The organism is Kocuria sabuli, assembly GCF_040981185.1.
Classification (GTDB): Bacteria; Actinomycetota; Actinomycetes; order Actinomycetales; family Micrococcaceae; genus Kocuria; species Kocuria sabuli.
Window position 1 is genome coordinate 1 of the sequence record NZ_JAVHZE010000023.1, and the last position, 44,148, is coordinate 44,148.

General features: G+C 71.0%; 42 protein-coding genes and 1 pseudogene. 27 read left to right on the top strand and 16 right to left on the bottom strand.

Annotated elements, in window-relative coordinates; genetic code table 11:
• Window positions 1–841: 841 nt before the first annotated feature.
• Window positions 842–1,054, top strand: a complete 213-nt coding sequence (locus RE027_RS16080) for a hypothetical protein (protein WP_368809289.1) — start codon at window positions 842–844, stop codon at window positions 1,052–1,054.
• Window positions 1,055–1,203: 149 nt separating this feature from the next.
• Here the strand turns inward: RE027_RS16080 and RE027_RS16085 are convergent, their stop codons facing one another.
• Both RE027_RS16085 and RE027_RS16090 read right to left on the bottom strand, forming a co-directional pair.
• Window positions 1,204–2,259 (bottom strand): Gfo/Idh/MocA family protein, encoded by a 1,056-nt coding sequence (locus RE027_RS16085; RefSeq protein WP_368809290.1) that lies wholly within the window; start codon window positions 2,257–2,259, stop codon window positions 1,204–1,206.
• A 43-nt stretch (window positions 2,260–2,302) separates the two neighbouring features.
• Window positions 2,303–2,575, bottom strand: a complete 273-nt coding sequence (locus RE027_RS16090) for a hypothetical protein (protein WP_368809291.1) — start codon at window positions 2,573–2,575, stop codon at window positions 2,303–2,305.
• Between the two features lie 276 nt (window positions 2,576–2,851).
• Between RE027_RS16090 and RE027_RS16095 the strand changes: the two genes are divergently transcribed.
• From RE027_RS16095 to RE027_RS16140, 10 genes are all read left to right on the top strand, one after another.
• Window positions 2,852–3,088 carry a hypothetical protein gene (locus tag RE027_RS16095; protein ID WP_368809292.1) on the top strand — a complete coding sequence of 79 codons (237 nt, stop codon included), beginning with the start codon at window positions 2,852–2,854 and terminating at the stop codon, window positions 3,086–3,088.
• A gap of 51 nt (window positions 3,089–3,139) precedes the next feature.
• On the top strand, window positions 3,140–4,423 hold the full coding sequence (locus RE027_RS16100) for an aminotransferase class V-fold PLP-dependent enzyme (protein WP_368809293.1): 1,284 nt from the start codon (window positions 3,140–3,142) through the stop codon (window positions 4,421–4,423).
• A gap of 39 nt (window positions 4,424–4,462) precedes the next feature.
• A complete protein-coding gene (sufU, locus tag RE027_RS16105; protein WP_368809294.1) occupies window positions 4,463–4,927 on the top strand; it encodes a Fe-S cluster assembly sulfur transfer protein SufU in 465 nt (154 codons plus the stop codon).
• A gap of 43 nt (window positions 4,928–4,970) precedes the next feature.
• Window positions 4,971–6,014 (top strand): MsnO8 family LLM class oxidoreductase, encoded by a 1,044-nt coding sequence (locus tag RE027_RS16110; protein ID WP_368809295.1) that lies wholly within the window; start codon window positions 4,971–4,973, stop codon window positions 6,012–6,014.
• A 70-nt stretch (window positions 6,015–6,084) separates the two neighbouring features.
• Window positions 6,085–7,545 (top strand): trypsin-like serine peptidase, encoded by a 1,461-nt coding sequence (locus tag RE027_RS16115; RefSeq protein WP_368809296.1) that lies wholly within the window; start codon window positions 6,085–6,087, stop codon window positions 7,543–7,545.
• Window positions 7,542–7,826, top strand: a complete 285-nt coding sequence (locus RE027_RS16120; protein ID WP_368809297.1) for a hypothetical protein — start codon at window positions 7,542–7,544, stop codon at window positions 7,824–7,826. The genes RE027_RS16115 and RE027_RS16120 overlap by 4 nt, the downstream gene beginning before the upstream one ends.
• 118 nt (window positions 7,827–7,944) lie before the next feature.
• A complete protein-coding gene (locus RE027_RS16125; RefSeq protein ID WP_368809298.1) occupies window positions 7,945–8,514 on the top strand; it encodes a nucleosidase in 570 nt (189 codons plus the stop codon).
• A gap of 38 nt (window positions 8,515–8,552) precedes the next feature.
• The gene (locus RE027_RS16130) at window positions 8,553–9,269 is read left to right on the top strand and encodes a lipoate--protein ligase family protein (protein WP_368809299.1); all 717 of its coding nucleotides are present in this window, start codon (window positions 8,553–8,555) and stop codon (window positions 9,267–9,269) included.
• 37 nt (window positions 9,270–9,306) lie between these two features.
• On the top strand, window positions 9,307–10,131 hold the full coding sequence (locus RE027_RS16135; protein WP_368809300.1) for an SOS response-associated peptidase: 825 nt from the start codon (window positions 9,307–9,309) through the stop codon (window positions 10,129–10,131).
• Between the two features lie 14 nt (window positions 10,132–10,145).
• Window positions 10,146–10,547 carry a pyridoxamine 5'-phosphate oxidase family protein gene (locus RE027_RS16140; RefSeq protein ID WP_368809301.1) on the top strand — a complete coding sequence of 134 codons (402 nt, stop codon included), beginning with the start codon at window positions 10,146–10,148 and terminating at the stop codon, window positions 10,545–10,547.
• Between the two features lie 19 nt (window positions 10,548–10,566).
• Here the strand turns inward: RE027_RS16140 and RE027_RS16145 are convergent, their stop codons facing one another.
• Entirely contained in the window at window positions 10,567–11,082 is a 516-nt protein-coding gene (locus RE027_RS16145; RefSeq protein WP_368809302.1) for a GNAT family N-acetyltransferase, read from the bottom strand.
• 296 nt (window positions 11,083–11,378) lie between these two features.
• On the opposite strand from RE027_RS16145, the gene RE027_RS16150 reads away from it, so the two are divergent.
• The 7 genes from RE027_RS16150 to RE027_RS16180 all read left to right on the top strand — a co-directional run bounded on the left by RE027_RS16150 (window position 11,379) and on the right by RE027_RS16180 (window position 21,127).
• Window positions 11,379–11,702 carry a DUF6504 family protein gene (locus tag RE027_RS16150; protein WP_368809303.1) on the top strand — a complete coding sequence of 108 codons (324 nt, stop codon included), beginning with the start codon at window positions 11,379–11,381 and terminating at the stop codon, window positions 11,700–11,702.
• A gap of 112 nt (window positions 11,703–11,814) precedes the next feature.
• Window positions 11,815–12,654 carry a fumarylacetoacetate hydrolase family protein gene (locus tag RE027_RS16155; protein WP_368809304.1) on the top strand — a complete coding sequence of 280 codons (840 nt, stop codon included), beginning with the start codon at window positions 11,815–11,817 and terminating at the stop codon, window positions 12,652–12,654.
• A 65-nt stretch (window positions 12,655–12,719) separates the two neighbouring features.
• Window positions 12,720–13,688 carry a TIGR03885 family FMN-dependent LLM class oxidoreductase gene (locus RE027_RS16160; protein WP_368809305.1) on the top strand — a complete coding sequence of 323 codons (969 nt, stop codon included), beginning with the start codon at window positions 12,720–12,722 and terminating at the stop codon, window positions 13,686–13,688.
• 63 nt (window positions 13,689–13,751) lie between these two features.
• On the top strand, window positions 13,752–17,096 hold the full coding sequence (locus tag RE027_RS16165; RefSeq protein WP_368809306.1) for a DNA polymerase III subunit alpha: 3,345 nt from the start codon (window positions 13,752–13,754) through the stop codon (window positions 17,094–17,096).
• Between the two features lie 206 nt (window positions 17,097–17,302).
• Window positions 17,303–18,235 (top strand): DUF2382 domain-containing protein, encoded by a 933-nt coding sequence (locus RE027_RS16170; protein WP_368809307.1) that lies wholly within the window; start codon window positions 17,303–17,305, stop codon window positions 18,233–18,235.
• A gap of 196 nt (window positions 18,236–18,431) precedes the next feature.
• The gene (gene thrS / locus RE027_RS16175) at window positions 18,432–20,552 is read left to right on the top strand and encodes a threonine--tRNA ligase (protein ID WP_368809308.1); all 2,121 of its coding nucleotides are present in this window, start codon (window positions 18,432–18,434) and stop codon (window positions 20,550–20,552) included.
• Entirely contained in the window at window positions 20,549–21,127 is a 579-nt protein-coding gene (locus RE027_RS16180; protein WP_368809309.1) for an HIT family protein, read from the top strand. Before thrS ends, RE027_RS16180 begins: the two co-directional genes overlap by 4 nt.
• Window positions 21,128–21,225: 98 nt before the next feature.
• Here the strand turns inward: RE027_RS16180 and RE027_RS16185 are convergent, their stop codons facing one another.
• Both RE027_RS16185 and RE027_RS16190 read right to left on the bottom strand, forming a co-directional pair.
• Window positions 21,226–23,331 (bottom strand): M3 family metallopeptidase, encoded by a 2,106-nt coding sequence (locus RE027_RS16185; RefSeq protein WP_368809310.1) that lies wholly within the window; start codon window positions 23,329–23,331, stop codon window positions 21,226–21,228.
• A 462-nt stretch (window positions 23,332–23,793) separates the two neighbouring features.
• Window positions 23,794–25,161 carry an alpha/beta hydrolase gene (locus RE027_RS16190; protein ID WP_368809311.1) on the bottom strand — a complete coding sequence of 456 codons (1,368 nt, stop codon included), beginning with the start codon at window positions 25,159–25,161 and terminating at the stop codon, window positions 23,794–23,796.
• Between the two features lie 430 nt (window positions 25,162–25,591).
• Between RE027_RS16190 and RE027_RS16195 the strand changes: the two genes are divergently transcribed.
• The 5 genes from RE027_RS16195 (at window position 25,592) to RE027_RS16215 (ending at window position 31,522) form a co-directional block, all read left to right on the top strand.
• On the top strand, window positions 25,592–26,710 hold the full coding sequence (locus RE027_RS16195; protein WP_368809312.1) for a VIT1/CCC1 transporter family protein: 1,119 nt from the start codon (window positions 25,592–25,594) through the stop codon (window positions 26,708–26,710).
• 177 nt (window positions 26,711–26,887) lie between these two features.
• The gene (locus RE027_RS16200; protein ID WP_368809313.1) at window positions 26,888–27,355 is read left to right on the top strand and encodes an SDR family oxidoreductase; all 468 of its coding nucleotides are present in this window, start codon (window positions 26,888–26,890) and stop codon (window positions 27,353–27,355) included.
• Between the two features lie 529 nt (window positions 27,356–27,884).
• Window positions 27,885–28,508, top strand: coding sequence for a hypothetical protein (locus RE027_RS16205; protein ID WP_368809314.1), 624 nt, complete (start codon window positions 27,885–27,887; stop codon window positions 28,506–28,508).
• A gap of 11 nt (window positions 28,509–28,519) precedes the next feature.
• Complete coding sequence (locus RE027_RS16210) at window positions 28,520–29,989, top strand: signal peptidase I (protein WP_368809315.1); 1,470 nt, start codon at window positions 28,520–28,522, stop codon at window positions 29,987–29,989.
• Between the two features lie 1,056 nt (window positions 29,990–31,045).
• Window positions 31,046–31,522, top strand: a complete 477-nt coding sequence (locus RE027_RS16215; protein WP_368809316.1) for a hypothetical protein — start codon at window positions 31,046–31,048, stop codon at window positions 31,520–31,522.
• Between the two features lie 95 nt (window positions 31,523–31,617).
• On the opposite strand, the pseudogene RE027_RS16220 reads toward RE027_RS16215, so the two are convergent.
• The 10 genes and pseudogenes from RE027_RS16220 to RE027_RS16265 form a co-directional block, all read right to left on the bottom strand.
• Window positions 31,618–31,911: pseudogene (locus RE027_RS16220) on the bottom strand (histone-like nucleoid-structuring protein Lsr2); the annotation flags it as partial.
• A gap of 37 nt (window positions 31,912–31,948) precedes the next feature.
• A complete protein-coding gene (locus RE027_RS16225; RefSeq protein WP_368809317.1) occupies window positions 31,949–32,926 on the bottom strand; it encodes a glycoside hydrolase family 5 protein in 978 nt (325 codons plus the stop codon).
• A 224-nt stretch (window positions 32,927–33,150) separates the two neighbouring features.
• Window positions 33,151–33,561, bottom strand: coding sequence for a VOC family protein (locus tag RE027_RS16230; protein WP_368809318.1), 411 nt, complete (start codon window positions 33,559–33,561; stop codon window positions 33,151–33,153).
• 450 nt (window positions 33,562–34,011) lie between these two features.
• Window positions 34,012–34,683: a class I SAM-dependent methyltransferase gene (locus tag RE027_RS16235; protein WP_368809319.1), complete on the bottom strand. Its 672-nt coding sequence runs from the start codon at window positions 34,681–34,683 to the stop codon at window positions 34,012–34,014.
• Between the two features lie 129 nt (window positions 34,684–34,812).
• Entirely contained in the window at window positions 34,813–35,439 is a 627-nt protein-coding gene (locus tag RE027_RS16240) for a DUF998 domain-containing protein (protein ID WP_368809320.1), read from the bottom strand.
• Window positions 35,440–35,642: 203 nt separating this feature from the next.
• Window positions 35,643–36,128 carry a VOC family protein gene (locus RE027_RS16245; protein WP_368809321.1) on the bottom strand — a complete coding sequence of 162 codons (486 nt, stop codon included), beginning with the start codon at window positions 36,126–36,128 and terminating at the stop codon, window positions 35,643–35,645.
• A gap of 301 nt (window positions 36,129–36,429) precedes the next feature.
• Window positions 36,430–36,741 carry a winged helix-turn-helix domain-containing protein gene (locus RE027_RS16250; protein ID WP_368809322.1) on the bottom strand — a complete coding sequence of 104 codons (312 nt, stop codon included), beginning with the start codon at window positions 36,739–36,741 and terminating at the stop codon, window positions 36,430–36,432.
• A complete protein-coding gene (locus tag RE027_RS16255; RefSeq protein WP_368809323.1) occupies window positions 36,738–37,181 on the bottom strand; it encodes a hypothetical protein in 444 nt (147 codons plus the stop codon). Before RE027_RS16255 ends, RE027_RS16250 begins: the two co-directional genes overlap by 4 nt.
• A 213-nt stretch (window positions 37,182–37,394) precedes the next feature.
• Window positions 37,395–38,351 carry a helix-turn-helix transcriptional regulator gene (locus RE027_RS16260; RefSeq protein WP_368809324.1) on the bottom strand — a complete coding sequence of 319 codons (957 nt, stop codon included), beginning with the start codon at window positions 38,349–38,351 and terminating at the stop codon, window positions 37,395–37,397.
• Window positions 38,352–38,516: 165 nt separating this feature from the next.
• Complete coding sequence (locus tag RE027_RS16265; protein ID WP_368809325.1) at window positions 38,517–39,470, bottom strand: helix-turn-helix transcriptional regulator; 954 nt, start codon at window positions 39,468–39,470, stop codon at window positions 38,517–38,519.
• Window positions 39,471–40,544: 1,074 nt separating this feature from the next.
• On the opposite strand from RE027_RS16265, the gene RE027_RS16270 reads away from it, so the two are divergent.
• A complete protein-coding gene (locus RE027_RS16270) occupies window positions 40,545–40,697 on the top strand; it encodes a thioredoxin domain-containing protein (protein ID WP_368809326.1) in 153 nt (50 codons plus the stop codon).
• Between the two features lie 474 nt (window positions 40,698–41,171).
• The gene (locus RE027_RS16275; RefSeq protein ID WP_368809327.1) at window positions 41,172–41,411 is read left to right on the top strand and encodes a DUF6953 family protein; all 240 of its coding nucleotides are present in this window, start codon (window positions 41,172–41,174) and stop codon (window positions 41,409–41,411) included.
• A 402-nt stretch (window positions 41,412–41,813) separates the two neighbouring features.
• Here RE027_RS16275 and RE027_RS16280 read toward each other — a convergent pair whose 3' ends face one another.
• Window positions 41,814–42,245, bottom strand: a complete 432-nt coding sequence (locus RE027_RS16280) for a hypothetical protein (RefSeq protein ID WP_368809328.1) — start codon at window positions 42,243–42,245, stop codon at window positions 41,814–41,816.
• 293 nt (window positions 42,246–42,538) lie between these two features.
• On the opposite strand from RE027_RS16280, the gene RE027_RS16285 reads away from it, so the two are divergent.
• Both RE027_RS16285 and RE027_RS16290 read left to right on the top strand, forming a co-directional pair.
• Window positions 42,539–43,132, top strand: coding sequence for a recombinase family protein (locus RE027_RS16285; protein WP_368809329.1), 594 nt, complete (start codon window positions 42,539–42,541; stop codon window positions 43,130–43,132).
• Window positions 43,133–43,321: 189 nt separating this feature from the next.
• Window positions 43,322–43,948 carry an NAD(P)H-dependent oxidoreductase gene (locus RE027_RS16290; RefSeq protein ID WP_368809330.1) on the top strand — a complete coding sequence of 209 codons (627 nt, stop codon included), beginning with the start codon at window positions 43,322–43,324 and terminating at the stop codon, window positions 43,946–43,948.
• Window positions 43,949–44,148 lie beyond the last annotated feature (200 nt).

The following is a 44,148-nucleotide window of genomic DNA, read 5'->3' on the forward strand; positions in this document are numbered from 1 at the left end:
TCGAGACCCAGGACGGCCCCAAGGGCCCCCAGGCCGCGAACATCACCGTGGTGGCATGAGCTCCCACTGATCTCCTCCTGAGATCCGCGACGCCGGGCTGAAACACCCCGGCGTCGCTCCAGGAATCGCCATCCGGTGGACCGGGTGGCGATTCCTCGTTCCGGCCGCGGGCCCCCGGGCCGCGGCACCACCCCTGCTGTTCTTCTGCACCACCGCAGGACCGTGCAGGGTGCACCTTCCCCGCGGGTGAGCCCAGGCCATGGGCCCGCACCGGCGCACCGCCGCGCCGGGCGTCAGCCCGTCCCTCCGGGCCATCACCGGGCAGGAACACCCCACCGGTTCGACCGCACCGGGATTCTGCACGCCGCCGTGACCCTGGTGCCTGCTCGCCGGCCCCGCGGGGCCGAGTCCGCTCCGTGCCCCGCTGCGTGCGGGGACGGGCGCCGTCTCCCGCCCGCCGGATCCGCCGCGCCCTTCGCCCGGCCCCCGGGCCGGGCACGAGCCGGCACGCTGCCCTCGCCGCGACCCGCCGTGGCCGCCAGGGCCCGGACCGCCGGGGCGGACGGTCCCTCCCCACCGCAGGAGCACCGTTCCTGCGCGCCCGCCCCCACGGGCAGACCGACATGCGCCTCTGATCGGCGCCCCCTCCGACCGGCCGCCCCTGCGGTCGCCGGTCCCTCCGACTGTTGAGAGCTCCACCATCAAACACACACTGTCCGTCCTCGTCGACATCGACCTCGACGGCACCTCCGTCCAGCTGCACATCACCGGATGCCTCACCGAGGCCAACCAGCACGTCCTCCACCCCCTGATCCGCCGTGCCCGCGCGCTCACGCCCTCCGTGCACGTCGAGGTCGACCTGGCCGCCCTCCAGCACCTCGAGCCCACGGCGGTGACGCTGCTGCAGTCGGCCGTCGACCACGACGGGTCCTCCGCCGAGTTCGGGAGCGTGCGCGTCTCCGCCCCCGACGGCGCCCGCGCCCACCCATCCTCGCGGAAGCCGTCGAGCCGGCCGTTCCAGCCCGCTCACAGCCTCTCCGCCCTGGCGGCCTGACCGTTGCCCGGCCTCCCGGTGCACCGGCCCCTGCTTCGCGCGCACCTCGCCGGAGCAGGCCCGGTGCCGCGGGCGGGTCCCCGGCGGACGGATCCGGGCCGGGCGGCCCAGGGGGTGCTCGCCACCCCCTCCCACCGGGGACGGCGGACTCAGCCCGCCGCGGTGGGCGGCCGGACGTCGTCGGGGACCTCCCGGGCGCCCGACGCGGCGCTGCGACGGGCGGCGTCGAGCACCGCGGCGACGGCCACGGCGTCCCGGGGGTCCACCGGAACGGCCCCGTCGTCGAGGACCCACCGGGCCACGTCCCGGTAGAAGTCGGCAGGCTCGCCGGCGGCGGTGGGCACGGGGACCGACTCGGTGCCGCGGACCAGCCAGCCGGCCATACCCTCCCCGGGGGCCAGGACGTCGAAGGGGCCGGGGGTGTCCTCGTGGCCGGGCACCAGGAAGGCGCCCGCCGAGCCGAGCACCCGGGTCCGCGGGCCCGGGGCGCCGGCCAGGCTGGCGGCCCACAGGTGGCTCACGGTGCCCGAGGCGTGGTCCAGGGCCAGGAAGACGTCGTCCTCCGCCGGCGTGGTGAGGGCGCGCAGCTCGGCCCGGACACCGCTCACGGGCCCGAACAGCTGCATCGCGGCGTCGACGAGGTGCGGACCGAGGTCGAGCAGCAGCCCGCCGCCCTCGCCGACCGCGTTCTCCCGCCACCGGTTCTTCGGCACCGGCCGCCAGCGCTCCCAGCGGCGCTCGAACCGGTGCACGTCGCCCAGCCGGCCCTCCGCGAGGACCCGGGCCAGGGTCAGCTGCTCGGCGTCCCAGCGCCGGTTGTGGAAGACGGTCAGCGGCGTACCGGTGGCCTCGGCCCGCCGGACGACGGCGGCGGCTCCCTCGCGGTCGAGGGCGAGCGGCTTGTCGACGACCACCGGGATCCCTGCGTCCAGCCCGGCCAGTGCGTGCTCGACGTGCCGGCCCGTCGGCGAGGCGACGACCAGCACGTCCGGCCGGGAGCTCCCCAGCAGCGCGGCGAGGTCCGGGTGCACCGTCACACCGGGCCAGTCGGCGCCCGCCTCGGCGCGGCGGGCGGGGTCGGTCGTGACGACGTCGGTGACCCGGCAGCCCGCCCGGCGCAGCAGCTGCGCGTGGAACTGCCGCCCGGCCATGCCGTATCCGACCAGTCCGGCGGTGAGGGTGCGTCCTGCGCGCTGTTCGGCCATGCCGTCACGTTATCGGACCGGCCGCGTCACCGAGGGGCGCGGGTCACGCCTCCGACATGCCGTCGATGGGCCGCAGGTCCCGGGAGCACGGCACGCGGGCGTCGGGGACCAGGCGGTTGGTGACCCGTGCGAGGCTGTCCCGGTGCCGGGGGACCAGGTGCAGGGCGTGGTGGAGATAGGCGTCGACCTCCAGCTCGTCGACCTCCCCGCCCAGCCGGCGGTACTCCCGCCACAGTTCGCGCACGCCCAGCCCGGCCCCGGTGATCGCGGCGCGGATCATCCTGGCCTGCGTCCTGGCGATCGTCCGGTCGTCCATCCTGCACCTTTCGACCAGTTCCACCCAGCGTAGTCCTGCCCGGCGGCGCGCGGGAGGGGACGGTGCCGCCTCGGGCCCGGGGCGGCACCCGCCCCGACGGTCTCCTCCCCGTCCGGTCCTGCCGCAGACCGGTGTCCTCGACGCCCGGCCGGACCGGCACCGGGTTTGGTCCCGCTGCGCGGGGGAGGGAGCATGGTCCTGCGCACCGGGTGCGCCGCCGCGGGCGGGCACTGCAGGGACCCAGAGGCGCCACGGACCGCATGCGAGAAGGACACCATGACCCAGCACGAGACCCACGACGACGAGCCGGGCCGGCCCCGGCGCAGCCTCTTCCGCCGCTTCGACGACTTCGCCATGCGGTTCTACGGTCCCGCGGCGCGCAGCCGCCGGGACCTGCGCGGACAGGACCAGCCCAGCGAGCGGACCCAGCAGTGGTACCAGGACCTGCAGGAGGAGTTCGTGGTGGAGAAGGACGCGAACGGCCGCACCTACCTGCGTCCCCGCCACCGTTAGACGCCCCCACGGCCGGACGTCCTCACCGCCCGAGACGTAGAGTGTGGAGCCATGGACGGAAACGACGCGCTGCCGCTGACCGATGCCGAGGTGCGCGGGATCCGGGAGGACTTCCCGCTGCTGACGGGCACCCCGGGGGCCTATCTGGACTCGGGGGCGACCTCGCAGAAGCCGCTGGCGGTGCTGGACGCCGAGCGGGAGTTCTACCTGCACCGCAACGCCGCGGTCCACCGCGGTGCCCACGCCCTGGCGGTGGAGGCCACCGACGCCTACGAACAGGCCCGCCGGGTGGTGGCCGGCTTCGTCGGGGCCACCGAGGCCGAGCTGGTGTGGACCTCCAACGCCACCGAGGCGATCAACCTGCTCGCCTACTCCTTCTCCAACGCCGCCGCCGGGCGCGGGGGCGGGGCGGCCGCCCGGTTCCGGCTCGGGCCCGGCGACGAGATCGTCATCACCGAGGCCGAGCACCACGCCAACCTCATCCCCTGGCAGGAGCTGGCCGCCCGCACCGGGGCGGTGCTGCGCTGGATCCCCGTCGACGAGGCCGGGCTGCTCGACCACGAGGCCGCCCGGCAGGTGATCGGGGAGCGCACCCGGGTGCTGGCCTTCTCCCACGTCTCCAACGTCACCGGTGCGGTCACCGACGTCGCCGACCTCGTGGGCCTGGCCCGGGAGGCCGGGGCGCTGACCGTGCTGGACGCCTGCCAGTCGGTCCCGCACCTGCCGGTGGACCTGCCCGCACTCGGGGTGGACTTCGCGGTGTTCTCCGGGCACAAGATGCTCGGACCCACCGGCATCGGGGCGCTGTGGGGGCGGACCGAGCTGCTGGACGCGATGCCGCCCTTCCTCACCGGCGGGTCCATGATCACCCGGGTCACGATGGAGGGCGCCGAGTACCTGTCCGCTCCGACCCGGTTCGAGGCCGGCACCCAGCGCATCAGTCAGGCCGTGGCCCTGGCCGCGGCGGTGGAGTACCTGCAGGGGGTCGGGATGGAGCGGGTCGCCGCCCACGAGCGGGCGCTGGGGCAGCGGCTGGCCGCCGGGCTCGCCGAGCTGGAGGGGGTCCGGCTGATCGGCCCGCCCCCGGGCGCGGAGCGGGTGGGGCTGGCGGCGGTGGACGTGGACGGGGTGCACGCCCACGACGTCGGCCAGCTGCTCGACGTCGCGGGGGTGGCCGTGCGGGTGGGCCACCACTGCGCCCAGCCGCTGCACCGGGCACTGGGGCTGACGGCCTCCACCCGGGCCAGCGGCTACCTCTACACCACCACCGAGGACGTGGACCGGTTCCTCACCGAGCTCGCCGGGGTCCGCTCCTACTTCCGCGTGGCCGGCTGAGCCCGTGCGCACCTTGCCGGAGCACCCGAGGAGACGACGATGAGCGCGCTGGACGGCCTGTACCAGGAGGTGATCCTGGACCACGCCAAGCGGCGGTCCGGGCAGGGCCTGACCGCGCCCGCCCCGGGGCACGGCAGCGGGGAGTCGCACCAGTACAACCCCACGTGCGGCGACGAGATCACCGTGCGCGTCGAGCTCACCGGCGCCCTGGAGGACGCTGAGCCCGTGGTGGCCCGGCTCAGCTGGGAGGGCGAGGGCTGCTCGATCTCCATGGCCGCGGCCTCCGTGCTGGCCGAGACCGCCCCCGGGATGAGCCGGGCCGAACTGGAGGAGCTGATCGGGGCGTTCCGGGAGCTACTGCGGTCCCGCGGCACCGTGGTCCCCGACGAGGAGGTCCTCGGCGACGCTGCCGCCTTCGCCGGGGTCTCCCGGTTCGTGGCCCGGGTCAAGTGCGCGATGCTCGGCTGGGTCGCCGCCGAGGAGGCCCTCGGCCGGACCGGCTGAGCGGCCCCGGAATTCCTCCCCGGCCGCGGCGGTTGAGCCGGACATGCCCCTCTCCGACGTCGCCCTCTCCCTGCTCGACCGCGCCAACACCCGGCGCGGGTCCACGGAGTCCGAGGCGCTCGCCGCCGTCCTGGACCGGGCCGAGCGCGCGGAGGACCTGGGCTACCACCGGTTCTGGGTGGCCGAGCACCACGGGGTGCCCGGCATCGCGGGCTCCGCGCCGGCGGTGCTGATGGCCGCCGCGGCCGCCCGCACCCGCCGGATCCGGATCGGCTCGGGCGGGATCATGCTCCCCAACCACCAGCCCCTCGTGGTCGCCGAGCAGGCCGCCACCCTGGAGGCCCTGCACCCCGGCAGGATCGACCTCGGCGTGGGCCGCTCGCTCGGGTTCACCGCGGCCGTCCGGGACGCGCTGCGCACCGGCACGGAGGCCGCGGACCGGTTCGGGGACGACCTCGCGGACCTGCTCGCCCACCTCTCCGGCACCGCGCCCGTGACCGCCCGGCCCCGCGACCACGCCGCGACCCCGGTCTTCGTGCTGGCGACCGGTGCCGGGGTGCGGATCGCGGCGCGGGCCGGGCTCGCCGTGGTGCTGGGCGGCCCCGCCCTGGTCCGGGAGGGCCCGGCCGGCGGCGTCGCGGTGCTGGAGCGCTACCGGGCGCAGTTCCGCCCGTCGTCGTGGTGGCCGGCCCCCTACGTGGTGGTCTCGGCGAACGTGGCGGTGGCCCGGACCCGGGAGGCCGCCCGGCGGCTGCTGCTGCCCGAGGCCCGCGCCCTGGCCCTCTCCCGGACGCGGGGCGAGTTCCCGCCCCTGGAGCCCGCGGAGCTCGCGGAACCGGACGCGCTGCCGGCCCGCGAGCGGGCCCTCGTGGAGGAGTCCCTGGCGGCCTCCGTCCACGGCACGGCCCCGGAGGTCCGGGCGCAGCTGGAGCACCTGGTCGAGCGGACCGGTGCCGACGAGCTCCTGGTGACCGGCGGGGCCTACGACCTCGACGCCCAGGCGGCCTCGGACCGCCGGCTCGCCGCGCTGTTCAGGGCGCGGAGACCGGACGTGACCCGGACCGCCGGAGCCGTAACACCGCAATAACGCCGGCCGGAGCAGCATGGCCCCTGTGCACCCCGGCGTCGGGTGCGGGGACCGAGGACAGGGGAGCACCGTGACCGCTGAAGGGCTCGAACAGGTGGACCACGACCTGCTGCTGGAGGAGCTGCGGGCCAGAGCGGCGGGCGTCGCGGGCGCGGGCCGGCAGGCAGAGGCCGCACGGACCGGCGGGCCTGGGACGCCGACGCTCCCCGCCCGCGAGAGGCCCCGCCCGCCCGCGCTCGCCGAGGCGTCCACCGAGGCCCTGGCCGATGCCCTGCGCAGCGTCCAGAAGGTCGTCTACGGGACCGACGACCGACGGGACGTCTACCAGGTGAGCGACACCGCCCTGCTGCGCGACGCCGACAGCTCGGTGGCGCTCGTGCGCGCGGAGCAGCTCACCGACAACGGTGACGGGACCTCCACCCTGACCGGCCCGGTCATCGGTGACGAGTACGGCCTGTGCGCCGACGAGCCCTTCCGCACCCAGCCGACGATCGCGTTCTGCTCCGGATTCCTCGTCGACCCGAGCATCGTGGTGACGGCCGCCCACTGCCTGGACAGCGACAGCCTGGCCGGCACCCGCTTCGTCTTCGGCTACCAGATGCAGGACGCGACCACCCCCGTCACCCGGTTCCCCCACGAGGAGATCCGCCACGGCCACCGGATCCTCGGCCGCGCGATCGGCACCGAGGGCACCGACTGGTGTGTCGTCCAGCTGGACCGTCCCGTGCTCCACCACCGCCCCGTCACGGTCCGGCGCACCGGGAAGATCGCGGACGGGGCGGACGTGCACGTCATCGGGCACCCTTCGGGACTGCCGAAGAAGATCGCCGGGGGCGCGGTCGTACGGGACAACACCCCCGGCCGATTCTTCGTGGCCAACCTCGACACCTACGGCGGCAACTCGGGATCGCCCGTGTACGACTCGACCACGCACCTCCTGGAGGGCATCCTCGTGCGCGGCGAGACCGACTACGTCCAGGTGGGAGACTGCCTGCGCTCCAACGTGTGCCCCGCGAACGGCTGCAACGGCGAGGACGTCACCCGAGCCACGGAGTTCGCCGAGCTCGTGCCCGAGAACCGGCACGACATCGTCCCCTTCGACCCCGCCACGGCGCACGTGGTCCGGGCGGGCGGCCGCTGGAAGATCGAGGCGAGCGGGATGTGGTTGCTGGACTTCGGCGCCTCCCGCGAGGAGGCGGAGCAGGCGCTGCGCGTCATCACCCACTACGGGTTCAACGCCCAGGGCTTCGTCGGACGCCCCGCGCCGTCCATGGAGTTCTACCTCGTCGACGGCGTGGCGCCGCAGGGGTCGCTGCCGGACGAGGACCGCATCGCCTTCGACCCGGCCACCGTGGAGGTCCGTCAGGTCGACGGCCGCTGGAAGCTCGTGGACGGGGACCACTGGATCCTCGACTTCGGGACCTCGCAGGCGGAGGCGCGCCAGGCGCTGAGCTACGTGCTCCGGTACGGGTTCCGCTGGATCTGCTTCGTCGGGCGGCCCGACCCGTCGATGACCTACTTCACGCGGTGAGCGCCGGGTTCCCCTCGGCGAGCACGCCCGACGAACTCGACCGCCGCGTGTCCTCCGCGCTCGCCGACGGCGGCACGCCCGAACGGGTCGCTGCGGCACTCTCCGGGCAGCCGGGGCTCAGCGCGCGGCTGCGGCCCGGCCTGGTCAAGACCTCGCCGCCGCTCGTGGAGCTGGACGTGGAGCTGCTCATGGAGCCCACGGGGCGGAGGGTGCACCGGGTGTACGACCTCGCCGTGCACCCGGACGGCCGCGTCGAGCTGCGCGGCCGGCACGAGCCGTGAGCCCCACGCCCCTGCTCTCGCGCGCCGGCTCCCCGGGACCGCAGGTTCCCGTCCGGCGTGCCGGATCGGCGGCACCCGGGGGAGCCGAGGACGGGGAGGAGGCGGCTAGAGTGGCCGGGTGCAGAAACTCCTCGTGCTCGCCGCCCACCCCCTGGAGACCAAGTACCTCCCGGACGACATCGACCTGGTCCTGACCGGCGTCGGGATGTCGGCCGCCGCGGTGCGCGCCACCGAGGCCGTCCTCACCCGCTGCCCGGACCCGGCCCGGAGGCACGAGCTGACGGTGCTCAACATCGGCAGCGCCGGGGCGCTGAAGGACGGGCTGAGCGGGGTGCACGAACCGTCCCGGGTCATCAACCGCGACGTGGACGAGGACCTGCTGCGCGCCGCCGGGTTCACGGTGGACAACGTGATCGAGCTCGGCGGGACCGGGCCCGTGCTGGCCACCGGGGACTCCTTCGTGGCCGGGGGCGCGGTGCGCGACGCGCTCGCCGCCCGGGCCGACCTCGTGGACATGGAGGGCTACGCCGTCGCGGTGGCCTGCCGGCACCTGGGGGTGCGGCTGCGGATGGTCAAGCACGTCTCCGACGCCGCCGACGAGGCCGCGCTCGCGTGGGACGAGCTGGTCGAGGTCAGCGCCCGGGACCTGGGACGGTGGTTCCGCGAGAGCGGGATCGCCGGGTCCTGAACCGCGCGTCCCGGCCCGCGACTAGACTGGGGCGCAGCATGAAACTTCTCCGCCAGCGCGAGTCCCTGGGCGCCCAGCAGGACTACGAGAGCGCCATGACCCTCCTCGCCGACGTCCGCCGCACGGGTCCCGTCCTGCGCCTCTACGAACCGGCCCCCACGGTCGCCTTCGGCCGCCGGGACGAGCTGCTCCCCGGCTTCGCCGACGCCGCCCGCGCCGCCCGGGAGAGCGGCTTCGAGCCCCTGGTCCGCCGGGTGGGCGGGCGCGCTGCGGCCTACCACGGCGGGTGCCTGATCGTGGACCACCTGGAGGCCGTCGAGGACCCGACCACGGGCATCCAGGACCGCTACCGGCTGTTCGGGGACATGGTCGTGGCGGCGCTGGAGGAGCTCGAGGTCGAGGCCGACGTCGGGGAGATCCCCGGCGAGTACTGCGCCGGGGAGCACAGCGTGCACGGGACGCACCCGGTGTCGTCGCCGAGCGCGGGCCGGAGGGTGAAGCTGGCCGGGACCGCCCAGCGGGTGGTCGCGGGCGCCTGGTACTTCAGCACCGTGCTCGTCGTCGAGCAGTCCGAGCCGATCCGCTCGGTGCTCACCGACGTCTACGCCGCCCTGGACCTGGCGTGGGACCCCGCGACCGCGGGGTCCGTGGACGACCTGCGCCCGGGCACGACCGTGGCCGACGTCGAGCGCGGGATCCGCAAGGTGTACGGCATGTACTCCGAGTACCTGGGGTACGGGCCGCTCACCGACTGAGCCCCGGCGGGAGCCGGGCAGAGCGAGGAGGCACCAGATGTGCGGACGCTACGTCATCGCGCGGGCCGTGGGCGAGCTCGTGGCCGGGACCGGGGCCGTCCCGGACGAGAGCCTCGGCGACGCCGCCGACGCCGAGCGGCTGCGGGCCAACTGGAACACCGCGCCCACCACCGACGTGCCGATCGTCCTGGAGCGCCTCGGCGACGACGGCGGGGAGCTGGTCCGGGAGCTGCACGTCGCCCGCTGGGGACTGGTCCCGGGCTGGGCCAAGGACCCGGCGGTCGGGTCGAAGATGTTCAACGCCCGCTCCGAGACCGTCCTCGAGAAGCCGTCCTTCCGCAAGGCGGTCCGGGCCCGCCGGTGCGCGGTCCCGGCCAACGGCTACTACGAGTGGAAGCGTGAGCCGGGTCCCGGCAAGGGCGGGCGCAAGCAGCCCTACTACGTCCACCCGGCCGATCCGGCGGAGACCATCTGGTTCGCCGGGATCTACGAGTGGTGGCGGGTGCCCGAGGGCACCCAGCTGCACTCGGCGGCCCTGCAGCCCGGCCGGGACGGCGGGGGCAGCGCGTGGCTGCTGTCCTGCTCGATCCTCACCACCGACTCCCCGGAGCCCTCCGCCGAGCACCCCGTGCTCGGCGAGCTGCACGAGCTGCACGACCGGATGCCGGTCCCGCTGGCCCCCGAGCACGTCGACGACTGGCTGCGCCCGGGGGAGGACGACGCCCCGCAGCTGGTGGACCTGGTCCGGGCCGAGGCGCGCCGCACGGCCGCCCGGTGGGTGCTCGACCCGGTGGACCCGGCGGTCGGCAACGTGCGCAACAACTCCCCGGAGCTCGTCCTCCCGCAGCGGAGCCTGTTCTGAGCGCCCGGGAGTCCGTGCGCCGGGTCCGCGACTTCGTCCGGGCCCACGGCGGCGGGGTGGTGGCGACCAACAGCGGCACGGGCTGCCCCGAGTCCGCGTGGATCAACCTCGCGGCCCTCGACGACGGGCGGCTGGTCTTCGGCACGAACGAGCGCAGTCGCAAGTACGGGAACCTCCTGGCCGATCCCCGGGTCTCCCTGGTGGTGGTCTCGGGGGACGGTCAGGAGTTCCAGCTCGAGGGGGAGGCCTCGGTGCTCGAGGGTTCCGCGGCCCGGGACGCCGGCGAGCTGCTGGAGGCGCGTCACCCGGGGGCCACGGGCAAGGCCAGCACCCGGCTCGTGGCCGTGCGCCCGCACTGGGCCCGGTTCGTGGACGTCGCGGCCGAGCCCCCGGTCCGGGAGGACCTCACGCTGTGAGCGGGGGCCCCGCCGGGGCTCAGACGTAGTCCGACTCGTAGTCCGTCTCGGGCACCCAGCGGTTGAAGTCGAGCGTCAGGTACAGCGCGAGCGCCGCCGCGTTGTCCTCCGCGATGCGCAGGCACACCTGGTCGTGGCCGTTGTCGTAGAGGGTGCCCATGGCGCAGCGCACCAGCTGCTCGGCCAGCCCCTGGCGCCGGCGGGAGGCCGCCGTGAAGAGCTCGAAGATGTAGGGGGCGTCGGGCAGGTCGTCGCCGACGCGCCGGGCCAGGACCAGGGCGGCGGCCACGACGGTCCCGTCCTCGTCCACCACCACCGGCGAGGCCTCGGGGAGGAACGGGCCGTACTCGCCGTCGAAGACGCCCCGCACGACCGTGCGCGCCTCCTCGAGGCTGGAGACCCCGCCCTGCTCGTAGGAGGAGTAGTAGAGCTGGGCGAGACTCTCGGTGTCCTCCGGGGTGGCCGGTCGCAGGGTCACGGCGGGAGCCTTGGTGTTCTCCGCAGTGTGGGCGATCAGCGTGATGGTTCCGCTCATGGAGGCCTCCGTGATGTCGGCGCCGGCTGCTCCGGCGGGTCGGGAGAGGGACAGGGGACGACCTGGGGGGTCTCGCGGGGCAAGCCCTCCGTCCTCTCAGCGTATCCATTTCGCTGGTCTTGTCCATGCTTCCCGGCGGCGGGTCGCGGCGGCGGGGACCCCGGTCGGGGCCGGTTCCCCCACTGGGAACACGTGTTCCGTCAGTGCGGTCCGAAGGATTAGCCTGTCGTACAGGTGTTCTAGCTTCCAGGGGAGCAGGGCGCGCCGCGCGCCCGCCGAGGAAGGGAGGAGCCGTCGTGGGCTTTCTGACGGAGAGCGTCGAGGTGGACTGCGGGGCCGACGGGGTGCCGGTGGCCGTGCACTGGCGCGGGCGGGGCTACCGGGTGGCGCAGGAGCCCGTGCGCTGGTACGAGCGCCGGGCGTGGTGGGCCGAGGACGCCCGGCTGCCCGCGGACCGCGGGATCGGGGCGGTGGACCAGCAGATGTGGCGGGTCCAGGTCCAGCTCACCCTCCGCTCCGAGCTGCTGACCCTCGAGCTCGTCCACACCCTCGACACCGGGCGCTGGCGGCTGCTCGCGGCCACGAGCTCCTCGGGGGCCCAGGTGGTGCGCTGCGCCTAGGGGCCGCGCCCGGTCCGGCCCGCGCCGGGCGCATAGGATCGGGGTCAGGACCCGCCCACCCGGACCGGCGGGGCCCGCAGCGCAGCACCCGCGGCACAGAAAGGCGGTACCCGTGCGACTCGGCACCGTGCGACGGAACGGCACCACCCAGGCCTTCCGTCAGGAGGGCGGGCGGACCGTCTACCTCCCCGTCCCCGACGTCGGGGCCCTCCTCGCGGGGGGCGACCTGCGGCTGCCGGGGGAGCCGGGCCCCGCGCCCGCCCCGGAGGAGCTGGCGGCACCCGTCCTGCGCCCCGGCAAGATCCTGTGCGCCGGGCTCAACTACTACGACCACGCGGAGGAGGTCGGCCAGGAGATCCCGGAGCACCCCACGATCTTCGCGAAGTACGCCACCGCGCTCATCGGCCCCGCCGACCCCATCGCCATGCCGGAGGAGTCGGAGAAGATCGACTGGGAGGCCGAGCTCGTCGTGGTGATCGGCTCGGTCCTGCGCCACGCCACCCCCGAGCGGGCCCGCGCCGCGATCGCCGGGTACACGGTCATGAACGACATCTCGGTGCGGGACTGGCAGGGCCGGACCTCCGAGTGGTTCCAGGGCAAGAACTTCGACCGCACCACTCCCGTGGGGCCGGTGGTCGTGACCCCGGACGAGGTCGACCCCGAGGCGGGACTGGCCGTCCGCTGCAGCGTCGACGGCGTGCTCCACCAGGACTCCCGCACCGACCGGATGATCTTCTCGGCCGTGGAGCTGGTGGAGTACATCAGCCGGTTCCTGACCCTCGAGCCCGGGGACCTCGTGGCCTGCGGCACCCCCGCCGGCGTGGGCCTGGCCCAGAAGCCCCGCCGGATCTGGCTGCGCGACGGCCAGGAGGTCGTCACCGGGATCGAGGGCATCGGGGAGCTGCGCAACGTCTGCACCCCCGCCGAGGACCTCCCGCCGCGGCGCGGCTGACCCCGCCCGGCGGACCCCGCCCACCCGCTCTCCCCGACCGCACCCGACCCCGACCGGAGGGACCCATGGCGACGATCGGCTTCCACGCCTCCCACGAACAGATTCCGCCCGAGCAGCTGCTGCGCGACGTCCGGCACGCCGAGCAGGCCGGCTTCGGCGCCGCCATGTGCTCCGACCACCTCGAGCCGTGGTCCCCGCGCCAGGGCCACTCCGGCTTCGCCCTGTCCTGGCTGGGGGCGGCGCTGGCCACCACGGAGCTGCCCTTCGGATTCGTGCACGCCCCCGGCCGGCGCTACCACCCCGTGGTCACCGCCCAGGCCACGGCCACCCTCGCCCGCATGTTCCCCGGCCGGCTCTGGACCGCCCTGGGCAGCGGGCAGAAGCTCAACGAACGCCCCGTCAGCCCCGAGTGGCCGGGCAAGGAGCAGCGCCAGCAGTTCCTCGGGGCGAGCTTCGACGTCGTCCGCCGCCTGCACGCGGGGGAGGAGGTCAGCTGCCGCGAGCCGGTGCACGCCGACCGCGCCCGCGTCTGGGACCCCCCGGAGGTCCCGCCGTCCCTGCTGGTGGCCGCGCTCACCCCGGCCACCGTCCGCCGCTTCGCCCCCGTGGCCGACGGGTTCATCACCGTCAACCAGCCCCTCGAGGACCTGCGCCGGATGCTCGGGGCCTGGCGCGAGGCCGGCGGCACCGGGCGGGCGGCGCTGCAGGTGCACCTGAGCTGGGCGCCCTCCCCGGAGCAGGCCCGCGCGATCGCCCTCGACCAGTGGCGCACCAACGTCTTCGACCCCGTCACCATGGCCGAGCTCGCCTCGCCCCAGGACTACCTGCGCAGGGCGGTCCAGGAGGACGTCGGGGACGAGCAGATCGCCGGAGCGGTCAACGTCTCCGCCGACCTCGGCCGGCACGCGCAGTGGCTGCACGAGTACGCCGAGCTCGGCTTCGACGAGATCCACCTGCACCACGTGGGACAGGAGCAGGAGGCCTTCCTCGACGCCTTCGGGGACGCGGTGCTGCCCCAGCTCGACCGGGACTGATCCGCAGGCCCCGCACCGGCGTTTGCGATTGACTTAATATCGAACACATATTCGAATACGGGTGTGAGCTTTCCGCACCTGCACGTCGCCACCGCCTTCAGCGCCCACTACGGGGTCAGCCGCCCCTCCGCCCTCGCGGCGGCGGCCGCGGCGGACGGCGCGGACGCGCTCGCCTGCACCGACCGGGACGGGCTCTACGGCGCGGTCAAGCACCTGGGCGCGTGCCGGGAGCACGGCCTCGACCCCGTCCTGGGCGCCGACCTCCTCCTGTACGGCCCCGGGTGCGAGCGCGTCCTCGGCCGCGTGCTGGTCCTCGCCGCCGGCGGGACCGCCGGCGCGGGCTACGCCGCCCTGTGCCGGCTCGTCTCCGCCGCCCACGCCCGCAGCGGCCCGCCCGGGGTGGACCCCGGCCAGATCGCCGACCACGCCGGCCCGCCCGGACCCGCCGGGGCCGTGCTGACCGTGCTGCTCGGGCCCGCCTCCGACGTCGGGCAGGAGCTCGCCGCCCGCCGCTACCGCGCCGGCCGCGCCGCCCTGGCCCGCTGGCGGTCCCGGCTGCCGGCGGAGGCGCTCGCCGTCGAGGTGGTCTCCCACCTGGCCGCCCCCGGCACCGCGGGCAGCACCTCCCACGCGGCCCGGATGCTGCGCGCCGCCCTCGAGACGGGGCTGACCCCCGTGCTCACCAACGCGGTGCGCTACGCGACCCCCGCCGAGGCCGCGACCGCCGACGTCCTCGACGCGGCCCGCGCCCTCACCCCGCTCGAGGCCCTCGGGACGCCGGGGAGGTCCGGGTCCGGGGGTGCCGCCGACCGGCGGGCGCCCCCGGCGGAACCGCTGCAGCCCAACGGCCAGGGCTGGCTCAAGCCCGCCCGGCAGATGCGCTCGCTGGCCGCCGAGATCGCCCGGGCCGCCGATCTCGGGGCCGCGGGCGCCGAGACCCTGCTGGCGGGCACCCGGCAGGTCGCCGACCGGTGCCGCCTGGACCCGGTCGCCGACTGCGGCTGGGGGCGCCCGGTGGTGCCCGAGGCGGCCGTGCTGGGCCTGGACCGCCCGGCCCCGGTGGAGCTGCGCGCCCGCTGCGAGACGGGTCTGGCGCGGCGCTACCCGGGCCGCCGTGCGAGCCCGGCCGTGCGCTCCCGGCTGGAGCGGGAGCTGCGGGTCATCGAGGACCTCGGCTTCGCCTCCTACTTCCTCACCGTGGCCGAGGTCTCCGCGATGATCGGGGCGATGGGCGTCCGCCACGCCGCCCGCGGGTCCGGGGTCTCCTCGCTCGTCAACTACCTGCTCGACGTCTCCCAGGTGGACCCCCTCGAGCACGAGCTGCTCTTCGAGCGCTTCCTCTCCGGCGACCGCTCGACCCTGCCGGACATCGACATCGATGTCGAGTCCGCCCAGCGCCACCGCGTCTACCGGGAGATCTTCGACCGCTTCGGCCCCGAGCGGGTGAGCCTGATGAGCATGCAGAACACCTACCGGGCCCGCGGCGCCGTCCGGGACGCGGGACTGGCGCTCGGCCTCGACCCCGAGACCGTGGACGCCGCGGCCAAGCAGCTGTGGCACCTGCCGGCCTCGGGGCTGCGGGAGACCCTCGCCCGCCGACCGGAGCTGCGGGACTTCGCCGAGCAGGTGGCCCGGGAGAAGCAGCTGGACCTGCTCGTGGACCTCACCGAGCGCCTGGACCGGCTGCCCCGGCACATCTCCATGCACCCGTGCGGGGTGATCCTGGGGGACCGCACCCTCCTGGACCGCACCCCGGTGCAGACCGGCGGGGCCGGGATGCCGATGAGCCAGTTCGACAAGCACGACATGGACCCCATGGGCATGCTCAAGCTCGACATCCTCGGCGTGCGGATGCAGTCGGCGCTGGCCCACGCCGTCGAGGAGGTGGCCCGCGTCCACCCGGGGCGGCCCCGCCTGGACCTCGAGGCCGTCCCCGTCGACGACGAGGCCACGTTCGAGCTCATCCGCTCGACCCACACCCTGGGCTGCTTCCAGATCGAGTCCCCCGGCCAGCGCGAGCTCATCGGCAAGATGGCGCCCACCAGCTTCGGCGACCTCGTCGTGGACATCTCCCTCTTCCGCCCCGGTCCCATGCACTCCGACATGGTCCGGCCCTACCTGGAGCACCGCCACGGCTGGTCCCGGCCCGCCTCCGTCCACCCGCGCCTCGACCCGATCCTCGCCGAGACCCACGGGGTGACCGTCTTCCACGAACAGGTCCTGCGCATCCTCGACACCTTCACCGGGTGCGGTCTCGCCCGGGCCGACGAGCTGCGCCGCCGGCTCGGCTCCGAGCGACAGCTCGAGGTGGAGACGTTCTTCCGCGAGCGGGCCCGGGCGCAGGACTACCCGCTGGACGTCGTGGACCGGGTGTGGGCGGTCCTGGCGGCCTTCGGCTCCTTCGGCTTCTGCAAGGCCCACGGCGCGGCCTTCGCGGTGCCCACCTACCAGTCCGCGTGGCTGAAGACGCACCACCCGGAGGCGTTCCTGGCCGGGCTGTGGGAGCACGACCCCGGGATGTACCCCAAGCGCCTGCTCGTGGGGGAGGCCCGGCGGATGGGCATCCCCGTCCTGCCGGTGGACGTCAACCGCTCCGACGAGCACTACCGCGTGGAGCGCCTCGAGGAGGACCCCGGCCGCCTGGGCGTGCGCCTGGCCCTGACGGGGATCCACGGGGTCTCGCAGGCCGAGGTGCGCCGGATCGCGGCCGGGCGGCCCTACGCCTCGCTCGCGGACCTGCGGCAGCGGGCCCGCCCCGCCCGCCGCACCCTCGAGCGTCTCGCCGCCGTCGGGGCCCTCGACGGCATGCTGCACCGCTCCGGGGGAGCCGCCTCCCGCGCCGACCTGGTGCACGCCCTGCGCGCCCGGGCGGACCGCGAGCGCCCGCCCCGAGCCGCCGCGGCCCGGGAGGTCCCGGGGCAGCTGGCCCTGGACCTGGGGGACCTCGAGCTGCGGGGCCTGCCGGCGGAGCGGCCCGGGCCCACCGTCGAGGAGAAGGTCCGCACCGAGCTGGACCTGCTCGCGGTCGACGTCTCCGCGCACCTCCTGGACAGCTGGGCGCCCCTGCTGCGGGAGCTCGGGGTCACCCCCGCCGAGCGGCTGCTGGAGCTGCGCAACCGCTCCGAGGTGCTCGTGGCGGGCGTGCGGGTCTCGACCATGACCCCGCCCCTGCGCAGCGGCCGGCGGGTGGTCTTCGTCAGCCTCGACGACGGCACGGGGACGGTGGACTGCGCCTTCTTCCCCGACGCCCAGGAGCGCACGGGGCAGCACCTGTTCGGCACGCGGCTGCTGCTGGTGCACGGGCGCACCCGGCGCACGGGCCCCCGCGGGATCAGCCTCAGCGCGGAGCGGGCCTGGGACCTCGCCGACCCGGCGACCCCGGCGGCCGTCCGCGCCCCGGCCCGGTGACCGGCCGGGGAGGCGAGGGCAGAGGGGTGGAAATCCGGACGGATCCGGCAGTTTCACTCTCGGTGAAGCCATTGGCCAGCGGACTGATTGCCAGTATGGTTACTAATAACAGCGGATGAGCTGCACCCCGTCCTCCGGCGGGGATCGTCCGCGACGGGCCCCCTCCTGGGTGCCCGTTGCCCAGCAGACGAAGAGAAGGAGTTCTCATGGCTACGTACGACGTCAACGCACTGCTCTCGGCCACCGCCTACGGGTCGGACGGCGACAAGATCGGCAAGATCGAGCAGGTCTTCCTGGACGACAACACCGAAGAGGTCACCTTCGTGACCGTCAACACCGGTCTGTTCGGCACCAAGGAGAGCTTCGTCCCGGTCGAGGGTGCCCAGCAGGACGGCGACCGCCTCGTGCTCCCCTACGCCAAGGGTGTCGTCAAGGACGCCCCGAACGTGGACGCGGACCAGCACCTCTCCCCGGCCGAGGAGGAGGAGATCTACCGCTACTACAAGATGAACTACTCCGGCACCGGCGACCGGACCGACTACGCCGGCACCGGCACCACCGGCCGTGACTCCCGCGACACGCTGGACACCGACCGCAACGCCGTGCCCGGTGGGGGCACCGCCGGCTACGCCGAGGTCGACCGCGACGCCACCGACCGCAACAGCACCGCGGGGATCGCCGACGTCGACCGCACCGTCACCGACAACAACCGTGACCTCACGGACCGCGACCGCGACCTCACCGACCGTGCCGACAACGGCGTGGTCCGCCACGAGGAGCGACTGCGCGTCGGCAAGGAGGAGCGGGAGACCGGCCGCGCCCGCCTGCGCAAGTACGTGGTGACCGAGCACGAGACCGTCGACGTCCCCGTGGAGCGCGAGGAGGTCCGCGTCGAGCGCACCCCGCTCAGCGGCAACGAGGCGACCACCGGGACCATCGGTGAGGAGGACGTCGAGGTGACCCTCCACGAGGAGCGTCCCGTCGTCGCCAAGGAGACCGTGGGCGTCGAGCGCGTCGAGCTCGACAAGCAGGTCGTCACCGAGACCGAGCGTGTCGACGCCGAGGTCCGCAAGGAGGAGGTCGAGATCGAGTCCGACGCCGACCGCGGCACCGACCGCGACCGTCGCGACCGCATCTGATCGCACCCGATCGCACCGGGCCCCCGTCACCGCGAGGTGACGGGGGCCCGTCGTCGTGCGGGGACCGGCTCGGGCCCCGCCGGGCACCGCTCCCCGGACGGGTACCATCGATGCAGTGCGCGCCGCCTGCCGGTGCCGCTGCCGCGCGCCCCCCGTACGGGTGCGTGCCGTTGCCGACCGAAGGAGACCCCTCCCCATGACCACCGCGCCGGAGCACCAGCCCGAGTCCGCACCCCTCACGATCACCGTCGACGGCGAGCAGCGCACGGTGGGGACCGGCACCACCGCCGCGGACCTGTACCGCGAGGAGCGCTCCGTGGTGGTCGCCCGTGTCGGCGGCGTGCTCAGGGACCTCGCCACCGAGCTCGCCGACGGCGACGTCGTGGAGCGGGTGCTGGTCTCCGAGCCGGAGGGCCTCGAGGTGCTGCGCCACTCCACCGCCCACGTCATGGCCCAGGCCGTGCAGCAGCTGCACGAGGACGCGAAGCTCGGCATCGGCCCGTACATCACCGACGGCTTCTACTTCGACTTCGACGTCGAGCAGGCGTTCACGCCCGAGGACCTCAAGGCCATCGAAAAGCGGATGCAGCGGATCGTGAACTCCACCCAGTCCTTCCGCCGCCGCGCGGTGAGCGAGGCGGAGGCCCGGGCCGAGATGGCGGAGGAGCCGTACAAGCTCGAGCTCATCGGCCTGTCCCAGGGCCCGGGCTCCGGCGGGGACGTGGACGCGGCCGCCGAGGGCGCGTCCGTGGAGGTCGGCGCCGGCGAGCTGACGATCTACGACAACGTGGACCGCAAGACCGGGGAGACGGTCTGGCGGGACCTGTGCCGCGGCCCCCACCTGCCGGACACCAAGCTGATCGGCAACGGCTACGCCCTCATGCGCTCGGCCGCCGCCTACTGGCGCGGCTCCGAGCAGAACAAGCAGCTGCAGCGCATCTACGGCACGGCGTGGCCCTCCAAGGAGGAGCTGAAGGCCTACCGGGACCGTCTCGCCGAGGCCGAGCGGCGCGACCACCGCAAGCTCGGCGCCGAGCTGGACCTGTTCTCCTTCCCCGACGAGCTGGGCTCCGGGCTGCCCGTCTTCCACCCGAAGGGCGGGATCATCAAGCGGGAGATGGAGGACTACGTCCGCGACCGCCACGTCGCCGAGGGCTTCCAGTACGTGGGCACCCCCCACATCTCCAAGGACGGGCTGTTCCACACCTCGGGGCACCTGCCCTACTACGCGGACACCATGTTCCCGCCGCTGCACGTGGACGAGGAGCGCGACGAGGACGGCAACATCACCAAGCCGGGCCAGGACTACCGGCTCAAGGCGATGAACTGCCCGATGCACAACCTCATCTACCGCTCCCGGGGCCGCTCCTACCGCGACCTGCCGCTGCGCCTGTTCGAGTTCGGCCACGTCTACCGCTACGAGAAGTCGGGCGTGGTCCACGGACTCACCCGCGTCCGTGGCTTCGCCCAGGACGACTCCCACTCCTACGTGGCGCGCGAGGACGCCCCGGCCGAGATCCGGCACCTGCTGGAGTTCGTCCTGGGGCTGCTGCGGGACTTCGGCCTCGACGACTTCTACCTCGAGCTCTCCACCCGCGACCCGGAATCGGACAAGTTCATCGGCTCCGAGGAGGAGTGGGAGGAGGCCACCCGCGTCCTGGAGGAGGTCTGCACCGAGACCGGGCTGGACCTCGTCCCGGACCCGGGAGGGGCCGCCTACTACGGGCCGAAGGTCTCCGTGCAGGCCAAGGACGCGATCGGGCGGACCTGGCAGATGTCGACGATCCAGTACGACTTCAACCAGCCGGAGCGCTTCGACCTCGAGTACCAGGCCGCCGACGGCACCCGGCAGCGCCCGGTGATGATCCACTCCGCGAAGTTCGGCTCGATCGAGCGCTTCATGGGCGTGCTCGTGGAGCACTACGCCGGGGCGTTCCCGGCGTGGCTGGCCCCCGTGCAGGTCGTGGCGATCCCGGTGGCCGAGGCGTTCAACGACTACCTGCAGGGCGTGGTGGACACCCTCCGGGCCCGTGGTGTGCGCGTGGAGCTCGACGCGGGCTCGGACCGGTTCCCGAAGAAGATCCGCACCGCCTCCAAGGAGAAGGTGCCCTTCGTGCTCATCGCGGGCGGGGAGGACGCCGAGGCGAACGCCGTGTCCTTCCGCTTCCGCGACGGCTCGCAGGACAACGGCGTCCCGGTCGGCGAGGCCGTCGAGCGGATCGTGGCGCACGTCCAGCGCCGCGTGAACGAGGAGCCGACGGCCGCCCTGCCCGAGGACCCCGGTGCCGCCGCGGAGACGGCGGGGGTGGGGCAGTGACGGGGCGGGCGCCCGAGGACGGGCCCCCGCACCACTGGATCCGCCAGGACGAGTTCGAGATCCCCGGGGTGCCCGACAGCTTCCAGCGGCTGTGGACCCCGCACCGGCTGGCCTACGTGCGCGGGGAGGACCCGTCCGTGCAGGAGGACCCCGGCTGCCCGTTCTGCCACGGCCCGGACCGCGCGGACGAGGAGTCCCTGATCGTCCACCGCGGCGAGCACTGCTTCGTGATCCTCAACCTGTTCCCGTACAACCCGGGACACCTCATGGTCTGCCCGTACCGGCACGTGGCCGACCTGACGGAGCTGAAGGACGGGGAGCTGAGCGAGCTGACGGACCTGACCCGCACCGCCGTGGCGACCATCCGCCAGGTGGCCTCCCCGCACGCGTTCAACGTGGGGATCAACCTGGGGGCTGCCGCGGGCGGCTCGCTCTCCGGGCACCTGCACCAGCACGTGGTGCCGCGCTGGAACGGCGACGCCAACTTCATGCCGGTCCTCGCCGGGACCAAGGCGATCATGCAGACGCTCGGGGACACCCGGCAGGACATCGCCGCGGCCTGGCCTCAGGCCTGAGCCCGGTCCTCGGGCCCGGGTGCCGCGGTCCCGCCCGCGGCGCCCGTCCGCGGTTCCCGTTCGCGGCTCCGTCCGGATCCTCGGGCGCAGCGCGGGGCTCAGCGGCGGTCGGCTCCCGCCCCGGAGGCCCGGACGCCGGCCTCCGGGGCCGGGGCGCCCCGCCGCCGGTGCACGAACTCCTCCCGGGGCAGCAGCCCGCGCCGCTCGAGCAGGGCGTTGAACTGCGGGCGGCGGCCCAGCAGCGCCTCCACCGTCTCCAGGGCCGCGGTCTCGTTGCCGCGGGAGAGCACCTCCGCGGCGAAGCGGCGGCCGTTCTCCCGGGTCAGCCCGCCGTGGGCGGTGAACCACCGGGCGGTGTCCGCGTCGAGGATCTCCGACCAGATGTAGGCGTAGTAGCCGGCGGAGTAGCCGCCGGCGAAGATGTGCTTGAAGTACCCGGTCCGGTAGCGCGGGGCGATGCCCCGCACGTCGACCCCCGCCCGGGCCAGCGCGTCCTGCTCCACGGTGTGCGGGTCGGGCAGCCCGGACGGGTCCTCGATCCCGTGCCACGCGAGGTCGAGCCAGGTCGAGGCGAGGTACTCCACGGTCCGGAAGCCCTGCCCGTGCGCGGCGGCCTCCCGCAGGGCCGCCAGGGTCGCCTCGGGGACCGGCTCGCCGGTGCGGTGGTGGCGGGCGTAGTGCGGGGCCACGTCCGGGTGCAGCACCCACATCTCGTGGACCTGCGAGGGGTACTCCACGAAGTCTCTCGGCACCTTCGTGCCGGAGAACGAGGGCAGGTGCACGTCGGAGAGCAGCCCGTGCAGGGCGTGGCCGAACTCGTGGAAGACCGTGACCACCTCGTCCAGGCTCAGCAGCTTGGGCCGGCCCGCGGGCGGCCGCGTGAAGTTCGCGTTGTTGACGACGACGGGCCTCTGCCCGGTCAGCCGGTTCTGGTGCACGAGCGATCCCATCCAGGCGCCGCCCTGCTTGGTGGGCCGGGTGAACCAGTCGCCCAGGAACAGGCCCACCCCGCGCCCCTGCTCGTCGGTGACCTCCCACACCCGCACCTGCGGCAGGTAGCCGTGCAGGTCGGGGCGCTCCGTGAAGACCAGTCCGTAGAGCTCCCGGGCGGTGCGGAAGATCCCGTGCTCCAGCACCGACTCCAGCTCGAAGTACTCCCGCAGCGCGGAGGCGTCCACGGAGTAGCGCTCACGGCGCAGCCGCTCGGCCCAGAACGGCCAGTCCCACGCCTCGATCGGGTGGCCCGCGAGCCGCTCGAGCTCGGCCCGCTCCCGGAGCGCGTTGCGCACCGCCGGCCCGGTGATCCGCTCGAGCATCTCGTGCACCGCCCCGGGGGAGGGGGCCGTGCTCCCCGCCATGACGTGGTCGCCGTGGCTGCGGTAGCCGAGCAGTCCCGCCTGCTCCGCGCGCAGCCGGGCGATCCGCGCGGCCAGGGGCCGCAGGTCCGTGCGGCTCTGCGGGCCCTCGCCGGTGCCCCGCTGGACGGCCGCCAGGTGGATCCGCCGGCGCAGCGCGCGGTCCGTGAGCACCGACAGCGCCGGCTGGACGGTGAACAGCGCGGGCGTGAGCAGGTAGCAGCCCCGCCGGCCGTTCTCGGCGGCCGCGGAGGCGGCCGCCTCGACGTCCGTGGGCCCGAGCCCGTCCAGCGCCGCGGGGTCGTCGACCACGACGGCGGAGGCGTTGACCTCCCGGATCAGGTCGTTGCCGTACCGGATGCTCAGCTCGGAGAGCTCGTCGTTGATCTCCCGCAGCCGCTGCTGGTCGTCCAGGCCCAGCTCCGCCCCGGAGTCCCGGAACCAGGAGACGTACTCGTCCAGCGCCCGCAGCTGCCAGGGCTCCAGGCCCGTGCGGTCCACCCGCCGCACCCGCGCGTAGAGCTCCTTGTTGAGCGTGAAGTCCGCCTTGTGCGCTGACAGCCGGGGCGCGAGCTCCTGGTAGATCCGCTGGACGCCGGCGGTGTTGTGCGCGGCGGTGAGGGTGAAGAAGACCGACTCGACCCGGTCCAGGGCCAGTCCTCCGCGCTCGAGGGCCTCGACGGTGTTCGCGAACGTGGGGGGCGCGGGGTCGGCCAGGACCGCCCGCACGCTCTCCAGGTCCTGGACCATCGCCGCCTCGAAGGCGGGCAGGAAGTGCTCCTCCCGGATGCCGCGGAAGTCCGGCAGCTCGTAGGGCAGCTCGCTGGGGCGCAGGAGGGGGTTGTCCAAGGCTCAGCCCCTGTCGGGCTCGGTGGGCGGGCGTGTTCGCTGAGACACCCTACCGGTCCCGTGCTGCGGCGGTGCAACGCCGTTCCGTGCGGATGCGCACCGAGACCCGCCGGCAGTGCTCCGACCTCGTCCACGAAGCGCGTGACGCAGAGGCCAGGAAGCCACGGCGAGCGGCACCACCGAGACGCAGGCGATCCTTCTTCTGGGTGACATAAAGTCCTGGTTGTTTCGGCAGGGTCCGTGTGCTCCACAAACGAAGGGATGCGAGACGTCTCGTCCGGACAATCTCGAAAGTTGCATGGAACAGCCCGGCAGGCGGGTGATGCATGGGCAGGCCCTGTCGGTCGCCAACTGGTAGGGCCTACTCGTTGAGGTGTTCGTTTCCACCAGGCTGATCGGGTGACGATCTCGGCCGAGACGCTCTCATTCCTCTCCAGCTGGCCCAGCGCGACTCCTGCGGGGTCAGGACCGGGGGAGGGGACGTCCGTGGGCGGCGGTGCGCAACCGGTCGGTGGCCAGGCTTGCCCGCACGATCCTCGGTATCCACACGGAGGAACCGCCTTCGCGGGGGAGCCGGGACAGTTCGGCGACGCGGGCGGGCAGCTCACGATGGCGGGCGTCACGCACTGCAGTGGTGACCGCGCGCAGCAGTCCTGGGTGGGTGTCCAAGGCACTGTGGCCCAGTCCTGGGACCGGGACGAGCACGGCGTCGGGCAGCAGCTCGGCGGTGCGTGTTGCCACGGGTCGTGGGGTGCGCAGGTCCCGGTCCCCGGAAAGCACCGCGACCGGCCAGTCGAAGCGGGGCAGGGCCGCCGGCAGGTCGAACGGCTCGCCTTCGAAGGCCGGGAACCGACCGGCGGCTGGGGCCATGTCCAGGGCCGGGTCGAAGATCATCCCGTCGGGTGCCGGGGCGAAGTTCAACTCTCGGAAGGCGATGCGCCCGGCCAGCGACATCTCCATGGCGAAGGGTGCGTCCTCGGTGAGCTCCTTCGATCCCAGGGTCGCCAAGAGCTTGTGCGTGCCGGGTGCCCGGCCCACGACCAGGTGATCGAGGTAGCGCTCGAGCAGGCGATCGGAGGTGAACTCATAGAGGATGCGCACGGCCGATCCCAGGGCTGCGACCGGGTGGCCCTCGCGTTCGACGAGAATGCGCAGCTTGCGGGCGAGCCCGGCGGTGCTGGGCTCCTCGCCGTGCCACAGCAGCCGGCGTGCATGCTCCCGGACGGCCACATGGTCCCAGGCGGTGAGCACGGTGGAGTCCAGCACCATGCCTGCAACCCGTCCGGGGTGCCGCAGGCCGAACCCCTGGGCGAGATAGGTGCCGTAGGAGGACCCGAGGAGCACCGCCGTATCGAGGTCCTCAGCCTCGAGGACCGCGGCGATGTCATCGACCGCAGCGGTGACGGTGATGGCGGCAGGCGGCAGGTCATCGCCGGTGCGGTTGTGACGGGAGAGGCCGACGCCACGGTGTTCGATCATGATCACGTCCAGGCCCTCGGCAACGGCCCTGCGGCGGAACGGTTCGTACACCAACGCCGAGGCCAGCCCGGGCCCACCGGGGACCACCACGACCGGGACCGCCCCAGGACGGGGGTGCGGTCGGAGATAGGCCAGATCGAAATCCGGGGAAGTCGACGTGGCCGGACGACGCACTCTTCTTAAGCCCGGCACCCGCTCCGCGCGACGATGAAACTGCTCGGTCCGTGAGAGCAAGGAAGAGGCCATGACTTCCATCCAACAGGGTCTGTGCTGAGTTCGTCGAGGTCGACTCGGCCGGCACCTGGCCTGGGCAGCTCGATCAGAGGATGTGGACGACCTGGCCCCCACCATCTTCCAACCGTAGGAATGCGAGACGTCTCATGCTCACTCTCCGGCGTGCGGCTGAGGCTCTCGGAGTGGTTGGTCGGCAATTCGCTGCGCCGACCTGGTGTGGTTCTTTGTTGCGCGCGGGGGCCCGATGCCGTTGCTCGGCTGGTGTGCTGTCTCGGGTCCTACGGGGTGGTTTCGGTCCACCGAAGTCGGCTCCGTGGGTGTGGCCGGTAGCCTGGGATGCGTCGAAGGGGAGTAGTTCCCACACACCTCCCTTGGGGCGGGTGTTGCGGCGCGTCGACATGCTGGTCCCCCCCCACGGGAGACCCGGCGCGCCACCCGGACCGCTGGGTCCGGGCGAGCGAGACCTTCGGCCGGACACCACTCTGGCCGAGATCCGTCCACCACCAGGTGCGACTGCCGCGGCCGGGGTCCTGCCTTGAGGACGACCATGACTCCGTCAACAGATCCTGACACCACCGCCTCCCCGGTGCATCAGCCCACCCCGGCCGAGATCCGCCGGTGGCGCCGCTACCTGGCCGATGAGCGCGCCGAAGCCGCCGTCTACCGCGACCTCGCCGCCCGCCGCACCGGGGAGGAGCGCGCGATCCTGCTCGGTCTGGCCGAGGCCGAGGCCCGCCACGAGCAGCACTGGGCGACCCTGCTGGGCCACCACGTGGGCCATCCCCGCCGCGGCTCCCTCCGATCGCGGTTCCTGGGCTTCATGGCCCGCCACTTCGGCTCCGTGTTCGTCCTGGCCCTGATGCAGCGCGCCGAGGCCCGCTCTCCCTACGAGGCCGACGACCACGCCACCGACGCGATGGTCGCGGACGAGCAGATCCACGAGGAGGTCGTCCGGGCCCTGGCCACCCGCGGACGCAACCGGATGGCCGGCAGCTTCCGGGCCGCGGTGTTCGGGGCCAACGACGGGCTGGTGTCCAACCTGGCGCTGGTGATGGGCATCAGCGCCAGCGGAGTGGGCAGCGCGGTCGTGCTGCTGACCGGCGTCTCCGGGCTGCTGGCCGGGGCCCTGTCCATGGGTGCCGGGGAGTACGTCTCGGTCCGGTCCCAGCGGGAACTGCTGGAGGCCTCCACCCCCAACGCCGAGGCCCGCCACAAGGTGCCGATGCTCGATGCCGAGGCCAACGAACTGTCCCTGTTCTACCGTGCCCGCGGCCTGGCCCCCGAGGCCGCCGAGGCCAAGGCCGCCCGGGTGCTGGGCGGGGCCCATCTCGAGGACGCCGAGCACACCGGGCCCGTGCCCGAGGTTGGGACCGACGAGCACGAGGCCGTGGGCACGGGCCTGGGTGCCGCGGCCTCGAGCTTCTGCTTCTTCGCCTCCGGGGCGGTCCTGCCGATCCTGCCCTACCTCTTCGGGCTGGAGGGCACCCCCGCGGTGATCGTCGCGGCGGTCATCGTCGGTCTGGCGCTGCTGTCCACGGGCACCGTCGTGGCCCTGCTCTCCGGCAGCTCCCCGGCGCGGATGGCGATGCGCCAGCTGGCCATCGGCTTCGGGGCCGCCGGGGCCACGTACGCCCTGGGTCTGCTCTTCGGCACCAGCATCGCCTGACCCGGCGCGGCCGGGAGCCTGGCCGGTACCGCGCCGGGGAGGTTCTGCGCTGGGCGACTGCCCAGCCGGTGTGCCAGTACTCCCAGAGGGCGGGGCCGTAGACGAGCAGGGGCGCCTGCCGTCCCACTCGCCGCCGAACGAGCAGCCGGAGTGGGCCACCACCTAGCACTGTCGATCGTGGGCATCGACGAGGTCCCGTACGGCTACTACGCAGGCAAGGCCGAACAAGGACGCCTCGTGCAGGCCGGTGAGGCGCCGTGGAGCATCCTGCGCGCCACTCAACTCCACGAGTTCGCTGGGCAGATCCACCAGCGGATACGCCTGGGCCCGATCGCCCGGATGCCGGTCATGCAGTCACAGCCGGTCGCAGCCCGGGAGGTCGCGGTCCGGCTGGTGGAGCTCACTGAGGCCGGCCCCGCAGCCCGGGTGCCCGATCTGGTCGGGCCCCGGGTGGAGCGCATGGCGCATCTGAGCCGGCGGTGGGCTGCAGCCACCGGTGCGCGCGGCCGGGTCATCGAGGCCCCGATCCCCGGGGGATTCGACCGCGCAATGCGCGATGGCACCCTGTTGGCCCGGGCCGGGTCCGACCACGGGGAGCAGACAGTCGTCGTGGTGGGATTGTCCGCCCCAGCACTCGGCCAGTAGGAGGTGCTGGGGCAGACATGACGACGCCTCGAGCAGAAGAACTTCGAAGCGTTCGTGCGCAGCAGCTGAGGAGGACGGCCATCGACGCACTGCTGGACTGATCCAAAGTGGTAGACCATGGCCGCGTGTCCGCCATGGTCTGTCTTGGAAGGCGAGGGTTGTGAGGCATATAGGTTGCGAGATTTTGATCCTCATGGGCTGAGGTGGGGGTCTCGGCTGTTGATGGCTCGTGGTGGGAGTGCCGATTCGATTTTGGGATCTCGGGGGAGGGGGCGTGGTGGTGTGACGTTTTCATGACTTTTACTACGAATGGGTGGTGTGCGTGCCCACTTGGGGGTTTGAGCGCAGGTGCCATGTCAGGTCGTGTTCAGCCTGGTGTGTTCTTGATGGGGGTTGGTCCAGGTCATATGGTGAGCGCAGTCGCGCGGAGCCCCCACTCCGGAGACGGCCCCACCCCCCACACCCGATACTCAGCGGCGGCACAGGATCACAGTCCTGTTCTGGGCTCCGTCGCAGAACAGGACCCCCCATGCGCACTCCCTCTCCCCGCGCCCGCAAGATCGCCGGTCTTTCCGCCGCCCCCGTCGCCGTCCTCGTGGCCGGGGTGTTGGTGTGGCAGGGCTCCACCGCGGCCTTCACTGCCACCACCCGCAATGCGGGCAACTCCTGGGCCACCGGCCAGGTCGCTTTGACCGACGACGACGCCGGGCGTGCCGGCTTCACCGTGGAGAGCCTCGTTCCGGGTCAGACCGGGAGCAAGTGCATCGAGGTCACGTCCAACTCCACCGTTGCCGGGGAGGTGCGGGCCTATGTGCAGAACCTCTCCGGTTCCGCCACGGGGCTGGAGGACCGCATCCGATTGCAGGTCGAACGCGGCACCGGCGGGTCCTTCAACAGCTGCGAGGGGTTCACCCCGGTCCCTGGCGCGCTGCCGGCCCAGCCGTTGTCCACCCTGGCCCAGGTCAACCGTGACTACGCCACCGGTGGAGCCGTCTGGGACACCGAGGGCCGGGTCGGGGAGTCCTCGACCTATCGCGGCACCTGGACCTTCGACACCTCCGGCATGACCCAGTCGCAGATCGATGCCCTGCAGGGATCCCGTGTGAGCATCGACCTGGTCTGGGAGCTGCAGAGCGACGCCCCGACCCCCTGATCCACTCCCCAGTGAGCAACCGAGAGCCCTTCGACACCAGCCCCACCGCCGCACCGTCACCCACCCCGGTGATGGGCGCGCTGTGGGGCTGGTTCCGGCTTCTCACCGGAACCGCAGCCCAGGTCTACCTGGTGCTCATGGCGACCCTGGCCGTCATCGCCGTGCTCCCCGTCGCGTTCGGCTGGCACTCCACCGTCATCCTCACCGGCTCCATGGAGCCGCACATCACCGCTGGTGACGTCATCACGCTGTCGACCCTGCCCGGAGGGCAGCCGGTGCCGCTGGGGCACGTGGTGCAGTTCACCAGCCCCGCCCAGGCCCAGTCCGACGGCGTTGAGCGGCTCATTCTGCACCGTGTGGTGACCGACAACGAGGACGGCACCTACACCACCGCCGGGGACGCCAACGCGGACGTGGACTCCACCCCGCTGACCCGGGAACAGATCACCGGCCAGGCCCGCCTGCTGGTGCCGTTCATCGGACTGCCCGCCCTGTGGCTAGGAACCGGCCAGCACCTGCGGCTGGGCCTGTGGGCCGCCGCCACCATCGCCGCGCTGCTGGCGACCCTGACCGTCCTCGTCCCCCAGACCCGCACCGACGACCCGGACGACGATCCGGACAACGCGCCGGGATACGACCCCGCGGCCCTCCAGGACACCGAGAAGATCCCCGTGCTCGCCCGCCGGGGCGCTCTGGCCGTGGCCGGCGCCGCCGTCCTGGCCGGCATGGTCAACCTCCCGGCCCCACCCAGCACCGCCGCCTTCACAGCCCGCACCAGCACCCGAGCTTCCTGGGCCGTCGCGGCCGCACCGGTGCCGCTGACCCTGGGCCGCGCCGGGCCCTACGGCCTGCTGGCCGCCGCCGCAGCCATCAACCAGACCCCCGGCGGTCACGAGACCACGGTGAACGCCAGCGTGGGCACCTCCCCGGGCACGAACATCGTCGCGTTCCAGAACACCGGTGCACGCCCCAACGTCACTGGCCAGGTAGAGCCCGGCACCCCGGCCGCCGCCGCCGCGATGACCGACGCCCGCACCCTGGAGGGCGCCCTGAACTCCCGTGCCGTCACCGCGAGCCGCGCCGCGACGCTGTCCGGGGTGATCACCCCCGGGGTCTACACCAGCACCACCGGGGCCTTCCACATCCCCACGACGCTCACCCTGGACGCCCGAGGCAACCCGGCGGCGCTGTTCATCTTCCGCGCCACCTCCCTCACCGCCGCGCTGAACAGCCAGATCCTCCTGACCGGCGCAGCCAAGGCCGCCAACGTCTACTGGGTCATGACCGGGAACGTCACGCTGGCAACCAACACCACCTCCCGCGGCACCTTCCTCGCCCGCGGCAGCATCACGGCCAACCTCAACTCCGGCGGACCCACCCAGCGACTCACCCTGGAGGGGCGCTTCATCAGCCTGGGCGCCGGCACCTCCGGCGGCGTCATCGAGCTCAACCGGCCCACCATCACGCTCCCCACCGCCTGAGATCCCCAGACACGGCGAAAGCCCGGACGCACTAGCCAAAAAGGGTCCAAGCCTTCGCCAAGTGCCGCCTCCTGTTGTCGTAAACGGGACTATCGCAGCACCGGATGCTCCTCTTTGCGTCAAGCCGCCTTGAGGGGGGGGCGATATCGTCGAGCCAGTGCTGGCAGCGCAGCGGTGAAAGAGTCGGGGATCGGTGCAGGCGCCCAGCCCCAGGCACAAATGGCGTTCCATCCCTTCATACCTTCTGTGCCGCCACGACAGGTGCACTCCCGTGGGCGCCAGATCACCCCAAGCACCTGCCTGCAGCCGACTGCGGCAAATCGCAATTGCGGTGTCGCACCCCTGATCCGCCTTATAACCCAAAGGTTGCGAGGCACTTGGGTTGTGAGACTCGAGCCCTTCCGGCCGTTGCCACTTTCCGGTACCGGTTCTTGGTCTGCGGGGCACCACGGAGGTCGTCGCCCTGGTCCTCTGCTGTCGAAATGGGGCGGTGTGGGGCAGATACTTTGGTGTGGCCAGCGGCTGGGGCTGCTGTGAGAGCTGCGTTCGACGCCGTGTGACGCCTCGGAGGGGGTGGGCCATAACGATCCGACCTTCACAGCCTTCACCGCGGGCGTCCTTTTACGGCCCTGAAGGGAGACTGGCCGTACGGGACCGGCCGATGACCGTGGTGGTTCCGTGTCGAAGTAACCGATCGCGGTCCGATGTGTGGCCGGGACTGCTCCCGCAAGACCGTCCGAGGATGGGGCGGTTCTTGAGCTTCAGTTCAGTTATCGCCGCTGGGTCGTAGCGCGCTTCCGTTGCGGGTGCCTGTGCAGGCCCTCGGCGCCCAGCAGGAAAGGTTCTGTCATGCCTACTCCTCACCGGTTCCTCGCTGCCACCTCTGTGGTCTGCTTTGCTCTGCTCCCCCCGGTTGCCGCCTCCGCGTCCCCGGCGGAGCCACCGGTCGAGCCACCGGTGGAGCAGCCGTGGCCCCCGGCCAGCACCCATGGGGCGTTCCGTGCTCTTCCCGCCTCGTTTTCGGACCCTTGGACCTTCCCGGCGTGTGGCTCCGAGGTGACGCGTTCGATCGGGGACATCGACACCACCCAATACCGTGCACTGGTCACCGCCGAGGGGGACACCGTGGTGGAGTACCGCGGTGTGGTCACGGTCGACATCACCCGGGCCTCTGATGGGGCCAGGCTTGAGGAGTTGGCCCTGACCGATTCAGGGTTCGAAACCTACTCCGCCGATGGCAGGAGCGTGACCTACGACTGGCCCGGCACGTGGTTGGTGGTGGCCTTCGATGAGGTCGAGGCCGCGGCCTTTGCCGAGGCGGGGTTGCCCGAGGCATTCGTGTATCTGTCCGGGCGCCTGACCGAGACGGTGACCTTTGCCGCCGCTCCTGAGCACGGAGAAGAAATGCCGCCGGTGACCTCGGTGCAGATCCTCGAGAACTCCACCGAGTACGTTTTCGACCTGTGCGACCTGCTCGACCAAGCAGCCGAAACCACGACGGATGAGGCTGCCTCCGGCACCTCCGCGCCCTGATCCGATCCATCACTACCCGGTGCGACGGGCCATCTCCGGGGTCAGCAAGCAGAACAGGGGGAGGACCAAGTGACTGGTCTTCCTCCTGCGGGATGTTAGTAGTTCTGGGCTGCGTAGTAGGCGTCGCGGATGTGCTGGTGGATGCGGCCGCGGTCAGAGACCTCGTGCCCGTTCTCCTTCGCCCAGGCCCGGATCTTCGCGGTGTCCGGATTCCCCTTGGCAGCACGGTTGCCGGCGCTGCGGGCGCCACTCCCGCGGGTGGTCTTGCGGCCGGCGGCCGCGTAGGGGCGCAGCGCCTCGCGCAGCTTCTCGGTGTTGTCGATGGAGAGGTCGATCTCGTAGTCCTTGCCATCGAGGGTGAAGGTCACGATTTCCTCGGCGTGACTCCCGTATCGACCCTGTGGCTCTCGGTTGGGCGCCTGTCATTCAGGTGAGGTAGGGCTGGAGCCATGCCCAGCGAGGATCTTCGGGGACTGCGTCACTGAAGATTGTGAGTTTCCCACCCTGCCATCCTTTTTCCCGGCCGTCCCACCAGGACCAGGCGAGTACCTTGTCCTGGTTCGCGTCCAACCAACTGAGATAGTCAGTCGTCACTGCTGGCCCGTTGGGATCATCAGCGGTGACCGAACACTCTCCACAGATGACCTTTCTGTTGTTCGCGGCAGCCCAGTCCATGACGTTTTGGAACTGCGTCCGAAGAATTGTCGCGTCCTGGGCATGGCCGCCTTGGCCGTGCTCTTCATCGGGATAGTTGTGACAGGAGACGCCCCAGTTCTCTGCTGTGTCGAAAATTCCCGCATGGAAGGCCTCTCCACTGGTAGGAGGCCCTCCGTCGGGATTGTAGAACGGGTTCTGGTTGAATGCCTTGGCGTTGCTCCAGCCGTTGCCTTCGAGAACGATGAGATTCGTTGCCCCTTCGGCGCGGATCGCGGCAATCGCCTGGTTGTAGATGCACACGAGTGCGTTCGTGGACGTCACGTGTCCATTGAGCGGCAGGTCGTGCGGTTCATTGATCAGGTCGAACCACACCTTTTCCTCGTTCTTGTAGACCGCCGCTATGCGCGTCCAGAAGTCGGTGAGGTACCCGTATGGCAACTGCGGGTCGCCGAGCTTGTGGTCTTGTCCATCGACTCGGCGACCGCCCATGCAGTGGTTGTTGATCATGACCGTGCAGCCCAGGCCGAGCCCATAGTCGATGACATCCTTCACCTGGCTCCATACGGTGGGATTAAATGGAGCGTTCGGTGCCGGTTGCAAACGGTCCCACCAGATCGGTATCCGGAAGAAGTTCATTCCCTTCTCATGGTAGAAGTTCATTTGATCGTGGGGCGCGGGATGGTAGTGAGATCCTCGGTCACTGAACCCGGACAGATTAATTCCCTTCAAAATTGTTGACGCAGACACGTGACCAGCCTCCAATAGTTTTGATACATGGCATTCTCATGGGTAGAGTTTTTCAGTACATCTTGGTTAAAATTATGGAAAGCGATCTCGTATTTTGGTTTTCGACCGTTCATGGTCTTCTGCTACTGCGGTGCAAGGAATCGAAGTGGCCTCTCGGGCCCGGTTGCGGATGGGTCGCGCCCGCCGGTGAGCGGTCGGCGGATACCGGCCGTGCCGGCCACGGCTCACGAGGCGTCGGCAGCGGCTTCCAGGTCGGCGATGACGATCTTGCGCATCGGCATCATCGCGGCCATCGCACACTGCGCCCGGCCCGAGTCGGGATCGGCAAGCAGTTCGACGAGCCTGCGGGGCACCACCTGCCAGGACAGCCCGTACTTGTCCTTGAGCCACCCGCACATGCTTTCCTGCCCGCCGTCGACGGTGAGGGCCTCCCAGTACCGGTCCACTTCCGCCTGATCGGTGCAGTCGATCTGGAACGACACGGCTTCGCTGAAGTGGAACTCGGGTCCGCCGTTGAGAGCGGTGAACGCATGGCCGTCGAGTTCGAACTCCACGGTCAGCACCATGCCCGCCGCCCGCGGCCTAGCCTCACCGTAGTAGGTGGTGTCGGTGGTCCGGGAGTTGGGGAACACCATGAGGTAGAAGTCGGCTGCTCCCTGGGCTTCGGTTCGAACCACAGGCAGGGCGTGAGGGTCGTCATGGTGGGATTGTCCGCCCCATGCCCAGCACGTGGAAGGTCTACGGACAGACATGACGACACCTTGAGTAGAAGAATCTCGAAGCGTCCGTGCACAGCAGATGGGGGCGACGGTCATCGACGCCCTGCTGGACTGATCCAAAGTGATAGACCATGGCCGCGTGTCCGCCACGTTCTGTCTTGGAAGGTTAGGGATACGAGACGTCTCGTCGAGAGAAAGTTGGCTTACCGGCCTGAGCTCTGGGAAACGGGCGTGGCGACATGGCCAGAGGCGGGGTGGATCAGTACTGATGAAGCGTTCTTGTGGACCAGGCGTCCTTCGGGGTGCCGGGAGGTGATCGACGCGCCGCTTCAGAACCGGAGGGAAAGGGCTTGGGCTCGCCGCGGGTCATCCCTGCTCGCCGGGCGAGGTGGGGAGAGCCTTTCGGGCGAGCACGAAGCCCTGGTCGTGACCTCCGTCGTAGGAGTCAGGCTGAGCTGCTCGGGTGCACCAGGCGATGGGATCCAGCCCCACCTGGGCCAGTGCCAGGGTCATCTCGTCCACAGTCCATAAATACGCTTCGTAGCCACCGTCGCCACCGGAGGCGTGATGCAGGATCCGGTTGCCGGCACCGGCCTGGAAACCGGTGAGGAAGTACCCGCCGGGCCTGAGCACGCGCGTGATCTCGGCCAGCGAGTCGGTGAGCTCGTGCGGAGGGACATGGATGAGCGAGTACCAGGCCATGACGCCGGCGAACGTTGCGGAATCGAACGGCAGATGCGCCAGGTCAGCTACGTGGAACGGGACCTCGGGATGCATCGAGCGGGCGATGTCGAGCATCCCCGGTGACAGATCGATTCCTGTCACCGTCAGCCCACCGGCTTGCAAGGTGGAGATCAGGCGCCCCGTGCCGCATCCAGCGTCGAGCACGGCTGGTGAATCGAAGACGCGAACGTGCTCAGCGAAGGCGGTGATCAACGCCCGGTCCACCGGCTGCTCCGCCCGCAGGTCAGGCAGGTGCTCGTGATAGATCTGGGCCATGGTGTCGTAGGCGTGCTGGACGTCCCTCAGGTCACTCACGCGCCCCACCATAATCGGGCAGTCCCCGGGATGATGCCCCCTGGATCTCCATGAGAAAAACGCCTCTCAAGTCAAGCGATTTGAGACACATCGGTTACGAGACATTCGTAAAGTGCTGGAGAGCGTGCGTCATGAGCCGGTGGAGGTGCTGGTGGCGATCTGGTACCTCATGGCTAGTGCGCTCAGCCAGGTCATTCCTGTGCCGACCGTCAGCCGCTGGAGGAGTCCCCCGACTGGGGCAAGTGCTGGCGCCTGAGCAAAGGCGGCACTGGTCAAGGCGAAGCCGGCGAGCATGATCACGGCGGTGGCGCCGGAGTACCGCGCCCAGCGGCGGCACCGGTGGCGGGCAAAGGCGCGCGCCCAGATCAGGGCCGCCGCGGGGATGCCCACGAAGACGGGGACCGCGGCGAGATCATGGATCAGGGCTTCGGTGCCGCTGTATCCGGCCAGGACGGGGGCGGTGCCCGGCGGGTAGCCGCTGACGGGGTCGGTGGTGAAGATCCCGGCGCCGATCTGCCCGGCCCCGGCGGCGGCGACCAGCAGGATCCCGGGCAGAGGTGGGCAGTGGCGGTCCTGGGTGCGGACCAGGCCGGCGGCGAAGGCAAGGTACAGGATGCCGTTGAGGCAGAAATTGGCCTGCTGCACCCATCCGGCCGGGCCCAGGGCCAGGGAGCTCACCGGGTGACGCATCGGGTCGTAGTCATCCCGGACGGCGCCGGTGGCCAGGAAGGTGGTGATGAACACCGGTCCTGCCACTGCCCCGCACCTCATCAGGATCCGATTCAGCGTTTGTGGCCTCGACAAGGTCGCCTTGAGGTCAGCAGGGGAGCGGGTCATCACAGCTCCTCGAGGCGGCGGTGAACTGTCGCCCGATCCACACCCAGCCGGTCCAGCAGTACCGCCGCCGGATCGGGCGCTTTCAGCCGAAGCAGCTCAAGCAGGACCGTGCTGGCCATGGCTCACGCGGCGTCGGCGGCGGCTTCCAGCTCGGTGATGACGATTTTGCGCATCGGCGTCATCGCGGCCAGCACCCGCTGCGCCCTGCCCGGGTCCGGGTCGGCAAGCAGCTCGAGGAGCCTGCGGGGCACCACCTGCCAGGACAGCCCGTACTTGTCTTCGAGCCACCCGCACATGCTCTCCTGCCCGCCGTCGGCGGTGAGGGCATCCCAGTACCGGTCCACTTCCGCTTGATCGGTGCAGTCGATTTGGAACGATACGGCCATGGTGAAGCTGAACTCGGGTCCACCGTTGAGCGCGGTGAACGGATGGCCGTCGAGCTCAAACTCCACCGTCAGCACCATGTCTGCCGGTCGCGGCCCGGCCTCACCGTAGTAGGTGGTCTCGGTGGTCTCGGTGATCCGGGAGTTGGGGAACACCGTGAGGTAGAAGTCGGCTGCTTCCTGGGCTTCGGTGTCGAACCATAGGCAGGGCGTGAGGGTCGTCATGGTGGGATTGTCTGCCCCAGCACCCGGGCTGTGGAAGGTGCTGGGGCAGACATGACGACGTCTTGTCCAGAAAAATCTCAACGTGTCCCGGAGCGGCAGGAGAGGAAGGCGGACATCGCCGCACTGTCGGTCGGCGACACCGGGCGCGTGGCCGACAGGAGGTCGGTAACAGAAGCAGCGTGTCGCATGGCAAGGGATATAAGGCGTCTCGTCAGACAGGGTTTGATCGAGTCTTTCCGGCGAGGGCGAGCAGGGTGGCCGTTCTTGCCCGTGCTGTCCCGAAAGGGGGTTGGGGGGACTCCTACAGGCCCTCGGCGATGGCGCGCAGGGCATCCAGGTGGCCGGTGTAGGCGGTGCGCCCGGTTGGGGTGAGGGACAACCAGGTGCGGGGGCGTTTGCCGACGTAGCCCTTGCGGATCCTCACGTAGCCGGCGGCCTCGAGCTGGGTGGCTTGTTTGGAGAGCACCGAGTCGGAGACCTCCACGGTGTCCCGCACGCGGGCGAACTCGGCCTCGTCGACCTGGGCTAGGGCGGCGACGATGCTCAGGCGCACCGGGGCGTGGATGAGCTCGTCCAACCGGTGCCGGGCGTGTTGACCTTCGGCGGTGCTCACTTGGACCCCCAGCGGATCACGGCCGCGGCGAGCAGGGCGGGAACGGCGGCGATGGTCGCCCCGGCGGCGACCATGGGCCAGGTGTTGGGGGAGGTCTGGGCGGAGAGGTTCAGCCACGGCAGCACCACGGTCAGGGTCAGCACGAAGGAGGCCACGATCCCGCCCCGCGACCAGGCTTTGGCCCGGCGCGGCACGGTGCGGGCTACCCGCTCGATCCACCACATCGTCACCAACCAGGCGGCCGCGAACACCGCGGTGCGCAGGGAGTGGCTGACCCAGTCAGCCGAGATGTTCTGCGCGGCCATGTACAGGGCCGAGGCCACCCCGAACACCGCCGTTGCGCCAGCGTGCACCGTACGGTCACGGGAGGTGTCTAGGGTGCGCGCCTGGATGGTGGCCAGCTGCTCGCGGGCTTGTTCGGGGGTGAGGTGATGGCTCAAGGGGTCCTCCTGGGGACGATTCGACGATGTCGCCATCAAAGCAAGTACTTGCTAAGTTGGCAAGTACTTGCTTTGAACTGGGTGCGGCTAGTCGAATCGTCGCGTCGCTCAAGTCATGGGTTATGAGTCGCTTTGGTTATGAGACTCGATCATGGTTGTTGGTGGGGATGGTGTGGCCTGGCTGCTGGCTGAAAGGCCTATGGGGAGACGAGCCTAGTGGCGCAGGGTGTGAGCGGGATTGACGCCGTAGGCCTGGCGGTGGTGGCGGGCGAAGTTGCCGAGGTGGGCGAAGCCCCAGCGGGCGGCGATCGCGCTCACTGTGGCCCCCGAACCCGGGTCGGCGGCCCGCAGCTCGGCGTGGGCGGCGGCCAGGTGCAGCCCACGCAGGTAGGCACCCGGGGTGGTGTCGGCGTGGGTGCGGAAAGCCCGGGTGAGCTCGATGGTGGACACCCCGGCGTGGCGGGCGACGTCCTCGAGGGTGATGGGCAGCGACAAGGTGGCGTGGATGAACTCCACCGCCTGCGTGTAGGCCGCCTGCCGGGCCGCCACGGAGACCCGGCGCGCCACGGGGTCCCCGGCCAGGGGGAAGGCCTCCAGGGTGGTGACCGCCATTCGGCGCAGCAGGTCAGCCCGCAGTAGGGGGATCTCGGCGGTAGCGGGGTCGGTGAGGGACTCGTGGACGAACTGGTAGGTGGTCTTCCAGTGGGCGGCCATGGCCGGGGAGACCGGGCGCGGTGCGGTGAAGCCGATCCTCAGGTGCTCGTCGCCGTAGAGGGTGCGGGCGATCTCCTCCAGTGCGGGCAGGCCGAGGTTGGCCGAGTCCACGCTCAGGTGCTCGGACTCCCCGTAGTAGTGCTGCCCGGGCTGGAGCAGGAACAGGCGGTGGCCCGTGCCCCTGCGGTCGTCGATCTCCCAGCGGACGGATCCCCCGATCGGGGCGATCACGGAAAAGGCCTGCTCCTGGATCAGGTGCCCGGCGACGGTGCCGTGGAAGTGCATCTGGCCCAGGGCCAGGTCCGCGTCCCCTTGGACGTCCTGGCTGTAGCGGAACGTGGCCGGGTCGGTCACACGGCCCATGCGGGCCCGGGCGTAGACCTGTTGCAGCGCCTCGTTGCCCACCTCGGGATCGGTGGTGGAAAAGTGCAGGTGGATCGGCGCTGGTCGGCTCACGGACCCTCCCTCCTGCTGCGGAGGAGCCGGTGCGGGGTTTCCGCAGTCTCCCAGCGGCAGGGTCGGCTCCTCGAAGCGGACGTCATGGTCTCCAGGTTATCCACTGCCGCCCGCCCGGCCCAGAACCGAGTGGCCGGTGGCACCGATGGTCGTGCCGGGAACCGGTCAGCTGCGCAGGGTGGTGGCAGGGTCCTGTCCATAACGCTGGCGATAGGCGGCGGCGAAGCGTCCTCGATGGGGGAACCGCCACCGGTCAGCGATGGCCGATACGGTCGCCCCGGTCGTGGGGTCACCGGCGACCAGGTCCCGGTGGGCGGCTTCCAAGCGGGCAGCGCGCAGGTAGGCCATCGGGGTGGTGTCCAGCTCACGGCGGAAGGCTACTTGCAGACCCCGGAGGCTCAACCGGGAAGCGGCGGCGATCTGGGTCACCGCCAGCTCCTGGTCCAGATGAGCGTCGATGAACGCCACGGCTCGCCGGACGGGCCCCACGGGTGGTGCAGGGCGGTCCGTGGCCGGTGGGGTGAGGAAGGTGCTGGGGAAGGTGAGCAGTAGGGCGGTGGTCAGGGATCGGACCGCCTCGGCGCGCAACAAGGGATTGCTCATCACCTGGTCGTTGGGCAGTAGGCCGCGGTGCAGATGGGTCACCGCATTGAGCCAGTACCGGGCCATGACGGCTGAGACCGGACGGGTGCCGGTGAATCTCAGGTGGAAGGCCTCCGCGCCCAGTAGCTGGCGGGCGTGGTCCTCCACGGTGGTGGCATCCAGGCCGACGGTGAGCAGGTCCAGATCCTGCCAGTGACCGGGCGGCAGGTCCGGGGTGAACAGGAACGGGCCCTGTCGTGGGAACTGGCTCCGGATGCCGGTGGTGCCTCCGGTGCCGTTGAGTATTTGCCCGACCCGTACCACGCGGGGGTCGTGCTGGGCCTCAAGGACCGCCGAACCGCCCAGGCGCAGCCGTCCGTACCGCACGGACCCCTCGCCGATCGCGGACAACGACAAGTAGAACGGCCCGCCCGCATCTGCCGGGGTCGCCCGCAACCCGAAGGCTTCCTGGAACACGGCCAGGCCCGCCGTCGCATCGCCGGTGGTGAACACCGCCGGCGACCTTTGAACCGCCATGTCAGCCAGGGTACAGGCCCGCCCCGGCCCCAACCCGTCCGGCGACCTGCTCCGAACCCGACCGCCGGGACCGTGCTGCTACAGGAAGTCCTCGGCCGGAGCCATTGACCGTTGGATCGCAGTGCCGAAGCCTTCGTGACGCGCCGGCGCCCTGGGCTTGGAGCAGCGAGAGGAGCCTGACGAAGTCGTGATCTGCGCCCGAAGGAGCACCCTCCCGACTTGTAGCCACTGAGGGTAAAGCCCACTGAACCTCGGCTGGCTCACCGCCGCAACAGGTGGCAGCCCTTCCTGCCACGCCCCGTGACGTAGGCATTCAGCTTCATAGCGTCTCTCATGCCAAGGGTTCTGAGGCGCTTTGGTGACGAAATGCTTGCGACGGCCACTTGACCTGGAGCCAGGTGGTTCGCGGTGGCCAGGGTTGCCCTCCGTGGAGGAGTGCTGTGAGGCGGTGTGCAGTGGTCTGGTGGTGTGCGGGGAATCGGTGGGTGGGGTCGCTGCACATACGAGACGTCGCGCCGAGCCGGAGCGGATATTTGGGTGCGTGCATCCGGTTGACGTGACCTCCCCTGGAAGCGAACCTTGGTTTCAAGCATGTCTGGTCCGGCGGGTGTTGTGGGTGTTGTGGGTCTTGTTGGCGCTCGTGCGGGGCGCGGCGGACGTGCCGTTCCTCAAGGCCCGTGGAAGGTGACTGCTTCCCGGCCGGCATAGGAGGCAGGCGTGGATGAGATGGGGGATGTGTGTTTGGAGGCGGATGCCCTGGTCTGGGGGGATCTTCGTCTTCGGACAGTTCCGGTGACGCGACCGTTCAGGGTGCCGTGCATGAGCCCGCCGATGTACGGATCGGTGTTGTACCGACCCTTCCGTGTGGTGCGGCAGTGCTGCTGGTATCACGCGGTGGAGTGGAGGGACGCGGCCCGGATAGCCGGTGAGGTGCTCCAGGGCGCTCTGAGGTGGATGGCTGCCTGGGGGGTGCCACGGTCGGGGCTGAGCGTGGTGGTCGAAGATTACCTGCCGCCGGGTTGTTCGGGTGGTCTACGGCAGGCTGTGGTGAGCCTGGCTGGGCACCAACCCATCATGGCTTCTGCACAAGAGATCACCAACGGTGCCCACCGGATCACCGCCATGCGCCAACAAGGGGTGAAGTCCACCCCGGCGTTGCTCCTGGCCCGTGCGGGGCAGCGGCTGTCTGAGGTCCCTGGGGCCTACCCGCACCAGCGCCTCGAGTAGGGGGCGTCGGCGGTGACGCGCTGTGGCGCCGGGGCGGAAGCCACAGGCTGCACCCCGACTTACGTGCACAAGCTGACGCGCCGGCTCAGCAGGTACGGGTTGGTCATGCTCAACCAGCAGTCGCTGGCCGATGAAATCGACCTGACCCCATTGGCTCGTAAGGTAGCGGCTCAGCTCCGGTAGGCCTTCGACGCTGAGGCCCAGCATGACGAAACACCCCCGGTCAGGTATGCACCGGGGTGTTGCTAAGGCCAGCGTGCGTCGAGAGCGGTAGAGCTTACCGCCTGGCCGCTGGCTGTTTAACCGCCACACGGTAAGCCTGGTTCCATTAGACGCCCTGGAAGGTGATAACCGCACTGCCTCAGGGGTAACGGCGCGAGATTTCTGGCGCGGACGATGGCAGCCCTCCAGTCACTCCTGGGGTTTTGGGGCACTGCCGTGAGGTCAGCCCACTCCCAGCTGTAGCCTGCGGACATGACCACTGCACAAATCGTCGCGGAATGGCTGATCGACAAGATCCGCGCCGAGGGCACCTTGGACCAGGAAGAGGCTGTCTACCTCATCGAGCAGCAGTTCGGCTCGGAGTGGGTCTTCGACGACATTAATGGGAACCCTGCTATCCAACAGTCCGTGCTCAAGATGTTCCGTCAAGTGCATGGTGGGGCGATCCAGTGGGACAACTCCGCACGATGCTGGACCGCCTCCTCGGGCTGACCCGAGCCCGGCCCGGTCTCGACCACGCAAGGACTGTCCATTACTGAAGCCAGGGTGAGGTCCCTCGCCGAGAGGTGATCCACCGATCGTCTCGGCACAGTGGGGCGGGGGGTGGGGTAGCCCCCTGCCGCCACACCCCCGCGTAGCTTCTGCACGGACTCATCAGTGGGCCTGCACCCGGATCCCCCCGGAACCGGGTACGGCCGCTCGGCGCGCTAGAAGCTGAAGGATGGTCTGATGCAAATCTCCTGTCCCCTGCCAGCCAGGCTGACCCCAGACTCCTGTTTCGGCAATTTATGGGAAGTGCGGGGTGTCACCACGGAACACATCACAGTGCCGTGCGAATCGTGTGATGAAATGTGCGCCCGCCAGCACACCACGGGCTCTGACGGGGGTGCGGGCTCACCCGTAGAAGGGTGAGGTCTCGTCCTGAAGATCGTCGAGCACCCATTCCGCCAGTTGTCCGGCGGGGATCATGATGGTGCCGGCTCGGCGCTGTTGGACCTGCTGGAGCCAGAGGGGCTCCTCGGTGGAGGCAACGGCCCCGGCGGCGTAGGCCGCCAGCGCTGTGGCGTAACCGGTGGCCAACTCGGGAGCCCACCCCCGATGGGCGGCGTAGCAGAGGCGGTCAGGATCGGGGCTGCGCACCTCCAGCCACCGCGCCGGCTCCAGCGGATCGGAGGGAAGAGATATCAGGTGCTGGTGCAGCACCCAGGTGACGTCGGCCCAGCGGCCGACGGGAGTGGCCACCATGGGGTAGTAGGTGGCGACCCAGTGAGTGGGGGAGTGCGGGCGCAGCTCGACTGCCAGAGCCTCGGCGGCAGAGGGAATCATGCGGAATTCCTATTCATGGTTCAAGAGTCGGGGCGGCCTGAGGCTGAACCGCACCACCGAGCCGGAAGGGCCGGGGGGAAAGCACCAAGGGTAAGCACGCAGTCGATAACTATGGAAGCACGCTGAGTAGTGTGACCGTGCGCTGCCTTACAAGCCATGGGATCGAGACGTCTCGTTCATCTTTTTTTGCCACCGCAAGTTTCCACGGTCGCGCGTGTCTCGCAGCTATGTACTTTATCCGGATGCCTAGAATTGGGTACTGGGCATTGGTTGCGAGACACATAGGGGTTGACGTGGGAAAGCTGATCGGATATGCGCGGGTGTCGACCCGTCAGCAGGACGCAGACCGTCAAGTGTCTGACCTGTTGGCCGCCGGTGTGCGGGGCGATGACCTCTATATGGACCATGGAGTGTCTGGAGCACGTGTGTCCCGTCCGCAGTTCGACAAGGCGGTGGAATCTCTCGAAGACGGCGACACCCTGGTCCTCACCACGTTGGACCGGTTGGGGCGGTCGACACAGAACATGCTGGCCTTCGCCGAAGCACTGCGCAGCAGGGGAGCAGGGCTGCGGGTGCTCAACCTCGGTGGGGGAGACGTGGACACCCACACCCCGATGGGCTCGATGGTCTTCACCGTCATGGCCGCCTTGGCCCAGATGGAGCTGGAGATCAAACGGGAACGGGTCACCGACTCGGTGGCCAAACGCCGGGCCGCCGGCAAGGACCTCGGCGGGCGACGGCCCACCTTCACCGACTCCCAGATCCGAGCCGCGGTCCGGCTGATCGATGCGGGGGAGCCGGCCACCCAGGTGGCCCGGGACCTCGGGATGGCCCGAGCCACCCTCTACCGGCGGATCCGGGAGCTCCCGCAGGCGACGGCCATCTGAGTCCGTCGTTGGCGGTGGGCATCGTGATGCATATGTCGTGCCTTTGCGGGCGTCTTCACCGGGCGGGTCAAACGGGCATGGGTACGCTTTCAGCTTGCTAACACCGCCCAACAGCAGGTCAGCGCCCGGGCGCGGCTGGGTCGATGTGTCTGATGCTCACTGGGTGGTTGAGAGCGGAGAATGCGAAGCATGAGAACCCTCATCGTGACCGCGCACCCGGATACCGACTCACTGACGCACCACGCCGCTGGACGGCTGCAGGAGGTCCTCGGCGCAGAGGAAGCAGTCATCGCTCATCTGGGGCAGGAGGATTTCGATCCGCGCTTCACCATTGGGGACCGCGACAACTACCTGAGCCGGGATCAACCGGACGTCGCTGTTGCCGCTGAACAGGAGCGGATCGATGACGCCACGCACCTTGTACTCGTCTTTCCCGTCTATTGGTGGTCCATGCCGGGGTTGCTCAAGGGATGGATCGACCGGGTGTTCATCGCCGGGTGGGCCTTTGACGCCGACGAGGATGATTGCATCGTGCCGGGGCTGCAGCGCTTGACGATGCACCTGCTGCCGATCTCGGGGACCGCCGCGGAGTCCTTCGCCCGGCACGGTTATGCGCAGTCGTTCAACACACAGATCGAGCACGGCATCATCGACTTCTGTGGCATCCGGCGCGGGGCCACTGCTTTCATCCACGATTCCGAGTCCGGGAACCGGGAGGCGATCGCCGGCGCTGTGGAGGCCGCGACTGCCACGATCGCTTCCGCAATCGCTAGCCCCACCTACGCTGTTGCACCGGCCGGTCAACGCCAGGGGTAGCTGCGCCACCAAGCCGATCAGCGATCCTTGCGCGGTGTCACCAGGTAGCCGCACGTCTACTTCGTGTGTCTCGAACAGGGTTCCCCGGGTTCTTGCGGTGGTTGCAACACTGAGCGTTGGGGGTGGTGCTGTGGGTGGGTACTCGATCTTGATCAGGCCGGATCTGCTCCAGGTGTTTTGGGAGCGGATGCAGGCCGGGG

Excerpts from the sequence above, each read along its gene's own strand:
- RE027_RS16085 (WP_368809290.1), bottom strand. The coding sequence starts at position 2,259 with ATGGCCGAACAGCGCGCAGGACGCACCCTCACCGCCGGACTGGTCGGA.
- RE027_RS16090 (WP_368809291.1), bottom strand. The coding sequence starts at position 2,575 with ATGGACGACCGGACGATCGCCAGGACGCAGGCCAGGATGATCCGCGCC.
- RE027_RS16095 (WP_368809292.1), top strand. The coding sequence starts at position 2,852 with ATGACCCAGCACGAGACCCACGACGACGAGCCGGGCCGGCCCCGGCGC.
- RE027_RS16100 (WP_368809293.1), top strand. The coding sequence starts at position 3,140 with ATGGACGGAAACGACGCGCTGCCGCTGACCGATGCCGAGGTGCGCGGG.
- sufU (WP_368809294.1), top strand. The coding sequence starts at position 4,463 with ATGAGCGCGCTGGACGGCCTGTACCAGGAGGTGATCCTGGACCACGCC.
- RE027_RS16110 (WP_368809295.1), top strand. The coding sequence starts at position 4,971 with ATGCCCCTCTCCGACGTCGCCCTCTCCCTGCTCGACCGCGCCAACACC.
- RE027_RS16130 (WP_368809299.1), top strand. The coding sequence starts at position 8,553 with ATGAAACTTCTCCGCCAGCGCGAGTCCCTGGGCGCCCAGCAGGACTAC.
- RE027_RS16135 (WP_368809300.1), top strand. The coding sequence starts at position 9,307 with ATGTGCGGACGCTACGTCATCGCGCGGGCCGTGGGCGAGCTCGTGGCC.
- RE027_RS16145 (WP_368809302.1), bottom strand. The coding sequence starts at position 11,082 with ATGAGCGGAACCATCACGCTGATCGCCCACACTGCGGAGAACACCAAG.
- RE027_RS16160 (WP_368809305.1), top strand. The coding sequence starts at position 12,720 with ATGGCGACGATCGGCTTCCACGCCTCCCACGAACAGATTCCGCCCGAG.
- RE027_RS16170 (WP_368809307.1), top strand. The coding sequence starts at position 17,303 with ATGGCTACGTACGACGTCAACGCACTGCTCTCGGCCACCGCCTACGGG.
- thrS (WP_368809308.1), top strand. The coding sequence starts at position 18,432 with ATGACCACCGCGCCGGAGCACCAGCCCGAGTCCGCACCCCTCACGATC.
- RE027_RS16190 (WP_368809311.1), bottom strand. The coding sequence starts at position 25,161 with ATGGTGGGGGCCAGGTCGTCCACATCCTCTGATCGAGCTGCCCAGGCC.
- RE027_RS16195 (WP_368809312.1), top strand. The coding sequence starts at position 25,592 with ATGACTCCGTCAACAGATCCTGACACCACCGCCTCCCCGGTGCATCAG.
- RE027_RS16205 (WP_368809314.1), top strand. The coding sequence starts at position 27,885 with ATGCGCACTCCCTCTCCCCGCGCCCGCAAGATCGCCGGTCTTTCCGCC.
- RE027_RS16230 (WP_368809318.1), bottom strand. The coding sequence starts at position 33,561 with ATGGTGTTCCCCAACTCCCGGACCACCGACACCACCTACTACGGTGAG.
- RE027_RS16245 (WP_368809321.1), bottom strand. The coding sequence starts at position 36,128 with ATGACGACCCTCACGCCCTGCCTATGGTTCGACACCGAAGCCCAGGAA.
- RE027_RS16265 (WP_368809325.1), bottom strand. The coding sequence starts at position 39,470 with ATGGCGGTTCAAAGGTCGCCGGCGGTGTTCACCACCGGCGATGCGACG.
- RE027_RS16270 (WP_368809326.1), top strand. The coding sequence starts at position 40,545 with ATGGCTTCTGCACAAGAGATCACCAACGGTGCCCACCGGATCACCGCC.
- RE027_RS16275 (WP_368809327.1), top strand. The coding sequence starts at position 41,172 with ATGACCACTGCACAAATCGTCGCGGAATGGCTGATCGACAAGATCCGC.
- RE027_RS16280 (WP_368809328.1), bottom strand. The coding sequence starts at position 42,245 with ATGATTCCCTCTGCCGCCGAGGCTCTGGCAGTCGAGCTGCGCCCGCAC.
- RE027_RS16290 (WP_368809330.1), top strand. The coding sequence starts at position 43,322 with ATGAGAACCCTCATCGTGACCGCGCACCCGGATACCGACTCACTGACG.